Source organism: Streptomyces flaveus (assembly GCF_014647675.1).
Taxonomy (GTDB): Bacteria; Actinomycetota; Actinomycetes; order Streptomycetales; family Streptomycetaceae; genus Streptomyces; species Streptomyces flaveus.
In genome coordinates this window covers 1-55327 of record NZ_BMPQ01000009.1, presented here as the reverse complement: position 1 = coordinate 55327, position 55327 = coordinate 1, and the positions used below count along the sequence as shown (strand labels likewise).

General features: G+C 69.6%; 54 protein-coding genes and 1 pseudogene (1 of these 55 cut by a window edge). 30 read left to right on the top strand and 25 right to left on the bottom strand.

The window, feature by feature from the left end; translation table 11 throughout:
• Positions 1–442: the beginning of a bifunctional phosphatase PAP2/diacylglycerol kinase family protein gene (locus tag IEZ21_RS19795; protein WP_189323249.1), read on the bottom strand. 1049 nt of this gene lie to the left of the window's left edge; the window shows 442 of its 1491 coding nt (coding positions 1–442); the start codon lies at positions 440–442; its stop codon lies beyond the left edge, outside the window.
• Positions 443–521: 79 nt separating this feature from the next.
• On the opposite strand from IEZ21_RS19795, the gene IEZ21_RS19790 reads away from it, so the two are divergent.
• Positions 522–2141, top strand: a complete 1620-nt coding sequence (locus IEZ21_RS19790) for an ABC-F family ATP-binding cassette domain-containing protein (RefSeq protein ID WP_189323248.1) — start codon at positions 522–524, stop codon at positions 2139–2141.
• Positions 2142–2188: 47 nt separating this feature from the next.
• On the opposite strand, the gene IEZ21_RS19785 is transcribed toward IEZ21_RS19790, so the two are convergent.
• On the bottom strand, positions 2189–3328 hold the full coding sequence (locus IEZ21_RS19785; protein WP_189323247.1) for a baeRF2 domain-containing protein: 1140 nt from the start codon (positions 3326–3328) through the stop codon (positions 2189–2191).
• Positions 3329–3418: 90 nt separating this feature from the next.
• Between IEZ21_RS19785 and IEZ21_RS19780 the strand changes: the two genes are divergently transcribed.
• Entirely contained in the window at positions 3419–3658 is a 240-nt protein-coding gene (locus IEZ21_RS19780; RefSeq protein ID WP_189323246.1) for a DUF6158 family protein, read from the top strand.
• Positions 3659–3719: 61 nt separating this feature from the next.
• Here the strand turns inward: IEZ21_RS19780 and IEZ21_RS19775 are convergent, their stop codons facing one another.
• From IEZ21_RS19775 to IEZ21_RS19765, 3 genes are all read right to left on the bottom strand, one after another.
• Positions 3720–4259: a type 1 glutamine amidotransferase domain-containing protein gene (locus IEZ21_RS19775; RefSeq protein ID WP_189323245.1), complete on the bottom strand. Its 540-nt coding sequence runs from the start codon at positions 4257–4259 to the stop codon at positions 3720–3722.
• Positions 4260–4373: 114 nt separating this feature from the next.
• A complete protein-coding gene (locus tag IEZ21_RS19770) occupies positions 4374–4814 on the bottom strand; it encodes a CBS domain-containing protein (protein WP_189323244.1) in 441 nt (146 codons plus the stop codon).
• Positions 4815–4961: 147 nt separating this feature from the next.
• The gene (locus IEZ21_RS19765) at positions 4962–5360 is read right to left on the bottom strand and encodes a DUF2795 domain-containing protein (protein WP_189323243.1); all 399 of its coding nucleotides are present in this window, start codon (positions 5358–5360) and stop codon (positions 4962–4964) included.
• Positions 5361–5496: 136 nt separating this feature from the next.
• On the opposite strand from IEZ21_RS19765, the gene IEZ21_RS48450 reads away from it, so the two are divergent.
• Complete coding sequence (locus tag IEZ21_RS48450) at positions 5497–5628, top strand: hypothetical protein (RefSeq protein WP_281399454.1); 132 nt, start codon at positions 5497–5499, stop codon at positions 5626–5628.
• Between the two features lie 131 nt (positions 5629–5759).
• Here IEZ21_RS48450 and IEZ21_RS19760 read toward each other — a convergent pair whose 3' ends face one another.
• Positions 5760–7553 carry a thiamine pyrophosphate-requiring protein gene (locus tag IEZ21_RS19760; protein ID WP_189323242.1) on the bottom strand — a complete coding sequence of 598 codons (1794 nt, stop codon included), beginning with the start codon at positions 7551–7553 and terminating at the stop codon, positions 5760–5762.
• Positions 7554–7784: 231 nt separating this feature from the next.
• On the opposite strand from IEZ21_RS19760, the gene IEZ21_RS19755 reads away from it, so the two are divergent.
• The gene (locus IEZ21_RS19755; protein WP_189323241.1) at positions 7785–8579 is read left to right on the top strand and encodes an RNA polymerase sigma factor SigF; all 795 of its coding nucleotides are present in this window, start codon (positions 7785–7787) and stop codon (positions 8577–8579) included.
• Between the two features lie 139 nt (positions 8580–8718).
• Here the strand turns inward: IEZ21_RS19755 and IEZ21_RS19750 are convergent, their stop codons facing one another.
• Positions 8719–9849, bottom strand: a complete 1131-nt coding sequence (locus IEZ21_RS19750) for a GAF domain-containing protein (protein ID WP_189323240.1) — start codon at positions 9847–9849, stop codon at positions 8719–8721.
• Positions 9850–9959: 110 nt separating this feature from the next.
• Between IEZ21_RS19750 and IEZ21_RS19745 the strand changes: the two genes are divergently transcribed.
• The 4 genes from IEZ21_RS19745 (at position 9960) to IEZ21_RS19730 (ending at position 14167) form a co-directional block, all read left to right on the top strand.
• Complete coding sequence (locus tag IEZ21_RS19745) at positions 9960–10676, top strand: ANTAR domain-containing response regulator (protein ID WP_189323239.1); 717 nt, start codon at positions 9960–9962, stop codon at positions 10674–10676.
• Positions 10677–10848: 172 nt separating this feature from the next.
• Entirely contained in the window at positions 10849–11778 is a 930-nt protein-coding gene (locus tag IEZ21_RS19740) for a hypothetical protein (protein ID WP_189323238.1), read from the top strand.
• A gap of 80 nt (positions 11779–11858) precedes the next feature.
• Positions 11859–13094, top strand: coding sequence for an aminotransferase class I/II-fold pyridoxal phosphate-dependent enzyme (locus IEZ21_RS19735; protein ID WP_189323237.1), 1236 nt, complete (start codon positions 11859–11861; stop codon positions 13092–13094).
• The gene (locus IEZ21_RS19730) at positions 13091–14167 is read left to right on the top strand and encodes an MBL fold metallo-hydrolase (protein ID WP_189323236.1); all 1077 of its coding nucleotides are present in this window, start codon (positions 13091–13093) and stop codon (positions 14165–14167) included. Before IEZ21_RS19735 ends, IEZ21_RS19730 begins: the two co-directional genes overlap by 4 nt.
• Positions 14168–14278: 111 nt before the next feature.
• Here the strand turns inward: IEZ21_RS19730 and IEZ21_RS19725 are convergent, their stop codons facing one another.
• Together IEZ21_RS19725 and IEZ21_RS19720 are read right to left on the bottom strand one after the other, a co-directional pair.
• Positions 14279–14893, bottom strand: coding sequence for a DedA family protein (locus IEZ21_RS19725; protein ID WP_189323235.1), 615 nt, complete (start codon positions 14891–14893; stop codon positions 14279–14281).
• Positions 14890–15663: an MBL fold metallo-hydrolase gene (locus IEZ21_RS19720; RefSeq protein WP_189323234.1), complete on the bottom strand. Its 774-nt coding sequence runs from the start codon at positions 15661–15663 to the stop codon at positions 14890–14892. Before IEZ21_RS19720 ends, IEZ21_RS19725 begins: the two co-directional genes overlap by 4 nt.
• A gap of 84 nt (positions 15664–15747) precedes the next feature.
• Here IEZ21_RS19720 and IEZ21_RS19715 point away from each other — a divergent pair, with 84 nt between their 5' ends.
• The 4 genes from IEZ21_RS19715 to dnaK all read left to right on the top strand — a co-directional run bounded on the left by IEZ21_RS19715 (position 15748) and on the right by dnaK (position 21086).
• The gene (locus IEZ21_RS19715; protein ID WP_189323233.1) at positions 15748–16173 is read left to right on the top strand and encodes a recombinase family protein; all 426 of its coding nucleotides are present in this window, start codon (positions 15748–15750) and stop codon (positions 16171–16173) included.
• A gap of 111 nt (positions 16174–16284) precedes the next feature.
• The gene (locus IEZ21_RS19710; RefSeq protein ID WP_246567933.1) at positions 16285–18435 is read left to right on the top strand and encodes a phage holin family protein; all 2151 of its coding nucleotides are present in this window, start codon (positions 16285–16287) and stop codon (positions 18433–18435) included.
• Positions 18436–18572: 137 nt separating this feature from the next.
• Positions 18573–18998 (top strand): OsmC family protein, encoded by a 426-nt coding sequence (locus IEZ21_RS19705; protein ID WP_033320259.1) that lies wholly within the window; start codon positions 18573–18575, stop codon positions 18996–18998.
• Positions 18999–19193: 195 nt separating this feature from the next.
• A complete protein-coding gene (gene dnaK / locus IEZ21_RS19700) occupies positions 19194–21086 on the top strand; it encodes a molecular chaperone DnaK (protein WP_189323231.1) in 1893 nt (630 codons plus the stop codon).
• Between the two features lie 69 nt (positions 21087–21155).
• Here the strand turns inward: dnaK and IEZ21_RS19695 are convergent, their stop codons facing one another.
• Complete coding sequence (locus IEZ21_RS19695; protein ID WP_189323462.1) at positions 21156–21797, bottom strand: NADPH-dependent F420 reductase; 642 nt, start codon at positions 21795–21797, stop codon at positions 21156–21158.
• A 78-nt stretch (positions 21798–21875) separates the two neighbouring features.
• Here IEZ21_RS19695 and IEZ21_RS19690 point away from each other — a divergent pair, with 78 nt between their 5' ends.
• The 3 genes from IEZ21_RS19690 (at position 21876) to IEZ21_RS19680 (ending at position 24180) form a co-directional block, all read left to right on the top strand.
• Entirely contained in the window at positions 21876–22253 is a 378-nt protein-coding gene (locus IEZ21_RS19690) for a winged helix-turn-helix transcriptional regulator (protein ID WP_189323230.1), read from the top strand.
• A gap of 105 nt (positions 22254–22358) precedes the next feature.
• The gene (locus IEZ21_RS19685) at positions 22359–23849 is read left to right on the top strand and encodes an AAA family ATPase (RefSeq protein ID WP_246567931.1); all 1491 of its coding nucleotides are present in this window, start codon (positions 22359–22361) and stop codon (positions 23847–23849) included.
• A gap of 148 nt (positions 23850–23997) precedes the next feature.
• Complete coding sequence (locus tag IEZ21_RS19680; RefSeq protein ID WP_189323229.1) at positions 23998–24180, top strand: hypothetical protein; 183 nt, start codon at positions 23998–24000, stop codon at positions 24178–24180.
• Between the two features lie 61 nt (positions 24181–24241).
• On the opposite strand, the gene IEZ21_RS19675 is transcribed toward IEZ21_RS19680, so the two are convergent.
• Positions 24242–25105, bottom strand: a complete 864-nt coding sequence (locus IEZ21_RS19675; RefSeq protein ID WP_189323228.1) for a Sco1979 family transcriptional regulator — start codon at positions 25103–25105, stop codon at positions 24242–24244.
• A 250-nt stretch (positions 25106–25355) separates the two neighbouring features.
• On the opposite strand from IEZ21_RS19675, the gene IEZ21_RS49125 reads away from it, so the two are divergent.
• Positions 25356–25775 (top strand): hypothetical protein, encoded by a 420-nt coding sequence (locus IEZ21_RS49125; RefSeq protein ID WP_246567929.1) that lies wholly within the window; start codon positions 25356–25358, stop codon positions 25773–25775.
• Positions 25776–25854: 79 nt separating this feature from the next.
• On the opposite strand, the gene IEZ21_RS19665 is transcribed toward IEZ21_RS49125, so the two are convergent.
• A complete protein-coding gene (locus IEZ21_RS19665; protein ID WP_189323227.1) occupies positions 25855–26172 on the bottom strand; it encodes an ArsR/SmtB family transcription factor in 318 nt (105 codons plus the stop codon).
• 91 nt (positions 26173–26263) lie between these two features.
• On the opposite strand from IEZ21_RS19665, the gene IEZ21_RS19660 reads away from it, so the two are divergent.
• Together IEZ21_RS19660 and IEZ21_RS19655 are read left to right on the top strand one after the other, a co-directional pair.
• The gene (locus tag IEZ21_RS19660; RefSeq protein WP_189323226.1) at positions 26264–27262 is read left to right on the top strand and encodes a zinc-dependent alcohol dehydrogenase family protein; all 999 of its coding nucleotides are present in this window, start codon (positions 26264–26266) and stop codon (positions 27260–27262) included.
• Between the two features lie 43 nt (positions 27263–27305).
• Positions 27306–28784 (top strand): HEAT repeat domain-containing protein, encoded by a 1479-nt coding sequence (locus IEZ21_RS19655; protein WP_189323225.1) that lies wholly within the window; start codon positions 27306–27308, stop codon positions 28782–28784.
• A gap of 24 nt (positions 28785–28808) precedes the next feature.
• On the opposite strand, the gene IEZ21_RS19650 is transcribed toward IEZ21_RS19655, so the two are convergent.
• Entirely contained in the window at positions 28809–29654 is an 846-nt protein-coding gene (locus IEZ21_RS19650) for a helix-turn-helix domain-containing protein (RefSeq protein ID WP_189323224.1), read from the bottom strand.
• A 212-nt stretch (positions 29655–29866) separates the two neighbouring features.
• On the opposite strand from IEZ21_RS19650, the gene IEZ21_RS19645 reads away from it, so the two are divergent.
• Both IEZ21_RS19645 and IEZ21_RS19640 read left to right on the top strand, forming a co-directional pair.
• Positions 29867–30172, top strand: a complete 306-nt coding sequence (locus IEZ21_RS19645; protein WP_189323223.1) for a 4a-hydroxytetrahydrobiopterin dehydratase — start codon at positions 29867–29869, stop codon at positions 30170–30172.
• Between the two features lie 8 nt (positions 30173–30180).
• Complete coding sequence (locus tag IEZ21_RS19640) at positions 30181–30921, top strand: class I SAM-dependent methyltransferase (RefSeq protein ID WP_189323460.1); 741 nt, start codon at positions 30181–30183, stop codon at positions 30919–30921.
• On the opposite strand, the gene IEZ21_RS19635 is transcribed toward IEZ21_RS19640, so the two are convergent.
• A complete protein-coding gene (locus IEZ21_RS19635; protein ID WP_189323222.1) occupies positions 30878–31399 on the bottom strand; it encodes a hypothetical protein in 522 nt (173 codons plus the stop codon). The two genes, IEZ21_RS19640 and IEZ21_RS19635, sit on opposite strands and share 44 nt — an antisense overlap.
• Positions 31396–31875, bottom strand: a complete 480-nt coding sequence (locus tag IEZ21_RS19630) for a hypothetical protein (RefSeq protein ID WP_189323459.1) — start codon at positions 31873–31875, stop codon at positions 31396–31398. Before IEZ21_RS19630 ends, IEZ21_RS19635 begins: the two co-directional genes overlap by 4 nt.
• 74 nt (positions 31876–31949) lie before the next feature.
• On the opposite strand from IEZ21_RS19630, the gene IEZ21_RS19625 reads away from it, so the two are divergent.
• The 3 genes from IEZ21_RS19625 to IEZ21_RS19615 all read left to right on the top strand — a co-directional run bounded on the left by IEZ21_RS19625 (position 31950) and on the right by IEZ21_RS19615 (position 35628).
• The gene (locus IEZ21_RS19625; protein WP_189323221.1) at positions 31950–32894 is read left to right on the top strand and encodes a helix-turn-helix transcriptional regulator; all 945 of its coding nucleotides are present in this window, start codon (positions 31950–31952) and stop codon (positions 32892–32894) included.
• Between the two features lie 91 nt (positions 32895–32985).
• Positions 32986–34842 (top strand): rhamnogalacturonan lyase, encoded by a 1857-nt coding sequence (locus IEZ21_RS19620; RefSeq protein WP_189323220.1) that lies wholly within the window; start codon positions 32986–32988, stop codon positions 34840–34842.
• Between the two features lie 171 nt (positions 34843–35013).
• The gene (locus IEZ21_RS19615; protein ID WP_189323219.1) at positions 35014–35628 is read left to right on the top strand and encodes a dihydrofolate reductase family protein; all 615 of its coding nucleotides are present in this window, start codon (positions 35014–35016) and stop codon (positions 35626–35628) included.
• A gap of 72 nt (positions 35629–35700) precedes the next feature.
• Here IEZ21_RS19615 and IEZ21_RS19610 read toward each other — a convergent pair whose 3' ends face one another.
• Entirely contained in the window at positions 35701–38001 is a 2301-nt protein-coding gene (locus IEZ21_RS19610) for a beta propeller repeat protein (protein WP_189323458.1), read from the bottom strand.
• Positions 38002–38159: 158 nt separating this feature from the next.
• Positions 38160–41072 carry a glycoside hydrolase family 48 protein gene (locus tag IEZ21_RS19605; RefSeq protein ID WP_189323218.1) on the bottom strand — a complete coding sequence of 971 codons (2913 nt, stop codon included), beginning with the start codon at positions 41070–41072 and terminating at the stop codon, positions 38160–38162.
• 277 nt (positions 41073–41349) lie between these two features.
• On the opposite strand from IEZ21_RS19605, the gene IEZ21_RS19600 reads away from it, so the two are divergent.
• The 3 genes and pseudogenes from IEZ21_RS19600 (at position 41350) to IEZ21_RS19590 (ending at position 45784) form a co-directional block, all read left to right on the top strand.
• The gene (locus IEZ21_RS19600) at positions 41350–42813 is read left to right on the top strand and encodes a cellulase family glycosylhydrolase (RefSeq protein WP_189323217.1); all 1464 of its coding nucleotides are present in this window, start codon (positions 41350–41352) and stop codon (positions 42811–42813) included.
• Positions 42814–42826: 13 nt separating this feature from the next.
• A complete protein-coding gene (locus IEZ21_RS19595; RefSeq protein WP_189323216.1) occupies positions 42827–44533 on the top strand; it encodes a glycoside hydrolase family 6 protein in 1707 nt (568 codons plus the stop codon).
• Between the two features lie 247 nt (positions 44534–44780).
• Positions 44781–45784: pseudogene (locus IEZ21_RS19590) on the top strand (IS5 family transposase).
• 19 nt (positions 45785–45803) lie between these two features.
• On the opposite strand, the gene IEZ21_RS19585 reads toward IEZ21_RS19590, so the two are convergent.
• The 3 genes from IEZ21_RS19585 to IEZ21_RS19575 all read right to left on the bottom strand — a co-directional run bounded on the left by IEZ21_RS19585 (position 45804) and on the right by IEZ21_RS19575 (position 47805).
• Positions 45804–46589 (bottom strand): alpha/beta fold hydrolase, encoded by a 786-nt coding sequence (locus tag IEZ21_RS19585; RefSeq protein WP_189323215.1) that lies wholly within the window; start codon positions 46587–46589, stop codon positions 45804–45806.
• A 144-nt stretch (positions 46590–46733) separates the two neighbouring features.
• Positions 46734–47504, bottom strand: a complete 771-nt coding sequence (locus IEZ21_RS19580; RefSeq protein WP_189323214.1) for a transposase — start codon at positions 47502–47504, stop codon at positions 46734–46736.
• A gap of 40 nt (positions 47505–47544) precedes the next feature.
• Positions 47545–47805: a hypothetical protein gene (locus tag IEZ21_RS19575; RefSeq protein ID WP_246567927.1), complete on the bottom strand. Its 261-nt coding sequence runs from the start codon at positions 47803–47805 to the stop codon at positions 47545–47547.
• A 110-nt stretch (positions 47806–47915) separates the two neighbouring features.
• On the opposite strand from IEZ21_RS19575, the gene IEZ21_RS19570 reads away from it, so the two are divergent.
• Together IEZ21_RS19570 and IEZ21_RS19565 are read left to right on the top strand one after the other, a co-directional pair.
• Positions 47916–48530 carry a TetR/AcrR family transcriptional regulator gene (locus IEZ21_RS19570; RefSeq protein ID WP_189323212.1) on the top strand — a complete coding sequence of 205 codons (615 nt, stop codon included), beginning with the start codon at positions 47916–47918 and terminating at the stop codon, positions 48528–48530.
• Between the two features lie 479 nt (positions 48531–49009).
• Positions 49010–49873 carry a class I SAM-dependent methyltransferase gene (locus IEZ21_RS19565; RefSeq protein WP_189323211.1) on the top strand — a complete coding sequence of 288 codons (864 nt, stop codon included), beginning with the start codon at positions 49010–49012 and terminating at the stop codon, positions 49871–49873.
• A 10-nt stretch (positions 49874–49883) separates the two neighbouring features.
• On the opposite strand, the gene IEZ21_RS48445 is transcribed toward IEZ21_RS19565, so the two are convergent.
• A complete protein-coding gene (locus IEZ21_RS48445; RefSeq protein ID WP_281399453.1) occupies positions 49884–50006 on the bottom strand; it encodes a hypothetical protein in 123 nt (40 codons plus the stop codon).
• A gap of 317 nt (positions 50007–50323) precedes the next feature.
• On the opposite strand from IEZ21_RS48445, the gene IEZ21_RS19560 reads away from it, so the two are divergent.
• Complete coding sequence (locus IEZ21_RS19560) at positions 50324–51025, top strand: SDR family oxidoreductase (protein WP_189323210.1); 702 nt, start codon at positions 50324–50326, stop codon at positions 51023–51025.
• A 56-nt stretch (positions 51026–51081) separates the two neighbouring features.
• Here the strand turns inward: IEZ21_RS19560 and IEZ21_RS19555 are convergent, their stop codons facing one another.
• The 4 genes from IEZ21_RS19555 to IEZ21_RS19540 form a co-directional block, all read right to left on the bottom strand.
• Positions 51082–51771 (bottom strand): glycoside hydrolase family 75 protein, encoded by a 690-nt coding sequence (locus tag IEZ21_RS19555; RefSeq protein WP_189323209.1) that lies wholly within the window; start codon positions 51769–51771, stop codon positions 51082–51084.
• Positions 51772–51975: 204 nt separating this feature from the next.
• Positions 51976–52761, bottom strand: coding sequence for an aldo/keto reductase (locus tag IEZ21_RS19550; protein WP_189323457.1), 786 nt, complete (start codon positions 52759–52761; stop codon positions 51976–51978).
• Positions 52762–53279: 518 nt separating this feature from the next.
• Positions 53280–53663: a hypothetical protein gene (locus IEZ21_RS47680; protein WP_246567925.1), complete on the bottom strand. Its 384-nt coding sequence runs from the start codon at positions 53661–53663 to the stop codon at positions 53280–53282.
• An 84-nt stretch (positions 53664–53747) separates the two neighbouring features.
• On the bottom strand, positions 53748–54353 hold the full coding sequence (locus tag IEZ21_RS19540; RefSeq protein WP_189323208.1) for a hypothetical protein: 606 nt from the start codon (positions 54351–54353) through the stop codon (positions 53748–53750).
• A gap of 72 nt (positions 54354–54425) precedes the next feature.
• On the opposite strand from IEZ21_RS19540, the gene IEZ21_RS19535 reads away from it, so the two are divergent.
• Entirely contained in the window at positions 54426–55058 is a 633-nt protein-coding gene (locus IEZ21_RS19535) for a DUF2461 family protein (RefSeq protein ID WP_246567923.1), read from the top strand.
• The last annotated feature ends 269 nt before the right edge of the window (positions 55059–55327 follow it).

Genomic DNA, 55327 nt, shown 5'->3' with positions numbered 1-55327 from the left:
CGGCCGCACCGAGGGTCCGGGACTCCAGGGCGACGCCTGTGGCGAAGGCCGCCGCCGATGCCGAGTGCCCCGAGGGGAACGAGGTGGTGATGGGCTGCCGCTCCAGCTGACGGATCAGCGGTACCGCGTGCAGCAGCGGACGCGGCCGGCGCACCGAGCGCTTGCCGAGCGTGTTGATGGTCGCCGATGCCACGGCCAGCGAGGCGACACCCCGGGCGGCGGCACGGCGCGCCTTGGGCGAACGCGTCGCGGCCAGGGCGGCAGCCGTGGCGAACCACAGCACGCCATGGTTGGCGCTGCGGCTGAGCCTGGGCAGAACGCGGTCGGCGCCGGGCCAGTGCCGGGCCGCCACGGAGTCGAAGAGACGGCAGTCCAGGGCCAGCAGCCGGTCGCGCAGGCCGTGGCCGGGTTCCGGGACGGTGAGGTCTACATCTGCGGTCATAGGTTGCGGTTACCCCGCAGGCGCCGGACCGCGCATAACCGTTTGCCGCCCGCTCCCGCCACCCGGACAATGCCCGACTATGGGACATCTGGAAGCGGCACACCTCGAGTACTACCTGCCCGACGGGAGGGCGCTCCTCGGCGGTGTGTCCTTCCGGGTGGGCGAAGGGGCCGTGGTCGCACTGGTCGGGCCCAACGGCGCGGGGAAGACAACCCTGTTGCGGCTGATCTCGGGGGAGCTGAAGCCACACGGCGGCACCGTCACGGTCAGCGGAGGGCTCGGGGTGATGCGCCAGTTCGTGGGCTCCGTACGGGACGAGACCACCGTGCGCGAACTGCTCGTCTCCGTCGCGCCGCCCCGGATCCGCGAGGTGGCGCAGGCCGTCGACGCCGCCGAGCACGCCATCATGACCGTCGACGACGAGGCCGCCCAGCTCCAGTACGCGCAGGCGCTCGCCGACTGGGCGGAGGTCCAGGGCTACGAGGCCGAGACGCTGTGGGACATCTGCACGATGGCCGCGCTCGGCGTGCCGTACGACAAGGCGCAGTTCCGCGAGGTGCGCACGCTCTCCGGCGGTGAGCAGAAGCGGCTCGTCCTTGAGGCGCTGCTGCGTGGCGGCGACGAGGTGCTGCTGCTCGACGAGCCGGACAACTATCTCGACGTGCCCGGAAAGCGCTGGCTGGAGGAGCGGCTGAAGGAGACGCGCAAGACCGTCCTGTTCGTGTCCCACGACCGGGAACTGCTGGCCCGCGCCGCCGAGAAGATCGTGAGCGTGGAGCCGGGACCCGCGGGCGCCGACGCCTGGGTGCACGGTGGCGGTTTCGCGACGTACCACGAGGCGCGGCGTGAACGCTTCGCGCGCTTCGAGGAGTTGCGCAGGCGCTGGGACGAGAAGCACGCCCAGCTGAAGAAGTTGGTGCTGAATCTGCGTCAGGCGGCCTCGATCAGCCATGAGCTGGCCTCGCGCTATCAGGCCGCGCAGACCAGGCTGCGCAAGTTCGAGGAGGCGGGCCCGCCGCCGGAGCCGCCGCGCGAGCAGGACATCACGATGCGCCTGCACGGCGGGCGTACCGGCGTCAGGGCCATCACCTGCGAGGGGCTTGAACTCACCGGCCTGATGCAGCCCTTCGACCTGGAGGTCTTCTACGGCGAGCGGGTCGCCGTGCTCGGCTCCAACGGCTCCGGCAAGTCGCACTTCCTGCGGCTGCTCGCGGGCGGCGGGGTGGCGCACACGGGGGCGTGGAAACTCGGCGCGCGCGTCGTGCCCGGCCACTTCGCGCAGACGCACGCCCACCCCGAACTGGAAGGGCGCAAGCTGCTCGACATCCTGTGGACCGAGCACGCGCAGGACCGCGGCGCCGCGATGTCCAGGCTGCGGCGCTACGAACTGACCGCCCAGGCCGAGCAGCGCTTCGACCGGCTGTCCGGCGGTCAGCAGGCCCGCTTCCAGATCCTCCTGCTGGAGCTGGAGGGGTCCACGGCCCTGCTCCTCGACGAGCCCACCGACAACCTCGACCTGGAGTCGGCCGAGGCGCTACAGGAAGGTCTTGAGGCGTACCAGGGCACGGTCCTGGCCGTCACCCACGACCGCTGGTTCGCCCGCTCCTTCGACCGCTACCTGGTGTTCGGCAGCGACGGGAAGGTACGCGAGACGACGGAGCCGGTGTGGGACGAGCGGCGAGTGGAACGCGCCCGGTAGCCGACAGGGCCGTATCCACCGCCGTATGCACCAGGGCTACGGCCTGGTCACCTGGTCTGCGGGGGTTCGGTCCAGCGGAGCAGCGCGCCCAGGCCCCCCACCGGAGCCGTCTGCGGCCCGGCCTCGGGCACGGCGGGCGACAGCGACAGCGCCGGGGCGCCCGACGCGATGACGGACCGCAGCAGCGCGTCGTCCGCCCGTGCCGACCACGGGCGCGGCTCGCCCAGCGTCTTCGTGTCCGTACGCCGCACCGCCAGCTGGTCGGGGGCCTCGCCGACCCACACCTCACGATGCGTGTCAGGCCCCTCCGGGATGATCAGCAACTCGTCGATCCGGTGCTCCTGGGCCGCCTCGATCACCGCGGGTACGCCCTCGACGGCGCCGACGTTCCCGTCCGCGTCCGGCGCCCGGGCAGCCATGAACCGTTCCAGGTCCTCGGCCGCCCTGCGCCGCACATGCTCCGCGCGGATCCGCTCCACGTCCTCGTCGAGCAGCCTGCTGCCGGGCCCGTGCGGTGCCTCCATCGTGCGGTCCTGCAGCCGCTGCGGCAGCCGCTCGCGCACGGCCCGCCGCTCGCGGTCGTCGCCGACGAGGATCAGCAGGTCGGCGCGGGTCTCCTCCTGGCACACGGCGAGCGCGTCGGCGATCTCCGCGGCGTTGTGCTCCCAGGTGTTCTCCACCCTGAGCTGGAAGTGCCGCTCCGACCAGTCGACCGTGCTCGTACGGTGCAGGGGCCACTGCCGCCCGGTCACCGAGCCCGCCTCCCGGCTGCCCAGCGCGGAGCGCAGCTCGAAGTCGGCGCCCCGCCGGTCGACGTACGCCACCACACAGACCGGGTCCTCACCGAGCAGATCGAGCAGCGGCGCGGTGTGCGGGAGCGCCGACCAGGTGACGGACAGTCCCCCCGGCGGGGGCGCGGCCAGCGCGGGGTCGAGGACGACTTCGCCGCCGGTGGCGAACAGGGCCCGGCCATGCGGTTCCGTGGAGTGCCGCAGCTCTTCCAGCGCGGACCGCACGGCCTGGCACGTGGCCTCGTCCGCGCCCTGGTCCGCGAGCTGCCTGGATGCCGCCTGTGCCGTCAGTGACCGTTCGTGAGGGGTGCTCTCCGTGTGCTGGGAGGTGCCGAAATACACGGAGGCCCAGGGTCCCGGGTGTTCGTACAGTGGACGCAGAAAGGCGAGATCCATGGCTTCCTCCCGGATGCCGCTAGGTCGGGATATTGCTTGCCGGGCGGGTACCCGGACGCTCCGAAGGAACACGACGATCGGGGTACCGCCATGAACGGAGTCGACCCGGGGCTTCTGGACGACCAGCAGCTGATGAAAGAGCTGGAGACGATCCACCGCACACGCCACGACACGCTGCTGCACGGCTCGAACGACGCGCTGCGCGTCCACAACGAGCGGATGGCGCAGCTGGAGGGCGAGTATCTGCGCCGGAACCCGCGCCGCCCTGTGGCCCCGGGCCGGACACGGGAAGGCGCGCGGGAACGGGAACGGCGGCCGGGCGGGGCGTGAGCAGCGCCCCGCGCCTCCGGCTTCCCAGGTCAGCAGGTCAGTAGCTGAGTAAGCCGGCAACTCAGCGGCGCTTGGCGAACTCCTCCAGGAACGCCTCGCAGAACACCTTCAGATCGTCCGGCTTGCGGCTGGTGACGAGCGTCGACGGCGCGGCCTCACAGACCTGGACCTGCTCGTCGACCCAGGTGCCGCCCGCGTTGCGGATGTCCGTACGCAGACTCGGCCACGAGGTCAGGGTGCGACCGCGGACCACGTCCGCCTCGACGAGCGTCCACGGGGCATGGCAGATCGCGGCGACCGGCCGGCCCTGCTCGAAGAAGTCCCGTACGAACGACACGGCCTGCCCGTCCATGCGCAGCGCGTCCGGGTTGGCCACGCCACCCGGCAGCACCATGCCGTCGAAGGAACCCGCGGACGTCTCGGACACGACCTCCTGCACGGGGAACACATCGGCCTTGTCGAGATGGTGGAACGCCTGGATCTGACCGGGCTTCGTGGACACCAGGACGGGTTCGTCACCCGAGTCGACCACGGCCTGCCAGGGGTCGGTGAGTTCGATCTGCTCGACGCCCTCCGGCGCCATCAGAAACGCGATACGCATCAGTTCTCCACGTCCTCTCTCGACACGTCGTCTGTCGACGGTTCTCTCGACGCGTCCTTTCTCGGCGGCTCGTCCCTTCCCTTTCCGGCACGGGCCGCCGTTCCTCCCGCGCGTTCACCGGATGATGCTGCCCGGCGAGTCCTCCGGCGCGGCGCGGCTGATCTCCGCCAGAGCCGAGCCGGGGTCCTCGGAGACGGCCAGGTCGCCCAGGCTGACCATGCCGACCGTGTGGCCGTCCTCGACGACCGGCAGGCGGCGTATGGCGTGCTCGCGCATCAGCTCGACCGCGGCCGAGACCGCGTCCTCCGGGCCGACCACCACAGGGTTGGGCGTGCACACGGCATGGGCGCTCACCGTCAGCGGGTCGACGCCGTCCGCGACCGCGCGCAGCGCGATGTCACGGTCCGTCAGGACCCCGAGGACGCTGTGCTCCCCGGACACCAGGACATCGCCGATGTCATGGGCGCGCATGAGTTGCGCCGCTTCGACGAGCGAGGCGTCCGGACGGACCGTGACGACGCCTGGCGTCATGACTTCCCTCACGAACTCAGCCATGCTGTGGCCCTTTCCTGCATTCCCGGTACCGGGGTGGGGCACTGGTACGACGGCGGGACGTCGCCCGCATTACCCCTACGCGGGTGCCCCATGCCACCGCTGCTGATTCCTCGGGTTCCGCGGGTTTCTCGGGTTCCTCGGGGGAGATCACCTCTCACCCCTCTCGCCGCTCGCGGCCCGTACGACCGCTTCGGCCAGTTCCTGAGCGGTGTGGTAGACCGCCTTCCTCGGCAGCCGCTCCAGCGGTTCGACGAGCCCGTCGGGCGCGTGCCGGTCCCGCAGGAGGCGGATCAGTTCGCGCGGGCCGGCGGGGAAGGCCGTACGGCCCAGCAGCCGCGCCAGTTCGTTACGCACCGCCTCCTCGGAGCCCCGGCCGACGCCCGGCCTGACCGGTCCGCCCGCGACCCACGGGTCGTCGTCGGCGGTCGGCTCCGGGTCGTGCCACTCCTCGGTCCTGGTCGGATGGCCCGACCGGAGCAGGCCCTGCAGTTCATGCTTCATCTCGTCGTCCTTGTGGACGTTGAGCCGGTCGCTGCCTCGCTGCATGTCTCCCTCCAGACACTCCGGGATGGACCTCCGTGTACCCGCGCCCCCGACATCGACACGAAGCGTTTGCCCGCCCGTGGTCTGGAGACCCGATTTGCGCCCCCCAATCGCAAATCTCCTGGGGAAGGACAAGGCCATGGCGATATTCGCTGTGATGCTGCCGGTCCTGATGCTCGGCGTCATCCTGGCGCTCGGCCGCTACGAGGAGTGGCTCCTCCCGCCGAACCGCCACCCCGACGAGCCCGAAACGCCCGCTCTGCCCCACTGATCAGTGACCGAGTGATCAGTGACCGAGCTGAACGGCATCGGCCCTCGGCGCCGGGGGGAACGCCGAGGGCCTGCTCGTGGAGTCGTCCGTCAGGACGTCAGACGTTCAGATGTCAGGAGTGCGGCCGTCCGTCAGTGGCGGTCGCGCCCCGGCAGGAACTCCTGGACCTTGGCCTTGAACCCCTGCCGGACCATGGACGAGCGGTCGAAGTCGCCCTTCAGGATGGCGGCGGCGGTGGCCTCCATCTGCTCCCAGGTGGCGTGCGGCGGAACCGGCGGTACGGCGGGGTCCGTCAGGAACTCGATCACCGCGGGACCGTCCGCCTCCAGACCCGCACGCCAGCCCGACTCGACGTCCTCCGGCTTCTCCACGCGGATACCGGTCAGCCCGAGGGAACGGGCGAAGGCGGCGTACTGCACGTCCGGGATCTCCTGCGAGGGCAGGAACGACGGGGCGCCCTCCATCGCGCGCATCTCCCAGGTCACCTGGTTGAGGTCGTGGTTGTTCCAGACGCCCACGACGAGCCGTGGATCCTCCCAGCGGTCGCGGTACTTCGCCGCCGTGATCAGCTCCGCAAGACCGTTCATCTGCATCGCCCCGTCCCCGACGAGCGCGATCGCGGGCCGGTCCGGATGCGCGAACTTCGCCCCGATCGCGTACGGCACCCCGCAGCCCATCGTGGCGAGGGTCCCCGACAGCGAGGAGCGCATCCCGGCCCTGTGCGTCAGATGCCGCGCGTACCAGTTCGCCACCGAGCCCGAGTCGGACGTGACGATCGCGTTGCCCGGCAGCAGCGGATCCAGCGCCCGCGCCACGTACTCCGGGTTGATCGGATCCGCGGACAGCTGGGCCCGGCGCTCCATCACCTCGCGCCAGCGCGTCACGTTCGCGCACACCGTGTCGTACCACTCGCGCCCGCGGTCCGCGTCGAGCATCGGGATCAGCCGCTCCAGGGTCGCCTTGGCGTCCCCGACGAGATTCACCTCGTACGGAAAACGCATCCCGACCATGTGCGGATCGATGTCGATCTGCACGCCCCGCGCCTTGCCGAACTCCGGCATGAACTGCGTGTACGGGAAGGAGGAGCCGATCGTCAGCAGGGTGTCGCAGTCGCGCATCAGCTCGTACGAGGGTCGGGTGCCGAGGAGGCCGATCGCGCCCGTGACGTACGGGAGTTCGTCGCTCAGCGCGTCCTTGCCGAGCAGCGCCTTGGCGACGCCCGCGCCGAGCAGCTCGGCGATCCGCTCCACCTCGGGCTGTGCCCCGGCGGCGCCCTGGCCGATCAGAATGGCCACCTTGTCACCGGAGTTGAGGACTTCGGCCGCCCGCTCCAGTGACTCCTGTGACGGAATCGCGGTCCACGCGCTGCGGTCCAGGCTGGAGGGGACCATCTTGAACTCGTGGGTGGGGGCGGAGTAGTCGAGGTCCTGGACGTCTCCGGGGATGATCACGGCGGTGGGGGCGCGGCGCGCGTAGGCGGTGCGGATCGCCCGGTCCAGGACGTTCGGCAGCTGCTCGGGCACCGTCACCGTCTCGACGAAGTCGGAGGCGACGTCCTTGAACAGCGTGTGCAGGTCGACCTCCTGCTGGTACGAGCCGCCCATCGCGCTGCGGTGCGTCTGGCCGACAATCGCGAGCACCGGCACATGGTCGAGCTTGGCGTCGTACAGGCCGTTGAGCAGGTGGATCGCGCCGGGTCCCGAGGTCGCCGTGCAGACCCCGAGCCGGCCCCCGAACTTCGCGTAGCCGACCGCCTCGAACGCGGACATCTCCTCGTGCCGCGACTGGATGAACCGGGGGTGGTCCTCGGCCCGTCCCCAGGCGGCCAGGAGACCGTTGATGCCATCGCCTGGATAACCGAACACGTGTTCAACGCCCCATTCGCGCAGGCGCTGCAGGACATGGTCGGCGACCTTGGTGCTCATGCGGAACCTCCCGGGGTGACGGCTGTACCGCCCGAGTCACCCGGGCGCGTCCGGGAAAACCTTCGGGTGTTTGACGCCCGTACAGAGGGGCAGGCGAATGTCAGTGCTTCGGACAGGAGGCACGTCCGTGGGAGCGGCGAAAACCCGCCACGGGTGTGCCTGTCGGCTCTAGGCGCGCTCCCACGGTGACTGTCCTACACAAGGCATCACTCAGGGGAGTTGCGACGCACCATGCAGACTCACACGAGCGCCAAGCACCACCCGCACGACGACGCCCCCGACACCGCGGAGGCGTTCCGTACCCTCGCCAAGCTCCCTCCGGGGCAGCAGCGCGACACACTCCGTGCGGAGATCGTCGAAGCCTGGTTGCCCATGGCCGAGCGGCTGGCGGGACGGTTCCGCAGCCGTGGAGAGAGCTACGAGGACCTGCGCCAGGTCGCGGCGCTCGGCCTCGTCAAGGCCGTAGACCGGTACGACCCCGAGCGCGGCAACGCTTTCGAGAGCTACGCCGTGCCGACCGTCACCGGTGAGATCAAGCGGCACTTCCGTGACCACATGTGGACCCTGCACGTGCCCCGCCGGGTCCAGGACCTGCGCAACCGGGTCCGCTTCGCCAGTCAGGACCTGTCCCAGACGATCTCCGGCCGACAGCCCACCGTCAAGGAGATCGCCGAGCACGCGCAGATGAGCGAGGAGGACGTACGCGTCGGACTTGAGGCTCTGGAGAGTTTCACCGCCCTCTCGCTCGACGCCGAACTCCCGGGCAGCGAGGACGGATACTCCCTGAGCGACGCGCTCGGCGCCTCCGACCCGTCCCTGGACGTCGTCGTCGACCGCGAGGCGGTCAAGCCCCGGCTGCAGGCTCTGCCCGAACGTGAACGGGCCATCCTCTACATGCGGTTCTTCGGCGACATGACGCAGAGCCGGATCGCCGAACAGCTCGGCATCTCCCAGATGCACGTGTCCCGGCTGATCAGCCGCTGCTGCGACAAGCTGCGGGACCAGGTGATGCAGGACGCGGCGTAAGCGCTCCGCTGGGGGCGCGGATTGAAGCTGCGGGTTCGTTGTGGCTGGTCGCGCCCACGCGGCGGAGCCGCAAATTGACACAGCCCCGCGCCCCTTGAAGGAAGGCCTGCGGCCTCCTTCAAGGGGCGCGGGACCGCACTTAACGCCGGTCCAAGTTCTGTAGGGCCAGGGCTATGTGACGGGACATCATGTCCAGTGTCTGGGCCTCGGCCATCGAGAACGCGAGCCGGGCCCCGCAGCGGAACAACGTGAGGACGCCCTGCACGGTGCCGTCCACGGTCAGCGGGACGCACAGCAGCGAGGTGACGTTCGCGCTGATCAGGACGGGGGCGCCCGAGGCGTCCTTGCCGAAGGCGTCCGGGTCCTCCGGGCGTACCTGAAGCGCCGTGGACCCGCCGCGTGCCACCTCGACGACGAGCGGGCACGCGGCGGGATCCTGCGCCTGGAGGTCCTCTACCTGCGCGCCGGGCTGGTCCGTCGGTCCGAGGACAGCCATACGGCACAGCCGCGCGGCCCCCTCGTCTGTGACCACCCAGTCCGCGAACCGCCCGTGCAGCACTCGGGCCGCCTGCTCCAGCACGGCGGCCCTGGTCTTCGCGGGCTCGGCCAGTAACGCCGTGGCCATGGCGTCCACCAGGTCCAGCTGCGCCGCGTGCCGCGTCGTCTCGGCGAGGTCCGGCATCGGACCGGGGGAGCCCTCGGCCGACGGCACGCGCGTCCCCGCAGGCTGGAGCACCATGAGTACGGAGGTACGCGGCTCACCGCTCGTCCTGAGCGCGGTGAGCGTCGCGCGTACGGAAACGGAGGGGCGTTGCTGAAGGTGAACGGTGAGACTGCGGTCGCCCTCGCCCCGCGCCACCGCCGCGACCTGGGAACGGAACGCGGCCCGGTCCGGGTGCGCGAGGAAACCGGTCAGCGGCCGGCCCGTCGCGTAGCCCGGCCGTGCCCCGGTGAACTGGGTCGCCGCGTGGTTGAGCCTGCGGACCACCGTCTCGCGGTCCATCAGTGCGACGGGCAGGGGAAGGCGCTGGAAGATCGCCCGCAACAACTGCTGCTCCTGACGGTCGGTGGAGGATCCATTGGATGTGCCGCCCGAGGTCAGCCGCTCGTACCACGGCCACAACTGGCCGGCCACATGGTCCAGTTCGAAGAGTGCCGCGTCGAGCACTGTCTGAAGGTCACCGCTCGGTACCGACCGCGCCGCCTTCAACTCCGCGACACGGCGCACGAAATCCGCAAGCTCTTCACCGAACTCATCCGTCTGCGCCATGCACAAGAACGTAACCCGAACCACGCCGCCGCGGAGCAGCCGGAGTGGAATGCCTCATTTTCGTTTTCCCCGAGAGTGTGCGGGCAGGCGCAAAAGAAGGAGGTAAAAACATGCCGGACGCCGAGCACATCGGCCCCCTGGGCACAGAGTCCCCGGAGTCCACGCTTCCCGCCCGTCGGCTGTCAGAACTCGCCGAGCAGGCCGCGCGCTGCACCAGTGAATGCTGCGGCGCGAGCACAACGGTTTCCAACGATGGTACGGAGCAGCCGGCCGCCGTGACCCATCCCGATCTGGCGAGCCTCGTCTCGGTCCAGCTCCGCTCCGGCGAGGGGCCGATCCCCGTCGCCGTCGACGGCGGTGAAACCGTCGAGACGGGCGACCTGCTGCGAGTGGAGCGCTGGCCGCAGTACCGGGCCGTGGCACTCGACGCGGGCGTACGCTCCTGCGTCACGATGCCCTTCCGGCGCTCCGGGCTGACGGTGACCCTCAGCCTGTACAGCTTCCGCGCGGACGCCCTTGAGGACGCCTCGCACGGTCCCGCCCGGGCCCTCGGCAACCTCGCCGCGAACAGTCTCGTACGCGACCGCTCCTACCGCGCCGCGCTCACCGAACTCGACCAGTTGGGCGCCGCGTTGCGTACCCGGCCCGTGGTCGACCAGGCCTGCGGCATCGTCATGCACGTACTGGCCTGTGACGCGGACATGGCTTTCGCGGTGCTGCGCCGAATCTCGCAGGGCACCAACCGCAAACTGTCCGAGGTCGCCGCGTCCCTCGTCGAGACCCGGGGACGCGGCCTGGAAAAGGAGCTGATGTCCCTGGCGGGCTGAAGGCTCTGCGCCGTCACCCGCCCGGGCGCCCGCATGGCACGAATGGTGCCCGGCCGCGGGCGCCCCGGCGGTGACCGGGCTCTGATGGGCTACGGGGCACGAAGGCTGTGCCCCTCCTTCCGCGGCCCCGCGCCGCGGAAGGCCCCAGCCTTCGCCCGAAGGAGCCCACCCCATGCGCCGCACCGCCCGCGCCCTGTCCACCACCGCCACCGCCGTCACCACGGCCGCCGTCCTGGGCACCGCCGCGTCGGCGGCGATTCTGGTTGAGGAACGGGCCAGGGGTTCGGCCCCGGAGAGGGCCGCACTCGCGGCCGATGAGTGGGCCATGGCTCCGGCCCACGAGCGGGCCGAGGTTCCCGCCGATGAGTCGGCCACAGGCCCGGCCCGGGTTCCGGAGGAGGAGCCGGCGGATCCGCCCCCGATTCCGGACGAAGAGCCGTCCGGAAAGTTGGCGGAGAAGCCGGCCGACGAGTGGGCCGAGGAGCCGCCCGGAGGGTCGGGCGAGGAGTCGGCCGACGAGTGGGCCAAGGAGTCAGCCGGGCCGCCGGCCGAGACATCGGCCGGGGCGTCCGCAGTGGCCCCGGCCGCCGAGGTCAGCCCGCGCACCGTCGCCCCCGGCGGCACCATCACCGTCTCCGTGTCCTGTGGCCCGCTCGGCGGAACCGCGCCCAAGAGCATCGACGCCCACTCGCAGGCCTTCGAGCACGGCACCGCCAAGCTGCACCTGGTCAAGGGCAAGGGGAAGGGCAGGGACGAGGCGGCGGGACCCGCCTACCGCGGCACCGCCCAGATCGCGCCCGCCTCGCACTTCAAGGACGCCTCGCACTTCAAGGACGGCGGACCCGACAAGGCCGGCCCCACCTCCGAGTGGAGCGTCGACGGCACCTGCCCGGCGCCGCCCGGCGCCGAGGAAGCGGAGTGGAGCGCGACGTTCACGGTGTCGCGAGACGGCTCCCGCCACCCGCACGGGGTGCGCGCGGGCGAGGGCGGCGCGTTCACCGACTCCCCGGCCGCCCTCGCCGCCGGCGGCCTCCTCATCGCGGGCGCACTCGGAGCCGGCGTACACAAGCTGCTGCGCAGGGAGTCGTCGGTGAACCGCTGAGTTGATGACGCGTGACGGTGGGTACTCACAGCTCAGAGACACAGGCCCTGGAGACCACGGATCACTGCGCGGAGGCAACCATGCGGCGGACGGATCCGGAAGGCCACGGCCCCGTCCGTTACGGCCCACCGATACCCGGCCAGGGGCTGCCCGTGCCGCCGGGCCTTGCCGCTGCCGCCGCCGGTGCGCACACCGAACCCACCGGCGGCGGCCCCCGCCTCCTGGACGCGGCCTGCGCCTACTGGGCCCGACGCGGACTGCCCGCCGAGCGTCACCGCACGGTCGCGGCCCCCGGCGCTCCCGCCCTGCTCCTCGCGCTGACCGCCGCGCTCGGCGGCGACGTCCTGGTGCCGCTGCCGTGCGCCGCCTGGTGGCGGCCGACGGCCCGGCTGCTCGGCACCTCCGTGTTCCATGTGGCGACGTCCGCCGAGTGCGGTGGCGTCCCCGATCCGTACGCCCTCCTGGAGACCGTGCGCCGGGTGCGCGCCGAGGGCGGCGACCCGCGGTTGCTGGTGCTCTCCGTCGCCGACGACCCCACCGCCACAGTCGCCCCGCCCGAAGTGGTCCACGAGACCATAGAGGCCGCCGCGGGCGAGGGACTGCACCTGATCAGCGACGAGACCTGGCGCGACACCCTGCACCAGCCGCACGACACGGTCCTGCTGAGCCCCGCCGAGATGCTTCCCGACCGGGTCACGGTGATGACCGACCTGGCCGGCCCGTTCCTGCCGCCCGGCTGGCCGGCCGCCATCGCCCGTTTCCCCGACAACGACACCGGCACCCGACTGCGCGACCGTGTCCTCGACGTCCTGACCGCGCTCGGCGCCCGCCTCGCGACACCGGTCGCCGAAGCCGCCGCGTACGCGCTCGGCGAACCCGAGGAGATCAGCCTGCGGCTCACCGAGTCCGTACGACTGCACGCGCGCGTGGCCGCCGCCGCGCACCACGCCGTGGTGACGGGGGGCGCCCTCGCCCGGCCCCCGCAGACAGGGCGCCATCTGTACGCGGACCTGGGCCCGCTGCGCCCCGCGCTCACCGAGTACGGCGTGGGCGACGCACAGGAACTGGAGGACTTCCTCACCGCCCGCCTCGGCATGCCCGCCCCCGGCGGCCACCGCTTCGGCGACGACCTCGGCGCCCTGCGCGTCCGCCTGGCCACCGGCCCGCTCCTCGGAGCAACGGACCAGGAGCGTACGGCGTCTCTCACGTCACCGGAACCTCTGGAATTGCCGCATGTGGAAAGCGCGTTGACCTTGCTGGGATCGGTCTTCGACGATCTCCGCGACGACGCCCGGCGATGGGAGTCCCCTCGATGACGCAGCAGTCCGAGTCGACCTCGACCACCACCACGTCCTCGTCCTCCTCCTCGATGGATGCCGATGAGCCGGTGTCCTCCTCCGTGCCCGCGGGCGGAACGGGAACGCCGCTCGCCGCGCCCCGCCCGCTCGGCGAGCGGCGGCTCTGGCCGCGGTCCTTCGCCGACCGGCTGACCGCCCCGCTGCCCGGCCTCAGCGGCTTCGCCCGCTTCGCCCGCGAGGGCGCGCTGCGGCCGGGACCCGAAGGCCTCGCCGACATCCCCCGGCTGCCGTACGAGCCGGCCCCACTGCCGCGTGTGGACACGCAGACCGTCGCCGTCTCCTGGGCCGGGCACGCGAGCTGGGTGATCCGGATCGGCGGACTCACGGTCCTCACCGACCCGGTCTGGTCCCGCAAGATCCTCGGAACTCCCGCCCGGGTCACGCCCGTTGGCGTGCCCTGGAGCGAACTGCCGCGCATCGACGCGGTGGTCATCAGCCACAACCACTACGACCACCTGGACGCCCCGACCCTGCGCAGGCTCCCGCGCGACACCCCCGTCTTCGTCCCCGCCGCGCTCGGCGACTGGTTCCGGCGCCGCCGCTTCACCCGTGTCACCGAGCTCGACTGGTGGGAAGCGGCTGAACTGAGCGGGGTCCGCTTCGACTTCGTGCCCGCCCATCACTGGTCCAAGCGCAGCCTCCACGACACCTGCCGCACTCTGTGGGGCGGCTGGATCCTGACCGCACCCGACGGCCGACGCGTCTACTTCGCGGGCGACACGGGTTACGGCCATTGGTTCACCCGCATCGGCAACCGTTACCCCGGCATCGACCTGGCCCTCCTCCCGATCGGTGCGTACGAGCCCCGCTGGTGGCTCAGCGACGTCCACTGCAATCCGGAGGAGGCGGTCCGCGCGGCCCAGGACCTGGGCGCCCGCCGGATGGCACCGATGCACTGGGCCACGTTCGTACTGTCGGTGGAGCCGGTGCTGGAACCGCTGACGCGGGTGCGGGAGGCTTGGGAGAGGGCGGGCTTGGCGCGAGAGGATCTGTGGGACTTGCCGGTCGGGGCGTCCCAGGTGCTGGATTGACCGGGGAACTACCGCCCCCTGAAGGGGGCGCAGCCCCTTCAGGGGCGCGGGGCTGTGACATTATGCGGCTCCGCCGCGTGGGCGCGACCAGCCACAACGAACCCGCAGTCGTTACACGGCCTTACGAACCCGCCGCCAAACACCAGGAGCCGCACTGACCACCAGCGTGAGCGCAACCGCGGCCACCACACCCTCCCAGGGCTCCTTGAACAGCGAGCCCCCCAGTATCCCGATGAGCTGATACGTCACCGCCCACGCAAGGCAGGCCGGCACATCCCCCCGTACGAACTGCCGCATCGGCATCCGCGCCATCAGACACGCCAGCATCACCGGAATCCGCCCCGCCGGAACGAGCCGCGACACCACGAGCACGGTCACCCCATGCGTTTCGAGCCGCTCCTGCGCCTGCGCGAGCCGGTCCTCCGGGGCACGATCACGCAGTGCCTGCAGCCACCGCGAGCCGTTCTTCGAGCCCATCCCGCGCTTCCCGAGCCAGTACAGCGCGATGTCACCGAGGAAGGCCGCGACGGACGCCACCACGAACACCATCAGCAGCGAGAGCGGCGCCGTCTGATGAAAGGCCACCACCGCGGCCGAACTCACCAGAGCCCCCGTGGGTACCACCGGCACCAGCGCCCCGATCAGCACCAACAGGAACAACGACGGGTAGCCGACCGCCTGCTGGGTCGTCTCCGGCGGCACCGTGGCCGCCGCGGACAGGATCATCGCGCGACTTCCGGCCGTACGCTCTCGCCGTGCCCCAAAAGGTGCACGGCCACCTCGGGCGCCCTCTCGCGCGCCAGGCGCATGAACTCCGGGCCCGGCGCATGGAATTCATGGGGGCGCACGGCGTCCATGCCGATCGGCCAGTACGTGCCGTAGTGCACCGGCACCGCGCTGCCCGGCAGCAGCCGGGCCAGCGCCTCGGCGGCCCGTCCGGCGTCCAGATGCCCCTCCCCGAGATACGGTCCCCAGCCGCCGACCGGCAGCAGCGCCACGTCGACGGGCCCGACCTCCTTGGCCATCTCCTCGAACAGGCCGGTGTCCCCGGCGAAGTACGTCCGCCCCTCGCCCTCGACGACATAGCCGAGGGCGGGCGAACGATGCGGCCCGAGTGGCAGGCGCCGCCCGTCGTGCCGCGCAGGAACGGCCCGTACGACCAGGTCACCGACCCGTGTCTCGTCGCCCGGCGCGACCTCCGTGAGCCGTAGATGGCCGAGCCTGCGCAGCCCGGGCACGGCGCGCATGGTGCCCCGCGGCACCAGCACCCGGGTGCCCGCGGCGAGCCGCGCCAGCGAGGGAACGTGCAGATGATCGGCGTGCAGATGCGAGACCAGGGCCGCGTCCGCGAGTGCCGCCTCGGGTGGGGGCGTAGCCCCGCGGCGACGGCGCAGATGAGCGAGCCGACGAGCGAACAACGGGTCGGTCAGCAGGCGCACGCCCGAGTCCTCGACCGTGCAGGTCGCGTGACCCCACCAAGTGATCTCCACCGGCACCCCCTTTGCTCCCTTCGTGCGACTCCCCCAGAGCCTACGGGCAGGGGTAGGGTCAGCGGCGAAACCGGAGGTGAGGGGGACACCATGGGAGACACGCACAACGCCTCCGGCCTGCTTCGCGTCACGGCCATCGCCAGTCTGACGCCGCTGGAGGAACTGGACACGGATCCCTTCCTGGTGGACTCGCGCAGCCAGCACGCCATGTGCGCGCGCTGGGCCGCCGAGCACGGGTACGTCATCACCCGGGAACTCCTCGTACGCGGACTGCGCCCCGACCATGGCGCGCTCTGGGAGGACGTCGAGGCCGGCCGCGTCGATCTGTTCGTCGCGCCCAGCCGTCGGGTGCTGGAGCGGGCGCTCGCCTCGGTCGACGAGTTCACCGCCGAGTGCGCCCGGCGAGGCGTACGCATCGAGACGGTCGGGCACGCGGAACCGGCGTACGACGCGCAGATGAAGGCGTCGGTCCATCGCCGGCTGTCGATGCCGACGGCGGGGTACGACGGGCGCTGAATCGCGGGGGTTCACCCTCTGTCTGCTGACGTCCGTGCGCCCTCACCCGTTGTGACAATGTGGGAACGGACTTCGGCAGCGGGAGTCGGTGGGAGGCAGCGAGAGGTGGGCGTGCGCGACAGACGATGGCGGCGGCTGGGCAGTACCGTCCTGCGGAGTATCGCGGTGTGGGCGGTCTCCACTGTCACCATGCTGGTGCTCGCCGGGATCCTGCCGGACTTCCGGATCCAGTCGGCCGACGGAGAGAGCGCCACCCGTATCACCGTCGCCGCCGCGGTCGGCGCCGGAGGCTTCGGTCTGCTCTCGGCCCTGGTGTGGCCCATCCTCGTCCGGGCCTTCCTCCTGGTGCCCGCCCTCGTCCTCGGACTGCTCGTCTTCTTCCTCAACGGCTCGCTGCTCCTCGTCGTCCTGCGTTTCAATCCCTCGGGACGGGGCGAGGTCGCCCCGGAAACCGCCGTCGTGGTCGCCGCCGTGATGTCCGCGGTCGCCTCCGCCACCGGCGCGGCCCTCGCCGTCCGGGACGACGACGCGTACCGGAGGAGGCTGTACCGCCTGGCCGACCGTCGTCGCACGGAGGAGCTGGGAGAGGGCGGGCCGTCGACTCCCGGCACCGTCTTCCTCCAGCTCGACGGCGTGGGACATGACGTACTGCTGGACGCGGTCGGGCGGGGCCTGATGCCCACGGTCGCCGCCTGGCTCGGCAGAAGCGAAGGCGAGAGCAAGCAAGAGAGCAAGGGCGAGAGCAAGAGCAGACGTGACGGCGACCGCGAGGGCGAGCGTGGCGCCGGGCCCACCCACCGCCTCACCCTCTGGCGCACCGACTGGTCCAGCCAGACCGGCGCCAGCCAGCTCGGCATCCTGCACGGCTCCAACCACGACATCCCCGCCTTCCGCTGGTACGAGAAGGAGAGCCGGGAGGTGATGGTCTGCAACCGGCCCACCAGCGCCGCCGAACTCCAGCGCCGGGCCATCGAGCGCACCGGCGACGGCGGTCTGCTCACCCTGGACGGCGCCAGCCGCGGCAACCTCTTCAGCGGCGGCGCCGACCAGCTCGCCCTGGTGCTGTCCGTGGCGGCGCGGCGGGGCAAGGAGAACCGTTCGCGGGCGGGCTACTTCGCGTATTTCTCCGACCCCGCCAACGCCGTCCGTACCGCCATGTCGTTCGTCGCCGACGTCGGCCGCGAGATCGGCGAGTCCACCCGCGCCCGCCTCAGGAAGCAGCGCCCCCGCGTCAAACGCGGCGGCCTGTACCCCTTCATCCGCGCCTTCGCGACCGTCGTCGAGCGGGACGTCGTCGTCGCCGCCGTGATCGGCGACATGCTCGCCGGACGCGCCGCGGTCTACGCGGACCTGGTCGCGTACGACGAAGTGGCCCACCACTCGGGCCCGTACAGCCGCGACGCCGAGAAGGTCCTGGGCCGCCTCGACCGCTCCCTTGCCCTGATCGCGAAGGTCGCCGAGCACGCCCCGCGCGCGTACCGCATCGTCGTCCTGTCCGACCACGGCCAGAGCCCCGGCGAGACCTTCCGCGCCCGCTACGGACTCGCTCTCGGCGAACTCGTCAGGGCCGGCTGCGGACTGCCCGTGCCCCGCAAGGCGCGGCGTACGCACAGCGGTGCCGAGGCCCGGGCCACCGTACGGGCCGCGCTGCACCGGCCCGTCGAGGAGGGCGGCGAACAGCACCGCCCGTCCGGCCGCCGCTCGGAGCCCATCGTGCTGGCGTCGGGCAACCTGGGCCTGGTGTCCTTCCCGGACGTACCGCACCGGATGAGCCGCGAGGAGATCGACGAGCGCCACCCTGCCCTGCTGTCCACACTCGCCAACCACCCCGGCATCGGCTTCGTCCTGGTCAGGAGCGAGCGGCACGGCGGCCTCGTACTCGGCGCGCACGGCGTGGAGATCCCCGTGGACCAGCTGGAGGAGAACCCGGGCCCGCTCGCCGACTTCGGCCCCGCCGCAGCCGCCGCCGTACGCCGCACGCACTCCTTCCCGCACGTCGCCGACATCATGGTCAACTCCTCCTACGAGCCCCAGGACGGCGAAGTCCTCGCCTTCGAGGAGCAGATCGGCTCCCACGGCGGACTCGGCGGCGCCCAGGGTGAAGCGTTTCTGATGTCGCCCCTCGACCTGCCGCCCCCCTGCGCGGAGGGGGCGGAACTCGTCGGCGCCGAGCAGGTGCACCGTGTCCTGCGGCGCTGGCTGCGGGAGGCCGCCGGGCCGCAGATCCCGCTGCCAGCGCGTCGCGATCAGCGGGCGGCCTGACGGGAGCCCGGGCAGATCCCGCCGGGTGCTCACCTGCCGTTCAACCGCTCTTGACCGGACCCTCCGACTGCACCGGGCGCAGATGTGATCGGATGGGGCGTACGGACCGATCCAGGGACCCATCGAAAGGACACATCGTGGCAACCACGCGTACCGCACACACCGTCTGGGAGGGCGAACTGCTCAAGGGCAGCGGCACCGTCACCTTCGACTCCTCGGGCATCGGTTCGCAGCCGGTGTCGTGGCCGTCGCGAGCCGAGGCCGCGAACGGCAAGACCAGCCCGGAGGAGCTCATCGCCGCCGCCCACTCCAGCTGCTTCTCCATGGCCCTGTCGCACGGCCTGACCGGCGCCGGTACCCCGCCCACCCGCCTCGAGACGAAGGCCGACGTGACCTTCCAGCCCGGCGAGGGCATCACCGGCATCCACATCACCGTCCAGGGCGAGGTGCCGGGCCTGGACGCGGACGGCTTCGCCGCGGCGGCCGAGGACGCCAAGAAGAACTGCCCGGTGAGCCAGGCCCTCACCGGCACCACGATCACGCTGACGGCCGAGCTGGCCTGACTGCCTGCCTGACCCGTCTGCAAGCACTCCGTACGCACCTCGATGCCGCGCCTCCCGCAGGGCGCGGCATCGTCGTTTGCAGGTGCTGCTCCAGGTGCGGCGTACGCGTTTCCGGGGTACCTGGTGGGTGTTGACAAGAGCGCACTCAAGTTTTGTGCTGGAGGGCGGGAAGCGCCCGGGTGGAAGGGGACGAAGATGGCACGAGCGGTCGGGATCGATCTCGGTACCACGAACTCCGTGGTGGCCGTCCTGGAAGGCGGTGAGCCCACAGTCGTCGCCAACGCCGAGGGCGCGCGGACGACGCCGTCCGTCGTGGCCTTCGCCAAGAACGGCGAAGTCCTCGTCGGCGAGGTCGCCAAACGGCAGGCCGTGACGAACGTCGAGCGCACCGCGCGCTCCGTGAAGCGGTACATGGGCGACGCGAGCTGGCGCTTCCCGGAGAAGGGCGACATCGACGGCACCCGCTATCGGGCGCAGGAGCTGTCGGCCCGTGTGCTGCAGAAACTGAAGCGGGACGCGGAGGCGTATCTCGGCGAGGACGTCACGGACGCAGTGATCACCGTGCCCGCCTACTTCGACGACGCCCAGCGCCAGGCCACCAAGGAGGCCGGCGAGATCGCGGGCCTGAAGGTGCTGCGGATCATCAACGAGCCGACGGCCGCGGCCCTCGCGTACGGGCTCGACCGCGGCGAGGAACAGACCGTCCTCGTCTTCGACCTGGGCGGCGGCACCTTCGACGTCTCGCTCCTGGAGATCGGCGACGGCGTCATCGAGGTCAAGGCCACCAACGGCGACACCCACCTCGGCGGCGACGACTGGGACCAGCGGATCGTCGACCACCTCACCAAGCGTTTCAAGGGCTCGTACGGCATCGACCTCGGCAACGACAAGATGGCGATCCAGCGGCTGCGCGAGGGCGCCGAGAAAGCCAAGATCGAGCTGTCCTCCTCCACCGAGACGACCATCAACCTGCCCTACATCACCGCCTCCGCCGAAGGCCCGCTGCACCTCGACGAGAAGCTGACGCGCGCCCAGTTCCAGGAAATGACAAGTGACCTGCTCGACCGCTGCAAGACCCCCTTCGACCAGGCGGTCAAGGACGCGGGCATCAAGCTCTCCGCCGTCGACCACGTCATCCTCGTCGGCGGCTCCACCCGGATGCCCGCGGTGACCGAACTCGTCAAGGAACTCACCGGCAAGGACCCGCACAAGGGCGTCAACCCCGACGAGGTCGTGGCCCTCGGCGCCGCCCTCCAGGCGGGCGTCATCCGCGGCGACGTGAAGGACGTCCTGCTCCTCGACGTCACCCCGCTGTCCCTGGGCATCGAGACCAAGGGCGGCATCATGACGAAGCTCATCGAACGCAACACCACGATTCCCACCCGGCGTTCGGAGATCTTCACCACCGCCACGGACAACCAGCCCTCGGTCGGAATCCAGGTCTTCCAGGGCGAGCGCGAGATCGCCGCCTACAACAAGAAGCTCGGCGTCTTCGACCTCACAGGCCTGCCGCCCGCACCGCGTGGAGTGCCGCAGATCGAGGTCGCCTTCGACATCGACGCCAACGGAATCATGCACGTCTCCGCGAAGGACCTCGCGACGGGCCGCGAGCAGAAGATGACGGTGACCGGCGGCTCGGCCCTCCCCAAGGAGGACATCGACCGCATGATGCGCGAGGCGGAGCAGTACGCCGACGAGGACCGCCAGCGCCGCGAGGCCGCCGAGACCCGCAACCAGGCCGAGCAACTCGTCTACCAGACCGAGCGTTTCCTCCGCGACAACGAGGAACGGATCCCCGCCGACACCAAGTCGGAGGTCGAGTCCGCGATCACCGAACTCAAGACCCTGCTGGAGTCCCGCGACGACGCCGACACGGCCGCCCTCCGCGCCGGGGCGGAGAAACTGGCCTCGGTCAGCCAGAAGATGGGCCAGGCCATGTACGCCCAGACCCAGCAGACTCCTCCGGAGGACCAGCAGCCGGGCACCGAACACTCCACGACGAACACCTCGGACGAAGAAGGCGTGGTCGACGCGGAGATCGTGGACGACGAGAGGGAGGGCGGGGAGAAGAAGGGGGGTGCGGCGTAGGGCTGGGGCTGGCATCAATCGGCCCGTCCGGGGGCATGGCGACCGAAGCTGCCCCCTGGCGGCCAGACTTCAGCGGCCCTCCGCATACTCGACCGGCGGCACAATCGCCTGGGCGTCCGCTCCCTCGCCCACCCACAGGCCTATCAGGAACGCGGCGGTCGCCTCTAGCAGGGCTGCCCGCTCGAGCCCTCCACCATTGAGCGGCTCGCAGCCGAGGTCACGTACCAGGCGCTGAACGGTGTCGAGGGCCAGTGCATCGTCGCCGCAGAGCGGGACCGCCAGGGGGCGGCCGTCGAAGACGGGAGGAGTCAGCCGCCACACACTCTCGTGGCACAGGTTGAATGCCTTGACAACGTGCGTGCCCGGCGCAGCGATGGCGATGCGCTCGGCAGCCGAGGGCCCGCCCCGGGTCTCGAGGACGAAGCCAGGGGCGACAGGATTGGTGCAGTCGACCAGTGTCCGGCCCTCAAGGGCGTCAGCGAGGCCGGACACCACGCCGGCCACCGCTGCGTACGGCACCGCCAGCAGCACCGCATCCGTGCCGTGCTCGGCTGCATCCCGCAGGCTTCCCGCCCGTCCGCCGATTCTTTCGCCGAGGGCGGCCGAACGGCCCGCGTCCCGTCCGCCCACGAGCACATCATGGCCGGCCCGCGCCCACTGCCCACCCAGGGCGTCCGCCATGCTGCCGGTGCCGACAATCCCGATCCTCACCATGCCCACTTCCCTTGCGGCAGTCCTGCCATCGGATTCGGAACGACATTAGGAAGCGGTTCGGGCACCATTCGGTAAGTGACCGCTGACCAGAACTTCCTCGCCGACTGCCGCGCCCGGCTCGCGTTCGACCTGCTCGCCAACACGTGGAACGCCGTGGTGATCTGGGCGTTGCGCGAGGGGCCGGCGCGGCCTGGCCAACTGCGCGAGCGGATCGGCGGGATCAGTCCCAAGGTGCTCACCGAGACCCTGCGTCGGCTGCAGTTCAACGGCTTGGTGGAGCGCCGCGCGTACATGGGCGCTCCACCCCGCGTCGAGTACGAGCTCACCAGGTTGGGGCAGAGCCTGCTGGCGCCGATCGAGGCGTTCGGTGCCTGGGCGTTCGAACACGGTGATGAAGTAATGGCGGCCCAGGAGCGGGAGGACGCAACCAGCCATCGGTCCATGCCCTGCTGACCGCTTACGTCGGTTCGTGATGCCGCTGGCCCGTGTCCATCGACGTGTGTTCTCGTTCTTAGGGATGTACTTCTTAGAGGTACGCCACTAAAAATGAGGTGCCCTGTGGCGCGACGTTCCCACCGCTCCATCCCCAAGCCGCCCCAGATCTTCGACCGTGACTGGGAGTGGAGCGAGTTGACCGCTTTCGTCTCCGACGAGGAGCCAGGGCCACGCCTCGCGGTCGTGTCCGGGCGTCGCAGGCGGGGGAAGAGCTTCCTGCTCGAAGCCCTCACCGAAGCGACCGGCGGCTTCTACTTCGCCGCCGTCGAGGGCACGCGGGCCGAGGCACTGAGTCTGCTCGGCGAGGAGATCGCACGCTTCACCGACGCTCCCGTGCCGCTCCGCCCTCAGGACTGGACCGAAGCCCTGGAGCTCCTCTTCGACCTGGCCGCGCAGCGCCCCGTCCCGATCGTCATCGACGAGTTTCCCTATCTGGTCCGGGGCGACGCCTCCCTCCCATCCCGCCTCCAGCGGGCCATCGGTGTCCGCGCGGGCCGTCATCTGCGCCGCCACCCCCGCATCCTCCTCTGCGGCAGCGCGATGTCGTTCATGGGCGGGCTGCTGTCCGGTACGTCACCGCTGTACGGCCGCGCGGGACTCGACCTCGTCGTGCACTCCCTGGGCTACCGGGAGGCAGCCAAGTTCTGGGAAATCACCGACCCGAGGCTCGCGGTCCTCACCCACGCCGTGGTCGGCGGAACCCCGGCCTACGGACGGGAGTTCGTGGACGACGACGCGCCGACAGGACTGGATGACTTCGACGACTGGGTCTGCCGTACGGCTCTCAACCCGGCCCGTCCGCTGTACGGCGAGGCGGAGTTCCTGCTGGCCGCCGAACGCGACGTACGCGACCGGGCGCTCTACCACTCCGTTCTCGCGGCGGTCGCGGCAGGCAATCACACCAGCGGCGGCATCGCGAGCGCGGTGGGTCGCAAGGCCACCGACATCTCGCAGCCGTTGACGGTGCTCAAGCGGTGCGGACTGCTGACCGTGGAACCGGACGCCTTCCGCGGCAACCGCAGCGCGTATCGCATCGCCGAACCGCTGATCACGTTCCATCACGCGGTGGTACGCCCCAACCAGGCACGTCTGACTCGCCGAAGCAACCCGGCGGAGGCCTGGGCGCAATCCCGGGACACGTTCCTGAGCAAGGTCGTCGGCCCCCACTTCGAGCACCTGTGCCGCGACTGGGTCTCCTGGCACGCCGAACCCGACACCTTCGGCGGCCTGCCCATCGACGTCACCTCGGGAACCGTCGCCGATCCGTCCGCGCGCACCTCCCACGAGGTCGACGTCGTCGTACGCGGCGCGGTCGGCCAGGACCACGGCATCCTGCTGTCGATCGGCGAGGCGAAGTGGAACAAGGTCATGGACGTACGCCACCTCGACCGGCTCCGCCACATCCTGGGACTCCTCGCATCCCGAGGCATCGACACAAGCCACGTCCGCCCCGCCTGTTACAGCGGCATCGGCTTCACCCCAGCCCTACAGGCAGCGGCCGAACGTGGCGAAGTGCTCCTCGTGGATCTGGGGTGCCTGTACGGCGGGGCGTAGACGCTCCGTCGGGCAACGGCCTGCCCTACGCTTCGCCGAGTTGACCAGGTTTCTCGCCCCGCCCGTCGAATTCACGGCCGTTGAGTGGACCGACTTCCTGGCCGGTGCCAAGCTGGGCGAGTTCGACCTGTCGGCGTAGGGAGTCCTGATGGGGCAGTGCCCGCAGTGCGGCGGCAGCGCCGAGCCCGACCCGGAGCACTCCGGGGTGATGCGCTGCATGGCGTGCTGGGACGTCTGGGCGCTGCCGCGTGCGTCGTCCTGTCCCGGCTGCCGCCCCCGGCTGATGAGCGCACTCCGCAAGCTGGACGAGTACCGGGACCTGCGCCGCTGAGTCCGTACGGGCCTCGTCGTGTGCTGCACGGCGGGGGCCGGGAACGAGAAACCCCGGCGCCTCAGAAGTCGTCGCGCCGTCGCTCGATGAGCTCCTTCGTGCGCTGGGCCGAGGTCGCGCGGGTCGTCATGGCGTCCAGGACCTCCAGGTGTGCGGCCACCTCCCGGCGCGAGTCGAGATACAGGGCGCCGGTCAGATACTCGCTGTACACCATGTCGGGCAGCTCCGGCTCCGCGAAGCGGAACAGTGTGAAGGGCGCGCACGCCCCTGGGTGCGGGCCGTCCTTGAACTCGGCGATCTGCAGCGTGATGTGGTCGTTCTCGGCGACCACCAGAAGCCGGTCGAGCTGCTCCCGCATCACCTCACCCCGCATGCACACCGGCCGCAGCAGCACCGTCTCGTCCATGATCACCCACAGGCGGGGCGGATGCTCGCGGGTCAGCAGCTTCTGCCGCTCCAGCCGCAGCGTCACATGCCGTTCGACATCGGCCGGCCGGGTCTGCCCGACCGTGCCCGCCTCCAGGACGGCGCGCGCGTAGTCCTCGGTCTGCAGCAGCCCGGGCACGAAGTGCGGCTCGTACGACCGGATCAGCGAGGCCGCGCCCTCCAGGCTCACATGCAGGCTGAACCAGTCCGGCAGCACGTCGTGGAAACGCTGCCACCAGCCCGGCTGGTTTGCCTCCTCGGCCAGTGCGACGAACGCCGCGATCTCGTCGTCGGGCACGCCGTACGTCGACAGCAGCACCTGCGCGTACGGGATCTTCAGCGCGACCTCGGCCATCTCCATCCGCCGCACGGTCGCTGCCGTGACACGCAGAATCTGGGCCGCCTCGTCCCGCCGCAGCCCGCATTCCTCACGCAGTTCCTGAAGTCTTCTTCCCAGCACCACCTGACCCACGGTCGGCGCCGGCCGCCGTTCACTCACGCCACGCCTCCCCACGCGCCGAGCAACGCAAGAAGTCTGCCACGTCGGCGGGAAACCAACACGGGATCGGGCGCCTCTTCATTACCTCGCGCGTAATCGACCACCGCCCACGCCCCCGGCATGGTGGGTGTACCGGGTCCCGGGCCGGCGCACTCCGGTCCGGGACCTGGGTCCCACCGGTCCGCCCGGACCCTGGCCCGTCCGGACCACGACCCACCCCATCTCGACCTCGACGGAGGCTGATTCCGCCATGTCCGCAACCCAACTCGCCACCCTGGCCCGCACCCCCGAGCCGCACACCATGCTGCGCCGCTTCCTGGCCTTCGACGCGGCCGGGACCGGAGCGAACGGCATCGCCTACCTCGTAGCGTCCGGCCCCATGGGGCGGCTGCTCGGCATCGACTCCGGCCTGCTGCTCACACTCGGCGTGCTCCTCACGGCGTACGCGGCGGGCGTCGGCCTCCTGGCCACGCGCCCACAGCCCCCGGCCCTCCCGGTCCGAGCGGTGATCGAGCTCAACCTCGCCTGGACTGCCTTGAGTTTCATCGCACTCGCCGTGTGGTTGTCGCCGACGACCACGGGGGCGGTGTACATACCGGCACAGGCGCTGGTCGTGGCGGGGTTCGCGGGCTTGCAGTACGGGGCGCTGCGGGCGGCCGGAAGCAGCTGATGAGCAGAGGTCGCTGAGTAGCCGTCAGAACACCATCATCCGAGGGCACTTGATCCCGGACCGGTCGGCCGGGCCGTTGTCAGCGCCCCTTGGCCTGGGCTGTGGTGACGGCGTCGAGCAGGCCGGGGAAGGTTCTGTCCATCTCGGTGCGGCGCAGGGCGTTCATCCGCGAGGTCCCGACGTAGTACTGCCGGATGAGACCGGCCTCGCGCAGCACCTTGAAGTGGTGCGTGGCGGTGGACTTGCTGACGGAGATGTCGAAGGCGCCGCAGGCGATGTCCTCGCCGGCGGCGTCGAGCTGGGTGACGATGCTCCGGCGCACCGGGTCGACCACGGCCTCCAGCACCTGCTGGAGGCTGAACTGCGAAACCTGTGGGTGCGACGGCGTACGTTCCATATCCTCATAGTACGATGGCCATCAAAGTTTGACGTCCATCGTACTTATGTGTCACGGTGAACCGCGTTCCCAGCGAGCGAAGGACGGTGCCATGGCAAGAACCGTGCGCTTCCACGAAATCGGCGGCCCCGACGTGATGCGGCTGGAGGACCTGGAGCCAGGCGAACCGGGACCGCGCGAAGTGCGTATCCGGGTGGACGCGATCGGCATCAACAGGGCCGAGTCGCTGTTCCGCAGCGGCCAGTACATCGAGCCGGTCAAGCAATTACCCGCCAGACTCGGCAATGAAGCCGCCGGGGTGATCGAGGCGGTCGGCCCAGAGGTGACCGGTTTCCAGAAGGGGCAGGCGGTAAGCGTCGTGCCGAACTTCTCGCACAACGACTACGGCGTGTACGCCCAGCAGGCGATCGTGCCGGCCAACGCGCTCCTGCCCCGCCCCGACGCGGTGGACGCGGTCTCCGGCGCCGCGGTGTGGATGCCCTACCTGACCGCTTACGGCGCGATGGTGGAAGTGGGCGGTATGCGGGCGGGAGACGTGGCGGTGATCAACGCCGCCTCCAGCAGCGTCGGCCTGGCCGCGATGCACACCGCCAACCGCCTGGGGGCCACGCCGATCGCTGTCACCCGAACCCGCGCCAAGAGGCAGCAGCTGCTCGACGAGGGCGCGGCCGACGTCATCGTCTCCGACGAGGAGGACACGGCGAAACGCGTGCTGCAACTGACCGATGGCAAGGGTGCCGATTACATTTTCGACGCCGTGGCCGGACCGGGCGTCGTGGCGCTGGCCCGGGTCGTGGCAGCCGACGGAACACTGTTCCTGTGGGGCGCACTGAGCGGACAGCCGACGCCCTATCCGGGGTTCGACCTGGGTATGCCCGCGCTGAACATGCGCACGTACACGATGCTCGAGATCACCAAGGACCCGCAGCGGCTGCGCCGGGCCGCGGCCTTTGTCACTTCGGGACTGCGTGACAGGGTCTTCCGCCCAGTGGTGGACCGCCTGTTCCCCCTGGAGGAGATCGTGCAGGCCCATCGGCACATGGAGTCCAACAACCAATTCGGCAAAATCGTGGTCACCGTGAGTCACTGACCCGAGCGCACTCGCCGTCGGAGCAGCCGCTTAGGCTGTCCGGATGTTCTCTCGGCGTAAGGACAAGGCCCTCAGACAACAGGAGTTCACGCTCGCTCTCTCCGAGCGGCTCGGATCCCCCGATGCCGCGGTCCGCGAGAAAGCGTTCGCGGACGCGGCCCAGGCACCTGACCTGGAGTGGGCGCTGCGCGAACTGGCCCAGGCACTCGGTCACGAGCCGTCACTGGACGTCTCCGTGGAAGCGGCGGGAGCCTTCTGCGACGCCCTGTGCCGGGACGAGGCACTGCGGGAGCGTGCCGTGCAGATCTTCGCGCGAAACCTCGACGCTCCAGAGGACCTGCTGCGTGAGTGGACGGCACTGGTCGCGGAGCTGGGTGGAGCCCCTGCCCTGCAGGTGATCGACGCCGACGTACGAGACGACGCGCGCCTGCGCCTGAAGATGCTGCGCGAGCAGGGCTGGACACCCGAGGGGCTGCCGGGCATCCAGCCGGGCACGTTCGCCTTCGAGCTGAAGTTCGGCATGGCCGTCGCGGCTGTGCTCGGCGTCGTGCGCCGTGGGACACCGCTCTCCGCCGAGGACGCGCACCGCACGCGCCAGGAAGCACGCGCTGCGTTCAAGAAGGCGCTGGTCCATCCCAGGGACAGCGAGGAACGCGATCGCGAGCTCCAACCGCTGACCGAGCTCCAGGACGACGAGTCGTGGTCGGACCGCGCCCGGACGGGCCTCCGCATCGACGAGGCGCTCGCGCTCTGCGAAAGCGGCGAGGAGGACCTGGTCGCCCTGGGCGTGGAGGTGATCTCCTACCTGCTGACCTTCCATGACGGGATCCGACGGGACCTCGTACGCGACACACTGGACGGCCTCGTCTCGCAGGACCCCGAGCCACTCACACTCAGCGAGATCCTGGAGTGCTACGAACTCCTGCACGACGAGCTCCCGCTGACCGACCCACCGACAGCGCTATTCCTGGACGAGGTCCAGCATCCGACCGCTGAGGTCCGCAGATCCGCGGCCCTCGGACTTTCCCACTTCGCCCCGGGGAGCCCGGAGGAAACCTCGGCAGTGGACGTCCTCGTCCGTCTGCTGGACGAGGACGTGGACGACGAGGTGCGTCAGTGTGCCGCCGCGGCACTGCAACGGAGCGAATACAGCCAAGATGACAACGTGAAAGCCGCGTCCACCGCCCTGGCCCGCCATGCCGACTCGGCCGACCCCGTCATCCGGGCGCTGAGCCTGGCTGACCGGGTACACCACCGTGCACCGGACGCGCCGTCCCGCCTGCTGGCCGAGCTGGAACTACCGGATCCTCACTGGAAGTTCATGCCCGTGGTCGCTCTCGCCGCGCTGCAGGCCCGGACCTCTGGCCACCGCATGCCGCGTCGGATCCGTACCGGCCTGGTCAAACGCCTCGTCCACCTCCAGAAGACCCACTGGGCCGACCGGGACGTCGACCCGATCTACCCTGACGCGGAAGACCGGGCGGAGCTGTTGGCCGACGCCTTGAAGGAACTGCGCGCCTAAGGTTTGGCGGCAGCTGAGTCATCGTCAGGACATCAGCGACTGAAGGTACTTGACCGTCACCGGGTCGGCCGGGAGCAGCGTCTCGATGGCCAGCTCGGCGACGGTCACGTCCATGGGTGTGTTGAAGGTCGAGATGGACGAGATGAAGGACAGGACGCGGCCGTCGTGCTCGATCTGCATCGGCAGCGCGAAGGCAAACGGCTCCACAGTTCCCTCGCCGCGCTCCGGGGAGGCGTGTTCCTCCGGGGCGGAGTACGGATACGCCGCCACCTCCTCGTACAGCGCGCGCAGCGCATCCGAGCGGCGCAGCGCGATGTCCCGTTCCATCTGGGCCAGCAGATGGCCGCGCCACTCGCGCAGGTTGCGGATCCTGGGCGCCAGGCCCTCCGGGTGCAGCGTCAGCCGTAGCGCGTTCAGCGGAGGAGCGAGCAGGTGCTCGGGCAGGCCGTCGAACAGCATCGCGATGCCCCGGTTGGCGGCGACCACGTTGTACGTGGCGTCCACGACGAACGCCGGGTAGGGCTCGTACCCCTGGATCAGCCGCTCCAGGCCCTCCCGCAGCGCGTCCATCGCCGGGTCGTCCAGCGGAGTCTCCGGATAGTGGGGTGCGTAACCGGCCGCCAGGAGAAGGGAGTTGCGCTCCCGTACGGGCACGTCGAGATGCTCGGCGAGGCGCAGCACCATCTCCTCGCTCGGCCGGGAGCGACCCGTCTCGATGAAGCTGATGTGCCGCGCCGAGGACCCGGCCCGCAGCGCCAGCTCCAGCTGACTCACCCGGCGCTGCTCGCGCCAGCCGCGCAACAGCGGCCCGATCCCACGGTCGGCCGAGGCAGAAGCAGTGGCAGAGGAAGTGGTCGGGACAGTGGCCATACGAAGACCGTAGTCGAGGCCCGGCCCTGAGCGGCCACCGGAGTGACGCGAGAGAATAGAGAGGCCGGTAAAACAGGGCGTCGCCCGCCGCCCCTCTCGCGGCCGAACCCATCCGCCGCTCGCCGGGCACCCGCCTGACCAGGCCCGGAACCGTCCGGCTGTGGCACGCTGAGAGAACCGGACGTTACGGGACGACGGAACGGAGCACAGCCATGCCCCTCGAACCGCTCTCGCAGAAGGACATTGAGGAACGGCTCGCCGAGCTACCGGGCTGGTCGCTCGAGGGAGACCGGATCGCCCGCTCCTACCGGCTCGGCTCGCACTTCGCGGCGGCCGCGCTGGTCATGCACATCGCTCAGGTGCAGGACGAACTGGACCACCACTCCGACCTCACCCTCGGCTACCACTCCGTCTCGCTCACCGTGAACACGCACAGCGTGGGCGGCGCGGTCACCGAGAAGGACTTCGAGCTGGCGCGCCGGGTCGAGGAGCTCGCCTCCGGGCACGGTGCCAGTTGAGCAACCTGGTGTTCGACTACAACGAGGAGGCCGAGCGGTACGACGCCTCCCGTGGCGGCGAGCCCCGTGCCGCCGAGGCCGCGAGCGCCGTACTCGCACTGCTCCTCAAGAGCACACGCAGCCTTCTCGACCTCGCCTGCGGCACTGGCACGGTGACCCGGCGCCTGGCGGCGGCCGGCCTCGAGGTGACGGGAGTCGACGCCGCGAACGGAATGCTGAGCCGGGCCGCCGCACAGTTACCCGGCCGCCTCGTACGCGCCGACTGCCGCCAACTCCCTTTCCCCGACGCCTCGTTCGACGCCGCCTCGGCGATCTGGCTGCTGCATCTGCTGGACGACGCGGCCCTCGTGGTAGCCGAGGCGGCCCGTGTGCTGCGGCCGGGCGGCGTCTTCGTCACCACCGTCGACAAGGCCGCCGCCCACGACGTGCGCAGCGACATCGACGCCGTCATGGCCCCCCGCCCCCGCCGCGCCGCCCGCGACGAGGCCGCCCTGGTGTCGCGCTTCGCCACCGACAGCGGTCTGATCCCGGCGGCCCGCTCGACCTTCCGAGGCCGCGGCCAGGGCCGCACCCCGACCCAGGCCGCCGCCGACGTACGCCGCGGCTGGTACACCCTCCTCCGCCCCGGCGCCCCCCTCACCGAACAACTCGCCTCCCGCCTGGAGGAACTCCCGCACCAACATGTCCCGCGCCCCGAACCGGAGTTCAAGCTCCGCTCGTTCCGGAAGCCGGGGCCGCGCGACGCGTGAAGTCCATGACCCAGTTGGTCACCCACGTCTTCTCGCCGTCCACCGAGAACGCCTGCTCCCAGCGGGCGGTGGTGCCGGAGAGCCCCGACCACACGAACCGCACACGCACGTCCTTGCCGATGGGGGCCCCGCTCGAGCGAAGTCGAGAGTGGGGGAGCGTGTCGTCCCCGAAGAACTCGCCCCGCCCGCCGACGAAGTGACCGATCACCGGCGGAAACAGCCTGCCCGTGCGGCTGGCCGACCAGTTCAACGACCACTCTCTGGTCTCCTGGTCGAACAGCCGCAGCGTCAGCCCCTTCCAGCCCTGGCTCGGCACGTCCATCTCGTCGATGTTGGCGGCTCCGTCGAACAGGCTCCAGCAGCGGTTTGTCGCCGGAAACTCCTCCCAGTCGCTGTCCGGGTCGAGGAAGTCGGTTCGGCGGCGGTTGAGGACCTGCCACTCGCCGTGGAAGAAGTCGAAGTCGTGCGCGCTGCTCATGAGAGGTCTCCAGTCGTGCCCTCGCGCAGTGAGTCCCCGACGTATCCATCCAAGTCGGGGGTATCGGGCATGAGTACGTGGCGTACCCAGGCGTCGCGTTCGTGCAGGATCGGCGGTAGCTCCCACACACAGCCGATCCACGGCAAGTCAGGGGTGATGAAGTGCGTTGGGTCGCGGTCCGGGCAGCCGAGTACCGGCTGACCCGCCGAGGCGCCCCGAAAGTGCAGCACGTTGTCCCACACCCAGCTGTACGCGTTGAGGTACGCGCCGTCGTCGCCGCCCCGGTGCAGCACCAAGAACGTCGCGGGCGGGGTGGCGTCCGGCTCCGGGAGCAGCTTCGGCAGGATCGCGTACGCCGCCTCCTCGACGTCGGGCGCGATGCCTGCCGGGTCCGCGGTGACGTGGTAGCGCTTGATCCGCCGTCCCGCCACCTCGATGGGCGGCGGCACGGTCAGGAGCTTCTCCGCGAAGGCCACAGAAGATGTCATGGCAGGAAGCTAGACCCGCTTCACTGACACCTTCTGTCAGCGGAGTCTGAGATCGTGACCGAGTGAAATCGGCCCGGCTCGTCTCCATCCTCCTGCTCCTCCAGACGCGAGGACGGCTCACCGCCGCCCAGCTCGCCGAGGAGCTGGAGGTTTCGATGCGCACGATCTACCGGGACGCCGAGGCGCTGAGCGCCGCGGGTGTCCCGCTGTACGGCGACGCCGGCCACGCGGGCGGTTACCAACTCCTCGACGGCTACCGCACCCGTCTCACCGGACTCACCGCCGAAGAGGCCGAGGCCCTGTTCCTCGCCGGCGTCCCCGGCCCCGCCGCCGAGCTCGGGCTTGGCTCGGTCCTCGCCGCCGCCCAGCTGAAGGTCCGCGCGGCCCTCCCGCACGAACTGCGCGAGCACGCCGACCGGATCAGCAGCCGCTTCCACCTCGACGCGCCCGGCTGGTACGCGGAGGACGACGAGGCCCCGTACCTCCCCGCCGTCGCCGACGCCGTCTGGAACAGTCGCGTCCTGCACGTCCGCTACCGCCGCTGGCGCGAGCCCACCGACGTGGAGCGCCGCCTCGAACCGTACGGACTCGTCCTCAAGGCGGGCCGCTGGTACGTGATTGCCGGCCCGGGACCGCGTACGTACCGCGTCGACCAGATACTCGAACTGGCCGCATCCGGCGAGGAGTTCACCCGTCCCGAGGACTTCGACCTCGCCGCGTACTGGATCGCGTACCAAAGGGACTTCCACGACCGGCTGCACCGCGGTGAGGCGGTGGTCCGGCTGGCTCCGGGAGTGCGGCTGACCGGCGCCGCGGCCCGCGCCGTCGAGGCCACCGGCTGTACCGACGAGAACGGCTGGACCCGCGCCACCCTCCCCATCGAGTCGATCGACCGTGCCCACGACGAATTCCTGCGCCTCGGCACGCACATCGAGGTCCTCGAACCGGCCGAGCTGCGCGAACGGATCGCGCGGACGGTCACCGTACTGGCCCGCACATACACGTAGAGAGCGCTTGCCCAAAGGCGGCAACTCCCGTACCCCCGGCGGCGACTGAGGAAGTGGAACTCCTCTGCCCCCACCCAGGAGGTACGTCACCGTGCGGTACCCGCATCGCAGACGCAAGAAGCTCCGCCTGTTGCTCGCCACCGTCGTCACCGGGACCCTGGCCGCCACCGGGGTCACCGCGTTCAACGTGAGTTCGGCCGAGGCCGCGGTCGCCCGGCAGGTCGAGGGACTCGACCGGGGCGTCGTCAGCGTCCACACCGGGAGCGGCAACCTGGTCAGCTGGCGCTGGCTGGGCACCGACCCGGGCAACGTGTCGTTCAACGTCTACCGGGGCGGTACGAAGGTCAACTCGACGCCGATCACCGGCTCCACCAACTACTTCCACTCCGGCGCCCCCAACTCCGCCGACTACACGGTCCGCGCGATCGTGGACGGAGTGGAGCAGGGCGACTCCGTGCACGCCATCCAGTTCCGCAGCGGATACAAGGACGTACCGATCACGCCCCCGGCAGGCGGTGACGGCTACACCTACGAGGCCAACGACGCCTCCGTCGGCGACCTCGACGGCGACGGCGCCCTCGACTTCGTACTGAAGTGGCAGCCGACCAACGCCAAGGACAACTCGCAGTCCGGCGTCACCGGCAACACCATCGTCGACGGCATCAAGATGGACGGCACCCGCCTGTGGCGCATCGACCTGGGCCGCAACATCCGCTCGGGCGCGCACTACACGCAGTTCCAGGTGTACGACTACGACGGCGACGGCAAGGCCGAGGTCGCCATGAAGACCGCGGACGGCACACGGGACGGCACCGGCGCGGTGATCGGCAGCGCGTCCGCCGACCACCGCAACTCCGGTGGGTACGTGCTGTCCGGGCCAGAGTTCCTGACCATGTTCAACGGGCAGACCGGCAAGGCGATGCAGACGGTCGACTACGTTCCGGCGCGCGGCAACGTCGCCTCGTGGGGCGACTCGTACGGCAACCGCGTCGACCGCTTCCTCGCAGGCACGGCCTACCTGGACGGCGAGCGGCCCTCGCTGATCATGGCCCGCGGCTACTACACGCGCTCGGTGATCGCGGCCTGGGACTGGCGGAACGGCCAGTTCACGCGCCGCTGGACCTTCGACACCAACTCCTCGACCAACACCGGCAAGGGCTACGACGGGCAGGGCAACCACAGCCTGTCCATCGCGGACGTGGACGCCGACGGCAAGGACGAGATCGTGTACGGCGCGATGACCGTGGACGACAACGGGCACGGCCTGTGGACGACCAAGCTCGGCCACGGGGACGCCGGTCATGTCGGCGATCTCAACCCGTCCCGCTCGGGACTCGAGTACTTCAAGGTGTCCGAGGACAGCTCCAAGCCCGGTTCCTGGATGGCCGACGCGCGCACCGGACAGATCCTGTGGCAGACCGCCTCCGGCTCCGACAACGGCCGCGGCGTCTCCGCCGACATCCACGCGGGCTCGGCAGGCGCCGAGTCCTGGTCCGCCGCCGACACCACACTCCGCTCGGCCGGCGGAGCCTCGCTCGGCCGCGAGCCGTCCAGCATCAACTTCGTGAACTGGTGGGACGGCGACACCACCCGCGAACTCCTCGACGGCACCCGCATCGACAAGTACGGCACGAGCGGTGACACCCGTCTGCTGACCGGCGCCTCCGTCGCGTCCAACAACGGCACCAAGGCGACCCCGGCGCTCTCCGGCGACATCCTCGGCGACTGGCGCGAGGAGGTCGTCTGGCGCACCGCGGACAACACGGCCCTGAGGATCTACTCGACCCCGCACGAGACCAGCACGAAGATCACCACCCTGCTCCACGACCCGATGTACCGCGTCGCGCTGGCCTGGCAGAACACCGCCTACAACCAGCCACCGCACCCCAGCTTCCACATCGGCAGCGGTATGGCGACGGCTCCCCGCCCGACCGTCTACGCACCCTGACGGTCCGGCGCACCTGAGGTACCGGAGGGGTCCCGCGTCCGTCGCGGGGCCCCTTCCGTATTGCCGGGATTTCCACCACGTCGTACTGGCACGCTGAGCACCGATGAGTTCACCCGGCTCCCACGGTCTACAGAGACAACTTCACCAAGCAGCTCTTCGGAAGGAATCACCATGAGGAAGATCACCGCAGGCCTGTTCATCTCGCTCGACGGCGTCGTGGAGGCTCCCGACCAGTGGCACTTCCCGTACTTCGACGACGACATGGGGGCCGCCGTCGGCTCGCTGTTCGACGGGGTCGACACCATCCTGTTCGGTCGCAAGACCTACGACAGCTTCGCGGGGGCGTGGCCCGAGCGTGAGGCGGAAGGCGGGGAGGACGCCGGCTTCGCCAAGATCCTCGGCGACACACGCAAGATCGTGGCCTCGCACCAGAAGCTCGAGTTCACCTGGCGGAACTCCGAACAGCTCCAGGGCGACCTCATCGAGACCGTCACCGCGCTGAAGAACGAGCCGGGCGGGGTCATCTCCCTGAGCGGCTCGATCTCCGTCGTCCGCCAACTGCTGGCCGCCGGCCTCCTGGACGAGCTGCACCTGCTGGTCCACCCGATCGCCGTACGCCACGGAATGCGGCTCTTCGACGAGGCCGAGACCACGATCCCGCTGCGCCTGCTCTCCTCGAAGACCTTCGGGTCCGGCGTACTGCACCTCGTTTACACCCGGGCCGAGTCCACCGGCGACGCCGGATACGAGGAGGCCAAGGCTCACCTGTCCCAGCCCGGGCAGTAAGAGACCACCGGCTCACGGCCCGGCCCGCGCACACCGCGCAGGCCAGGCCGGGCCGGGTCATCTACGCGGCCACTATCCCGCCGTGTCCCCGTAAACGACCCCGCGCCCGTTCGTCGACACGTACACCCGCCCGTACACCCGCGGATCCCCGGTGATGGCCGCACCCGTCCAACCCCACTGATGCGCATCGTCGTTGATGCGCGTCCAGGTCGCACCCTGGTCCGTGGAGCGGAAGATGCCGCGTACGCCGTCGATCTTGGCGCTGGTGTAGAGCGTCTGGTACGAGGCGCCGGGCGCGGCCTTGCCGAAGCCGATCGTGTCGGCCTCCTCGACCCCCGACAGCTTGGTGAAGCTCACGCCGCCGTCCGTCGAGTGCCACAGCCCGTACGCGCCGTCGCTCGCACCGCCCGCCAGCCAGATGTCGCCCTTCGTGCCGGGCAGCGCCTTGAAGCGCACGCTGTCCCCGCTCGGCAGACCGGTCGCGGCCGACGCCGTGAAGGTGGCGCCACCGTCCGAACTGACATAGAACTTCCCGGACTTGAAGCCGTAGAAGGTCTTCGGATCGACCCGGTCGGACTCCACGATCGCGCCCGCCGGAATCCCGCTCGACGCGGACCACGACGAGCCGAACCCGGTCGCGTAGTGCACGCCCGCACCCTCCGGACTCCACACGAAACGGCTGCCGTCGGAGGCCGCGGCGACCGTGCCGCCGCCCGAGACACCCGAAGGATCCGTCCCCGCGAACCAGTTGGCGCCGTTGTCGGTGGAGAAGGCGATATGCGGACCCGCGTCGAGATTCCCGGCCCGCACCACGGTCCCGGGATTCGTCTCGGCGAAGTCGAGGCTCGTGGTCGTGGTGAAGTTCGGTGAAGTGAACATCATCGAGGGCACTTTGGTGAGGTCCGTGTGCCTGAAGCCGCCGATGTCACCGAGTGCGCTGAAGAGCTGCGCCCCGCCGGACGGGGGAGCGGCGAGGTCGTTGACGGCCGTCTCCTCCAGGCCCTGCACCATCGGCTTGATGGTGAACTGGCCGCCGCTGTCCCACTTGCCGAGGTCCTCGGTGCCGTAGATCGTGGCGCCCGTCCCGTACATCATCCGGTCCGGGTCGAACGGGTCGATCTCCAACGCCTCGGTCATCCAGCCGAGTTTGGGGCTCTGCTCGGGCTGTGAGGGGTTGGCGCCCCAGGTCAGCCAGGGCGAGGAGGAGACGTCCATGGTGTAGCGGTTCGAGCGGGTGGGATACGAGGTGTAGTCCCAGGCCTTCGTCCAGGTGCCGCCGCTGTCCGTGGAGCGGAAGATCTGGGTGTCCGGCCACCAGGAGCTGTAGGCGGTCGCCATCACCGTGCCCGGGTTCTGCCGGTCCACGGTCAGCCCGCTGAAGCCGTAGTACGTGTCGGCCTCGGCCACCGGGCTGATGTCCGTCCAGGTCCCGGACTCGGTCGCGTACCGCCACAGCTGTCCCTTGCCGCCGTCGTACGGGCCGCCCTTGTCGCTGTACGCGAGATAGAGGTGGCCGTTCTCGGCGTCAAGGACGCCCTTGTGGGCGAGGTATCCGGTGGGCTGGCCGGGCAGTCGGGACCAGGTGGCGCCCGCGTCGGTCGAGCGGTAGACCGCGTTCTCCTTGTCGGCGACGCCGACATAGATCGTCTGCGTGGCGTTCGTACCGCTGCCCGTCGACTCGTCGAAGGTGACCCAGACGATGCCCTGGTTGTCGGAGGCGTAGCCGCTGGTGTCGCTCGGATCCTGCACGTAATTACCGACGTTGGGGAAGTTCGTCACCTGCGACCAGGAGGCGCCCGAGTCCGTGGACCGCCACAGGCCCTTGCCGCTCGGGGCGCCCAGATACAGCACGCTGTTCTTGTGCGGGTCCACGGCGAGCCGCTCGCCCATGCCGCGTCCGGGCATGTTGCCGCCCAGCTTGAACGGCAGATCTGCCTTCTGCCAGCTCGCGCCCCGGTCGGCGGACCTGAGCACGGCACCGTTCTTCGGGTCCCAGCTGTTCGTGTACGTGCCGACGGCCGCGTACACCCGGTCAGGGTCGACCGAGTCCGAGGCGAGGCTGACGACGCCGGTGTGGCCCCAGTCGTCCCAGCCGACGGAGTCGAGCAGCGGGGTCCAGGTCTTCGTCGACTCCTGCCAGCGGTAGGCGCCGCCGATGTCGGTGCGGGCGTATGCGAGGTTCTGCTCACTCCGGTTGAAGACGATGCCCGGCACGAAGCCACCGCCGTCGATCCGGGCGTTCTTCCAGGTGTACGGGTCGGCGGCGACGCTCACCGGCCTCTCGACCGGCGGGGCCGCCATCGCGGACGGACTGCCCGCGAGGAGACCGGCCGCGAGCGCGAGTACGGCCGTGAGAACGCGGCCCCTTCTGATGGTTCTTCCGGTTCTTCGCACGGTGGGGGTCCTCTCCTGGAGCGGGGGAATGGGGGGAGGAGGAAGTGCGCAGTGGAGCCGGGCGGACCCCCCAGGAGGAGGGGGCCCGCCCGGCCGTGGGCCCCGTCGGTAGGGCCCTGTACACGGAGCGACGGGGGCTATTCGAGGAGCTCCGCGTACGAGCCCATGGCGAGCGCTATGTCCGCCTGGGCCCAGAACCGGTGGTACGTGAACGTGGGCGCGGCGCCGCCCGCGAGATAGCTCTCGATCTTCGACCACGCCGGGTCGTCCTGGTAGAAGGAGCGGATGGAGTCGAAGGTGGACGAGGAGTTGATCGCGTCACCGTTCGGCATCGTGCCGGTCCAGCCGCTGGGGATGTACACGGCGTCGTCGAAGCGGTTGTAGTCGGCGCGGGTCTCCGGGACAGCGATGCCCAGCGCGTCCTGGTTGTTCGTCCACATGCCGTCGAGCAGTGCCTTGGCGGTCGACGCGGCCTCGGTGTCCCCGGACTTGTCGGCGTAGTACGTCAGGGTCTTGGCGTACGCGGCGGCCACACCGACATCGTTCGTGTAGTCGGCGACGGTGACGTGAAGTCCGCTGTTGGAACCGGGACTTGACGCGTTCCAGGTGTCGGGCGCACCCGACCACTGGAGCGTGTTGGGGATGCGGAAGCTGCCGTCCGGGTTGATCGTGGTCTTGGACAGCGCCCAGTCGACCCACTTGTCGAGCACGACCTTGGCGTCCGCGTCACCCGTCTGCTGGTAGTACTCGGCGACCCGCTCCATGGACCACGCCTGGAAGCCGAACCACTGGTTGGACGGCGGGTCGTGGTACACCGGCTTCTCGTCGTAGTACATGCCGTAGAAGGTGGGCGTGCCGGCCGGCGGGGTCGCGTAGTGACCCTTCCAGCTGTTGGTGGCACCGCCCGCGATGGCGCCCTCGTTCGACTGCAGCCAGCGGTAGAACTCCAGCTGCCGGTCGAGCGACTTGGCCCAATCCGCTTGCCCTGTTGCCGACTTGGGCTTCAGATCGGCGTACGAGCTGAGCGCGTACGCGGCCAGCGGGTTCTGGTAGCCGCCGTGGGCGTGGCTGGAGCCGATGCGCCAGGACCAGCCCGCCGAGGTGTCGGTGGCGCCGCCCCAGGCGTAGTACCAGTTCAGCAGATAGTGCGAGGCGTCCTTGCCGGTGCCGGGTGCACACGTCGACGGGCCCACGCAGTTGCCGATTTTCTTGAAGTACTTGTCGTACATGGCGTAGCGCAGATAGTCGCCCATCTTCGCGGCCTTGCCGAGCGTCGCCGAGACCTCGGAGCCCTTGCCCTGCTCCTCGGCCCAGACATCGGCCCAGTACGCGGCCTGCACGGCACGCGCGTCGGCGTCCGGCGCGTTGGTGAACTTCCACTGCTTGGCATAGGAGGCGTCACCGGTGAACAGGTCCAAGTACCCGTTCTTTCCGCCGTACTTGAAGGCGTCACAGGTCGGCTGTGGCACCGTCTCCCACACCGACTCCTGCGAGCCGCGCTGGAAGGTGTTGATGTACGAAGGGCCGGTGTCGCTCGGGCCCGCCTCGCACTTGCCGGGCGAGTTGCCGTAGCCGTAGACGTTGTCGACGTCCTGCAGCCAGTGCATGCCGTAGATGTCGTCCGTGCCGTACGCGCTCTTCAGCTCCGAGGCGATCGGGTCCTGGCCGACCGAGACGCCGGAGTCGAGCTTCGCCGGGTACTCGTTCGGGGTGTCCAGCTCGGGCGCGTAGGTGGCGGGCTTGGAGGCGTTGTAGAAGGAGGTCGTCGGCTGGTCCGCCTTCGTGGGGATCATGAACTTCTCCATGGTCTCCCACGCGGCGTTGAACCTGGTCCAGTCGCCGGTGACCTTGCCGTACATGGCCTGGAGCCAGATCAGATAGCTGTACGCCTCCGACGTCGTCTCATGGCCGTGGTCAGGCGCCTCGACGATCAGCGTCTCGACCGAGTGGTACGGGATGCCCTCGGGGGAGAAGTAGCCGTTCGCCGGGTCGGTGATCTTGCCGTAGAGCTCCAGGAAGCGCTCGTCGTACGCCTTGGTCGCGGCGAGCTGGGTGGCGGTGACCGTGGCCTTGGCGTGCCCGGTGGCCGTCGACTCGAAAGTCGCCGAGCCGGTACCGGAGTCGCCGGCCGTGATGGTCACCTTCTGGGCCGTGTTCCAGTTCGACGGCGTGAAGGTGAGCGACGAGCCGCCCGTGACCGACAGGCCCGTATTGCCATCCGTACGGGCGGTGGAGACCGTGACGTTCGCGCTCGGCTGCGTCGACAGCTTCACGTCGAACGTGCCCGTCTTGCCCTGCTGGACGCCGAGTTGGGCAGGCGAGGCCACCACGGCGGGACCCGAGGCGACCGTGATGCCGACCGGGGTGGAGTCCGCCGAGGCACCCAGACTGTCGTACGCCTTCGCCACCAGCGAATGGCTGCCCACGGCCAGGCTGTTGACCGAGAGCGTGTACGGCGACGTGGTGTCCGTACCGAGCAGCTTCGTGTCGTCGTAGAACTCGACCTTGCTGATCGTCGCGTCATCGGCCGCCGCGGCGGTGGCGGCCAGCGGGACCGCGTCGCCCTGTGTGTAGACGGCGCCCGCGGCGGGGCTGGTCAGCACGGTGATCGGCGGCTGGTGTGCGCCGGCGCACGTGGTGCCGTTCACGGCGAAGTTGGTCGGTGCGGCGTTGGTCCCGCTGTACGTGAACTGCGCGCCGGTGGTGACGGCGGCTCCGGAGGCGATCTTCGCGTTGAAGGAGGCGCTCTTCACGGTGATGGTCTTGCCGGACTGCGACCAGGTGCCGCTCCACCCGTTGCCGAGCTTCTGGTTGCCGGCGTAGTCGTACGTCAGCGTCCAGTCGTCGATGGCTTCGGAGCCGCGGTTGGTGAGGGTCAGCTCCGCGGTGAAACCGGATCCCCAGTCGTTGGTCTTGTAGTCGACATTGCACTCAACTGCCGCCGCCTGTGCGGGAGTCGATCCTGTCGCCAGTGTGGTGAGGGGGAGTGCGAGGGCCGCCGTGACAGCGGTCCACAACCGCCGCGCACGGCGTCTCTTTCTGCCTGCCATGTCTCTGGTTCCTCTCCTTGCGGCTCGGAGATGGGGGGAGGAGCAACAAGCCTTGAACCAGTGGGAGCGCTCCCATCTTGGGGAGGGGGATGTCAAGGGTCAAGGTGCTTGAAGAGTCGAAAAGATTCGATAGGGACATCTGTAGGAAACATGTCAACTCCTTGGTTACTCCTCTGTTCTTTGCCATCACTTGGCGCTACCTTCGTCCGCACCAGTGGGAGCGATTCCATCAGTCGATGCGTCCGTGACGGCGTGTCAGAGCTGTGAGGAGTCGCTCATGCGACACCCCCCGCGTTTACCTCTTTTAGTGGCCGGTGCGGCACTCGCCCTTGCGGCGAGCGCCATCGCACCGGTCGGCACGGCTTCCGCAGCGGCGCCCGCGTGCACGGTGGAGTACTCCGTCACCAGCCAGTGGGACGCCGGCTTCCAGGGCGCCGTGAAAATCACCAACAACACCGCCGAGCTGAGCAGTTGGAGCCTCTCCTTCGACCTGGCCGGCGAACAGAAGGTCAGCCAGGGCTGGAACGCCAAGTGGTCCCAGTCCGGGAGGACCGTCACCGCGGCCAACGAGAACTGGAACGGAGCGCTGAGCTCGGGAGCGAGCATCAGCGCCGGGTTCCTGGCCTCGGGGTCGGGGAGCACCGCCGCGCCCCTGTCCTTCAAACTCAACGGGACCACGTGCAACGTGGACGCCGAGGTCCCGCCCGATCCGCCCGCTCCCACGGACGGCCCGCCCGTCCTGAAGGTCTCCGGCAACAAGCTCGTCGACGAGAGCGGCGCCACCCGGCGACTGCTCGGCGTCAACCGCTCCGGCGGCGAGTTCGCGTGCGTACAGGGGTACGGCATCTGGGACGGACCGGTGGACGACGCCTCGGTCAAGGCGATCGCCGACTGGAACGTCAACACGGTCCGCATTCCGCTGAACGAGGAGTGCTGGCTGGGCCTGTCCAACATCAAGCCCGAGTACGCCGACGCCAACTACATCGCCGCCGTCAAGGACCTGGTGACCAAGGTCAAGGCGCACGGCATGACGCCGATGCTCGAACTGCACTGGTCCCACGGCCAGTACACGGGCAACTCGGCGGGCTGCGCCGACGTGCACGCCAGCTGCCAGAAGCCGATGCCCAACATGCAGTACACGCCGTCCTTCTGGGCCTCGGTCGCCAGCACCTTCAAGGAAGACCCGACCGTCGTCTTCGACCTGTTCAACGAGCCCTACCCGGACCGCGCGACGTCCACCGCCGAACAGGCGTGGACCTGCTGGCGGGACGGCGGCACCTGCCCCGGCATCGGTTACGAGGTCGCCGGGATGCAGGACCTGATCGACACGATCCGCGAGACCGGCGCCACCAACGTGATCCTGGCGGGCGGGCTCGCGTACTCGAACGACCTGAGCCAGTGGCTGACGTACAAGCCGAGTGATCCGGCGGGCAATCTCGCCGCGGCCTGGCACGTCTACAACTTCAACACCTGCTCCAACGAGAGCTGCTGGGACTCCACGCTCGGCCCGGTCGCCGCCCAAGTGCCGCTCGTGGCGGGCGAGATCGGCGAGAACACCTGCGCGCACTCCTTCATCGACCGCGTCATGGCGTGGTTCGACGAGCGCGAGCAGTCGTACCTCGGCTGGACCTGGAACACCTGGAACTGCAACACCGGTCCGGCCCTGATCTCCAACTACGACGGCACACCGACGTCGTTCGGCATCGGGTTGCGCGATCGCCTGCGCTCCCTCGACGGATAGGAACCCGCACATCATGAGCCGTACCAGAACCGTACTGCTGGCAGCGTTAGCGCTGCTCGTCGGAGGAACGGGCACCGCTGTCGCGGCGATGCCCCCGGACGCCGGTCCGGCCGCCGTCCCCTGCACCGTCGACTACAAGGTGCAGAACCAGTGGGACTCCGGCTTCACCGCCGCGGTCACGGTCACCAACCACACGGCTGCCAAGTCGAGTTGGGCCGTGAAGTGGTCGTACGCCGGAAACCAGAAGATCACCAGCGGCTGGAACGCCAACCTCAGCCAGAGCGGCAACGCGGTCACCGCCGCCAACGAGAGCTACAACGGGACGCTGTCGACGGGCAGTTCGATCAGCTTCGGCTTCAACGCCTCGTACAGCGGCACCAACGCGATGCCCGCCACCTTCACGCTCGACGGCGTGACCTGCAACGTCGACGGTGGCGGCGGTCCCACCGATCCGCCCGACCCGACGGGCCCCAAGGTCGACAACCCGTACTCGGGCGCCAAGGTGTACGTGAACCCGGAGTGGTCCGCGAAGGCCGCCGCCGAAACCGGCGGCAGCCGCATCGCCAACCAGCCCACCGGTGTGTGGCTGGACCGGACCGCGGCCATCAACGGTGTGAACGGCGGCATGGGGCTGCGCGACCACCTCGACGAGGCGCTGGAACAGAAGGGCTCGGACGAACTGGTCGTCCAGCTCGTCATCTACAACCTGCCGGGGCGTGACTGCGCGGCGCTGGCGTCGAATGGCGAACTCGGTCCGACGGAGATCGACAAGTACAAGACCGAGTACATCGACCCGATCGCCGCGATCCTCGCCGATCCGAAGTACGCGGACCTGCGCATCGTCACCACGGTCGAGATCGACTCGCTGCCCAACCTCGTCACCAACACCGGCAGCCGTCCCACGGCCACGCCCGAGTGCGACGTGATGAAGGCCAACGGCAACTACGTCAAGGGCGTCGGCTACGCACTCAACAAGCTCGGCGACACGGAGAACGTCTACAACTACGTGGACGCCGGACACCACGGCTGGATCGGCTGGGACGACAACTTCGGCCCGTCGGCGGATCTGTTCAAGCAGGCGGCAACCGCCGAGGGCGCCACGGTGAACGACGTCCACGGCTTCATCACCAACACCGCCAACTACAGCGCGCTGAAGGAAGACCACTTCACGATCAACGACAACGTGGCCGGCAAGTCGGTCCGTGAGTCGAAGTGGGTCGACTGGAACCGCTACGTCGACGAGCAGTCCTTCGCCCAGGCCTTCCGCGACAAGCTGGTCTCCGTCGGCTTCAACTCGGACATCGGCATGCTGATCGACACGTCCCGCAACGGCTGGGGCGGCGCTTCCCGGCCCACCGGGCCTGGCGCGACGACCAGTGTGGACACCTACGTCGACGGCGGCCGTTACGACCGTCGCCTCAACACCGGCAACTGGTGCAACCAGTCCGGCGCCGGCCTCGGCGAGCGCCCGCAGGCCGCGCCTGCCTCCGGCATCGACGCGTACGTGTGGATGAAGCCGCCGGGTGAGTCCGACGGGGCCAGCAAGGAGATCCCGAACGACGAGGGCAAGGGCTTCGACCGGATGTGCGACCCGACGTACGAGGGCAACCCTCGTAACAACTTCAACATGTCGGGTGCGCTGCCGGACGCTCCGCTGTCGGGGCACTGGTTCTCGGCGCAGTTCCAGGAGCTGATGAAGAACGCGTACCCCGCGCTGTAGCTACCGCTGGTTGAGCAGTTTGACGCTGCGGGTGCGTTGTGGTTGCTCGCGCCGTTCCCCGCGCCCCTGGGTTCGTTGGGGTGCGGGGTCGCGGGCCGGTGCGTCAGCCCGTCGCAGGGCGGGCATACGACCCTGGCCTGGTACAAGGTCCTGGTTCTCCGAGACCGAAGCTAGGACGTGTATCGAGTCGTGATCAATCTGCGGGATTCGCCCTCGGAGCGGGGCCTGGACCGGTAGACGTTCTTGCGTGACGCGAGTGCAACTGACGGACGAGGAATGGAAGTTCATCGAGCCGTACCTGCCGATCGGCGAGTACGGCCCGTATCCCGAGCAACTGCGGCAGCAGTTCGAGGGGGTGATCTGGCGGTTCAGGACCGGCGGACAGTGGCGGGAGATGCCACAGGAGTTCGGCGCCTGGTCAACCGTCCACAACCGCTTCCGGCAGTGGCGCGACGGCGGCATCTTCGAGGCCCTGCTGGAGGGCCTGACCGCGGAAGCCGCGAAGCGGGGTGCGGTGGATCTGTCCCTGGTCAGCATCGACTCCACGACCGCGCGCGCTCACCACGACGCAGCCGGGATGCACTTGGCCCAGGACGTCCTCACCGTCCTGGAGAAGGCTGCCGCCGAGGCGGAAAAGGCCAAGTCAAAAGGGGCAGCCTCGAAGAACAAGACGGACAGGACACCGACACCGACCCTGAGCGCGAAGAGCGGCGACGCATCCGGCGCCGACGAAAACTCCGGCTGAAGGCCGCTCTGCTGGGACGTTCCAGAGGCGGGCAGACCAGCAAGGTCCACCTCGCCGCCGACCGCAAGTGCCGCCCGCTGGCGTTCGTGCTGACAGCGGGCCAGGCGGCGGTCAGCCCGCAGTTCATCCCCGTCCTCAAGAAGTTACGGGTCCGCGGCCCCGTCGGGCGCCCCCGCACCCGGCCGGACGCGGTCGCCGCCGACAAGGCTTACTCCTCCCGCGGCAACCGGACCCACCTGCGCAGACGCGGCATCAAGGCAGTGATCCCGGAGAAGAAGGACCAGGCCGTCAACCGGAGGAAGAAGGGCTCCGGGGGAGGCCGGCCCGTCAGCCACGACGCCGACCTCTACAAGGAGAGGAACACCGTCGAGCGCCTGATCAACAAGCTCAAGGCCTGGCGAGGCATCGCCACCCGATATGACAAGACCCCAGACAGCTACCTTGCCGGCCTCCACCTGCGCGCCTCGATGGTCTGGATCAAAGACCTCACCCGGACCACCCACTGATCACGACTCAATACGCGCCCTAACGGGCGAGGAATGGACCCAGTACCGCGCTGAGTTCGGCGGGCGCGTCCATTGCGATGAGGTGGGCGGCGGTGGCGAACTCGACCAGGGCGGCGTCGGGGATCTCAGTGGCGTAGCGGCGGGCGATGTCTTGGAAGTCGGTGACGTCGAGTTTGCCGACGCCCACCAGTGTGGGGACGGAGATGGCGGCGAGGTCGCCGGTCGCGGGACCTTGGGAGTGTTGGCCCACGGTGGCCTGGTTCGCCAGCGATGTCCGCAGGGGGCTGCGGAGTTGGCCGGCCAGTCCGTCGGCCACGTCATCCCAGCTGCGAGCGGGTCCGCGTAGCCACATGTCCAGGTTGATACGTACGGCGGCGTCCAGGTCGCCCGCGTCCAGAGCCGCCGTCTCGGCCTCGTCGTACGCGATCATGTCCGCGGACCAGTGGTATCGCGGCCAGGGCGCGGCGAGCATCGCCAGTGAGTGCACCCGGTCCGGGTGGGTGAGCGTGAAGTCCAGGGCCACGCGGCCACCCCAGGACGCGCCCACGAGCCGGACACGTTCGTGGCCGAGGTGGTCCAGGAGACGACGCAGGTCGTCGGTCTCGCGGAACGGGCCGGTCGGGGGTGCGGACTCGCCGAAGCCGCGCAGGTCGTACCGGATCACGGTGTGCCGTTCTGCGAGAGAGGGCACGACCGCGTCCCACATGCGGTGATCGGCAACACCGGCGTGCACGAGAACGACGGGCGAGCCGTCACCGGCTATGTCGTAGGAAAGGTGTCCGAGGTCATCGTCGAGCATGAGCATGTGCGGATGATCGCAGGACCACAGCATATGGGCCAACCAGGCGCGTATCGACTTGATCAGCCTGTGGGATCGGCCCTAAGGGACGTCCCGCAATTCATCTCGCGTTACGGTGCTTCGCTGATAGTGACCTCGTGGTTTGCCGGGTTATCCGGCAAGAGCAAGGTTGTGCAGGCGGGCGATGCCCAGCATGGTGTGGTGCGCACCGTCGCCTTTCAAGCGGCAGTCGCGGAGGATCTTCCAGGTCTTCATGCGGGCGAAGACGTGCTCGACGCGGGCGCGGACGTTCTTGTGTGAACGATTGTGCTCCTCCTTCCAAGGGGGCAGCTCTTCGTCCTTGCGCTTGCGGCGATGGGGAATGACCAACCCGGTGCCGCGGTAGCCGCCGTCGGCGATCGTGGTGGTCTTTCCGATCGCTGCTTTGGCACCGGACTCCTCCCACGCCTTGCAGTCGTTGCGGTTGCCCGCGACGGGCTGGCCGACCGCGACGACCAGACAGGTGTCCGCGTCGATGACGACTTGGTGGTTGGTGGAGTACCGGTAGTTCTTGGACTGCTCGGTGACCGTGTGGTCACGCGTGGGCACCAGGGTGCCGTCCACGATCAGCACCGTGTCCCGCCGGTCCCGGCGCCGGTGCTGCAGCGCCAGGCGCGGACCGATGTCGTCGATGATTCGATCCGCGGCGGACTTCGATACACCGAACAGCGGCGCCAGCTGCCGCAGGGTCAAGTTCGTGCGCCAGTACGCCGCTGCTAGCAGCGCCCGGTCCTCCAGCGGCAGGCTCCACGGCCGGCCCCGCCGCACAGCATCAGCGCCCTCGCGCCGCAGCGAGGTCACCAGCTTGCCGAACAGCCGCGGGCTCAGCCCGGTGAACGGGGCTATCCAAGACGGCTCCGACGCCGTGATCACACCAGCCACACCCGGAGCATCCCAGCTCGCCAGTTGGCCTGCGGACTTCTCACGGGTGGCGGTCCGCCCGCCTCCTCGCGTAGTGACGGCGCGCCGCCATTCCCAGCAGGGCCAAACCAGCGAAGCCGACCAGGAGCGTTGCCCACTCAGGCATATGGGCTGCCCGCAGGAGGCCAGCGACGCCAAAGCTTGTATCCCACCCGGCCTCCGTGATGGCGGAGCCGAAGCCCTGGATGACGAGGATGGCACCGAACAGCCACAGCAGCCCCTGACCTGAGCTGCTGTCCGTCCTCTGGAGCTGTTTCGCCATGACGAGCTTTCCCTCCCGGTGTCCGCGCATCGTTCCGATGCGATCGCATCACATCGTGCAGTGAATCCGGATACGATGCAAGTGCATCAGAACGCGGGAAGGAGCAAACCGTGCCCAGGCAGGTCGACTACGAGAACCGACGCCGACGGATCGCCGAGGCGGTCTGCACCCTGATCGCGCGCTCCGGCATGGAGGCCGTCAGCCTCCGCGACGTCGCGGCCCAGGCCAATGTGTCCATGGGCGCTGTCCAGCGGTGCTTCCGCACCAAGCAGGACATGCTGCTCTTCGCGCTGGAGCACATCTCCCGACACGTCAGCGAACGCGCCAACCAGCGCATCGCTGCCACATCCACCCCCCAGGCCGCGTCGACCCTGCTGTCCCACACCCTGGCCGAACTCGCCCTGCTGGATGAGGAATCGAGGACACAGGCTCACGTCTGGCTGGCCTTTATCACGCATGCCCCTGCCAGCGAGAAACTGGCCGCCGTCCTGCACGACACCTATGCCAAGCTCCACGGCCTCATCGCGTGGCTCATCCGCTACGGCCAGGACACCCAGGAAATCCTCCAGCGCCTTGACCCCGATCGCGAAGCACACACGCTCCTCGCCCTGGCCGACGGCCTCACGGTCCACGTCCTGGCAGGCCACCACTCCCCGGCCACGGCGCTGGCCACCCTCCAACGCCACATCGACCACCTGCTGGAAAACGCATCCGACCGCGGCTGACGCCTCCAGCCCAACACATCGGCATCGCACCAGCCCCAGGCGTGCAGCCCGCTCAGAGCAGATCAGCAGTTACGGGACATCCCTTAGTGGGAGAGGTTGATCCTCACCCGGACCACTCAATGATCACGACTCAATACGCGCCCTAAGCGACGGACATACGACGCACCGGCCCACGACCCCTCCCGCCGGAGGGAAGCTGCGGGTCGTCGGGGGCACGGGCTTGCCCGGGGCGCCGGGGTCTTCGGGGTGCGGGGAGCCGCAGGCTTTTGCTTTTAGGGGCGCGGGGAACTGCGCGACCAGCCACGACGCACCCGCAGCCGCGACACGCAGTGTCATCCACCACCCCCTGGCGAGGGTCCGGGGCGCAGCCCCGGGGCCAGTTCATGTACAAGTTCGGCTTGCTGTTTCGGCAACGCGAGTAGCCGTTTCGGGGATTCGCGGAGCACTCTGGACGCAAGCCGAATGAGAGGTCATGAACCATGGCGCATCAGCACGATCACACGCAGATCGACTTCGCCGAGTGGCTGCCCATGCTGGAGCAGGAAGCGGAGCTGTTCGCTCCGGTGTACCGGCAAGCGGCGGGGTGGTTGCGGGAGTGGAAGCCCGAGCCGGAGCTGATCGCGGACGTGGGCAGTGGGCCCGGTGTCATCTCCTGCCTCCTCGCGGACGCGTTCCCGCAGGCGCGGGTCGTCGCCGTGGACGGGTCCGCGCCCCTTCTGGAAGCCGCCCGCTCCCGCGCCGCCGAGCACGGGATCGCCGACCGGTTCAGCACTCTGGAGGCCGAACTGGCCGACGGAATCAGCAACTTGGAGTATCCCGCCGACCTCGTCTGGTCCAGCAGGACCCTGCATCACGTCGGCGACCAGCGCGCCGCCCTCACCGAATTCGCCCGCCGTCTCGCACCCGGCGGCGCCCTCGCCCTCCTCGAAGGCGGCCTTCCCTCGCGCTACCTGCCGCGCGACATCGGTATCGGCCGCCCGGGCCTGCAGTCCCGTATCGACGCGGTGCAGGAGGAGTGGTTCGCCAAGATGCGGGCCGAGTTGCCCGGTGCAGTGGAGGAGACCGAGGACTGGCCCGCCCTCCTGACCGCCGCCGGCCTGCGCCACACCGCGACCCGCACCTTCCTCCTCGACCTGCCCGCCCCCGTCTCCGACGAGGTCCGAGCCTTTGTGGCCACCACCCTCACCCACCGCCGGGAGGGCCTGGCCGACGGTCTCGACGCCGACGACCTCGCGACCCTCGACCGGCTCCTCGACCCTGACGACAAGGCGAGCGTCCACCACCGCCCGGACGTCTTCGTCCTGGCGGCCCAGACGGTGTACGTCGGGGTGAAGCCCGCGTAACCCTGCCCGGTCAGCAGGCGCCCGGCCGCGCGTACACCGTGACCCGGGCGCCCCGCACCTCGCGCGTGCGGCACTCCTCGAAGTACGCGGCCAGGACGTCCCGCTTCACCGCTTCCTGCGCGATCGCGTCCACCGGTTGTCGCCCGCGTCCGTCCCGGCGGGGGACGGGCCGGTCCTCGCGGTCGGATTCACGTTGGACAGCGGGGAATTGAGGGTCGCCACACCTCATCTGCCCATGGCGGGACTACCCGTTGGAACCGGGACGGGCCGCCGCGGCCGCGTGCGCTCGGGCGGACGGTGGCGCGACCGAGGAGGAGTGGCGTACGTATCTGCCCGGTGTGTCCTACCGGCGGACGTGCTGACGAAGGCGTCTGCCGGAATGTGTTGACATCGAGAGCACTCCAAGTGATGGACTTCGGGCCATTCGTGACACAAGGCTTGGGGGGACACATGACTGACTCACCAGTGGCGCTGATCACCGGCGGCGGCAGCGGGATCGGCGCGGCGGCGGCACGGCAGCTGCTCGACGCCGGGCACCGGGTGACGGTGACGGGGCGCGGGGCGGAGCGTTTGCGAGGGTTCGCTGACCAACTCGGCAACCCCGAGGGCTTGTTGACCATCACCGGGGACGCGGCCGACTACGACCACGTCCAGGCGGCCGTCGAGGCGACGGCGAAGGAGTTCGGACGGCTCGACACCGTTGTCGCCAACGCCGGCTTCGCCACGCACGACTCCGTCGCCGAGGGTGATCCGGCCGGATGGCGGGACATGGTGCTGACCAATGTGCTCGGCCCCGCGCTGCTCATCCGGGCGTCGATCGACCAACTGAAGGAGACACGGGGGCGGATCGTGCTCGTGGGCAGCGTCGCCGGGTTCGTCCACGGGCCCGGCAACATCTACGGGGCGACCAAGTGGGCCGTGACCGGGCTCGCCGAGAACACCCGGCGGCAGGTGACCGAGTACGGCGTGGGCGTGACGCTCATCGCGCCCGGCCGGGTGGAAACGCCGTTCTGGGACGACTACGGGAGCCTGCCGCCCGGACATCTGCTCACCTCCGACCAGATCGCGGAGTCGATCGTCTGGGCGATCCGGCAGCCGAGCGGTGTGGATGTGAACACCGTGGTCGTGCGGCCGATCGGCCAGCCGGTCTGAGCCACGGCGGCCCGGCTCGGCACCGCCGCGGTGCCGAGCCCGAGCCTGCCGCCTGCTCAGTTGTCCCGGAGGAACCGCTTCGCCAGCGACTCGCCCAGGGACACCGCCGCGCTGTGGCTCTCGATGGGGGAGACGCGGGAGTTCGTGAACAGGATGTAGGTCACGCCCGAGGCGGCGCCCCCGGTGGAGGGCTCCGGGTCGATGCCGAGGGCCTCGGCAGTGGCGTACGAGGCCTCGCCGATGATGTTCCTGGGACCGGTGTCGCCGACGACGGCGTACTGGACCTGGTCGTCGTGGATGACGGCGACCACGCTGCCGCCCTTGATGCCGGCGTCCGCGTAGTTCCAGATGTCGCTGGGGCCGGGCACGACGACGTACGGCAGTGTCTCGGAGTTCAGCGGGCTGCCGTCGGACTGGGGGAAGGCCGTGCCGGGGTGGAACCACGGGTCGGTGTCGCGGTTGCACCGGGCGGTGACCTGACCGTCGCAGGTGATGTCCATGTCGGCCTTCCAGAACACCGCGCCCTCCTTGCCGCAGACGGGGACGGAGGGCGAGGCCTCCTCGTCGGTGCGGTACAGGCCGTCCGAGATCCGTGAGCAGGACGCCACCTCGGCCAGCAGGTCGGTCGCACCGACCGTGCCCTCCCGCGCCCTGATGGGGCTGCCGGTCGCGCCGGCAGGGAGCGCCCCGGCGGCGAGCAGCGCGGCTCCGGCGGCAACGGCGAGGGTCTGCGTTCGCATACGCACTGTGGGGCCCTTCTGTCCGGGAAGTCGCTTCCGGACGACCCTGACCGACCCTGAACCACGTGGCGAGGAAGCCGCGCCCGGCCTTAGGCCGCACGGCGGAACGTTACTTGTCGAGTACGTGGCGTACGGCCCGACTCAGGCCGGAAGCCGCCGCCCAAGTGCGATGCATCGGGCGGCGGCTTCCAACGGGCCAGGGATATGCGGTCAGTTGACGGTTGCCGGGTCCAGGCCGATGCGGCGGTCCTCGTTGAGGGCGCTGATCGCGGCGATGTCCTCGGTGTCGAGGGAGAAGTCGAAGACCTCGATGTTCTCCTTGATCCGGGACGGGGTCACGGACTTGGGGATCACCACGTTGCCGAGCTGGATGTGCCAGCGCAGGACGATCTGCGCGGGCGTACGGCCGTGCTTCTGGGCGATGGCCACGATCGCCGGGACCTCCAGGAGGCCCTTGCCCTGGCCGAGCGGCGACCAGGCCTCGGTGGCGATGCCCTGCTCCGCGTGGTACTCACGCGAGGCGAGCTGCTGCAGGTGCGGGTGCAGCTCGATCTGGTTGACGGCCGGGATGACGGACGTCGCCTCGATCAGCCGGTCCAGGTGCTCCGGAAAGAAGTTGGAGACGCCGATCGACTTGACGCGGCCGTCGGCCAGCAGCTTCTCGAACGCCTTGTACGTGTCCACGTACTTGTCCTTGGCCGGCATCGGCCAGTGGATCAGATACAGATCCACGTAGTCGAGGCCGAGTTTGGCCAGGGACGTGTCGAAGGCGCGCAGCGTCGAGTCGTAACCCTGGTCGTTGTTCCAGAGCTTGGTGGTGACGAAGAGGTCCTCACGGGCGATGCCGGAGGCGCCCAGAGCCTTGCCCGTGCCCTTCTCGTTGCCGTAGACGGCGGCGGTGTCGACGCTGCGGTACCCGGCCTCCAGAGCGGTGGTGACCGCCTGCTCCGCCTCGTCGTCCGGGATCTGCCAGACACCGAAACCCAGCTGCGGCATCTCGACGCCGTTGTTCAGGATGATCGGGGGGACCTTGCTCACGAGCTCTCGATCCTTCAGTCGTCGGTTGGTATCCCATCATCAACGATCACAGGCCGTCAGTCATTCCTGTCACATCTCGTGTGACGTGAACTACGCCCTGTCTGCCTCTGATCTTGCGCGGTGCTCTGCCCTTCAGGGTGCAGGTGAAGCGCTGTGGGGTCTCAGATTCCGCTTCACGGTCTCAGAGTTGACTGCATATCAGCACCACTTGTGCAGCGACGCTGAGACTTTGCGGGGTATCGCCCGGGTTGGGGGTACGTCATGGACGATTCGGCTGTCACGGTCAGCGTCCGTCGGCGCGACGGCGCGGTGGCCGAGGACCTCTCGTGGATCACTGTGTCGGTGGGGCTTCTGGAGTCGGCTGCTCCGTGGCGGACGTTTCATTGGTACAAGGGCAGAAGCACTTTTCCGGCACGCACTGGTCGGCGACGACACAGGAACACGTGATCTACGAGTCGCGCCTGGAGTTCACGCGGCTACTGTTCGCCGACTTTGAGCCCTCGGTACACAGCATCGTGGCCCAGCCGCTCCTGCTGCCGTACACGCCGCGTCATGACGATTGCGGGAATACCGAGCGCCAGCAGCACCGGGATCGCGGCGGCGATCCCGAACCAGAGGAAGATCGCGAGATAGCCGTAGACGGCGTTGTCCACGTCCGCGTCTGCCTTCACCAGGAAGACGATGCTGGCCACGAACGCGACCACCATGAGAACCGCGACGGCGATCGCGAGCCAGAGCAGGACGCCGGCCCAACGCCGGTACCCGGCACTGACCTCCTGGAACCGTGGCGGCCCGTACCCGCCGGGCGGACCGGGCAAGGGCCCTGGCGCCGGGCGTTGGGCCGGCCACTGATCAGACATGAGGCCCAGTTCTACGGTGCGCGGCCCCAGAACACCAACTTCCGCCGCCACAGCACGCACCGCGCCGGAGCGTCGTCCCTCGGGTCACTCCTTCACCGAGTCCCACGCGCCGGCGTTGAAGCTGCGCAGGAGGGCGATCAGCGCGGCCCCGAGCCGCCAGTCCACACCGGGTGCGTGTACGTGCAGTTTGTCGCCCTTGGACCTGAACTCCAGCGGGACCTGCCCGTTCGCGCGCCACCGGATGCGCCGGGGTGCGCGTGCGATGCCGCCCTCGTTGCCAGGGACGCTGTCGAAGACGCTGATCACGAGGACCACCGTCATCAGGGGCAGCAGGAGCCACCACATCCACCACCATACGATCCTCCCCTTGAAGCCGACCGCTTCGGAGCCGCCGGGCTGGTGCACGGTCCAGCGGGTGCGCAGGCCCCTGCCGCGGAGCGCCTTCTCGCGCATGAGCGTGCCGATGACCTCGCCGTGCGCGCCGAGCACCTGGAACCTCGCGACGCCGCCGGCCGACAGGGTCACCACGGTGGCCACCCGCTCCCGGCGTTGATCGTCGGCCCACAGGGCGAAGGAACGGGCCCCGCCGCCCCGGGCCGCAAGGTACGCGGACGTGCCTCCCGGCGGCAGTTCGCGCTCCACGTACACGGCCGACGGCGCCGGCCCCGCCCCGTCGGAGAAGCTGACCATGCCCGCCACCTTCGCCTGACCCTGCCCGTCTCACTCTCCGCGCGCGGATCATCGGTGAGCTATCCTCCGCGCATGCGCGGACAGTTCACCGGCTGGCCGGAGCAGGCCATGGACGTGTTGTGGCAGCTCCAGGGCGAACCGACCCACGCGACCCGCGAGCGCTACCGCGCGGACCGCGAACGCCTGGTCCGGCAGCCGATGATCGCCCTGCTCAACGAGGTCGCGGACGCCGACCCCCGGTACGAGGACTTCTCCGTCTGGCACTACCGCACCGACTCCTGGTGGTGGCAGCACCAGGGCGCGGTGATCCGGCTCGGCCGCAAGATCGAGATCGGTCTTCGGTTCTCCCTGGACGGCCTGCGGATCCAGGGCGCCTGGTGGTACCCCGATCCCGGCCAGGTGGACACGTTCCGCAAAGCCGTGGCCTCCGAGAGGAGCGGCCGCGAACTGTCCGCCATCGTCGAGGACGTACGGAAGAAGGGCTACGACATCTCCGGGGACGTGATGAAACGCTCCCCGCGCGGCTATCCGACGGACCACTCCCGTACGAACCTGCTGCGCCACCGTTCGCTGATCGCCGCCCGTCCCCTCGGCTGCGAGGAGTGGCTGCACACCCCTGAGGCGGTCGACCGGGTCCTCTCGGCCGCCGCCGACCTGGACGCCCTGCTGATGTGGCTGGTCCGCCACGTGAAGCGCGCCGCCTGACATCACGAGGGCGCCGCGCGGCACGGGAGCAACCACACCCGTGCCGCCAGCCCCCGCGCTCAGAAAGTGATGTGCGCCGTCCATCGCCCGACAACCGTCCGGCACCTCGGCAAGGGGGACGGCACGGTCGAAGACCGGCCCCGGACTGAGGCAGCACGCCGTTTGGGCATTGCCCGCGCCCAGCTCGGGGTGTCGGGCCGGCGGTCAGCCGCGCACGTGCAGCCGGAAACCTGTGCTGCCCGCAGGCTCCAGTCCCTCCTTCAGGTGCA

Bases quoted from the DNA above. Each gene is read 5' to 3' on its own strand.
- IEZ21_RS19755 (WP_189323241.1), top strand. From the start codon at position 7,785: ATGCAGACTCACACGAGCGCCAAGCACCACCCGCACGACGACGCCCCC.
- IEZ21_RS19560 (WP_189323210.1), top strand. From the start codon at position 50,324: ATGACTGACTCACCAGTGGCGCTGATCACCGGCGGCGGCAGCGGGATC.
- IEZ21_RS19750 (WP_189323240.1), bottom strand. From the start codon at position 9,849: ATGGCGCAGACGGATGAGTTCGGTGAAGAGCTTGCGGATTTCGTGCGC.
- IEZ21_RS19595 (WP_189323216.1), top strand. From the start codon at position 42,827: ATGAGCCGTACCAGAACCGTACTGCTGGCAGCGTTAGCGCTGCTCGTC.
- IEZ21_RS19550 (WP_189323457.1), bottom strand. From the start codon at position 52,761: ATGCCGCAGCTGGGTTTCGGTGTCTGGCAGATCCCGGACGACGAGGCG.
- IEZ21_RS19730 (WP_189323236.1), top strand. From the start codon at position 13,091: ATGACGCAGCAGTCCGAGTCGACCTCGACCACCACCACGTCCTCGTCC.
- IEZ21_RS19735 (WP_189323237.1), top strand. From the start codon at position 11,859: ATGCGGCGGACGGATCCGGAAGGCCACGGCCCCGTCCGTTACGGCCCA.
- IEZ21_RS19535 (WP_246567923.1), top strand. From the start codon at position 54,426: ATGCGCGGACAGTTCACCGGCTGGCCGGAGCAGGCCATGGACGTGTTG.
- IEZ21_RS19565 (WP_189323211.1), top strand. From the start codon at position 49,010: ATGGCGCATCAGCACGATCACACGCAGATCGACTTCGCCGAGTGGCTG.
- IEZ21_RS19740 (WP_189323238.1), top strand. From the start codon at position 10,849: ATGCGCCGCACCGCCCGCGCCCTGTCCACCACCGCCACCGCCGTCACC.
- IEZ21_RS19680 (WP_189323229.1), top strand. From the start codon at position 23,998: ATGGGGCAGTGCCCGCAGTGCGGCGGCAGCGCCGAGCCCGACCCGGAG.
- IEZ21_RS19765 (WP_189323243.1), bottom strand. From the start codon at position 5,360: ATGCAGCGAGGCAGCGACCGGCTCAACGTCCACAAGGACGACGAGATG.
- IEZ21_RS19540 (WP_189323208.1), bottom strand. From the start codon at position 54,353: ATGGTCAGCTTCTCCGACGGGGCGGGGCCGGCGCCGTCGGCCGTGTAC.
- IEZ21_RS19575 (WP_246567927.1), bottom strand. From the start codon at position 47,805: ATGGCGAAACAGCTCCAGAGGACGGACAGCAGCTCAGGTCAGGGGCTG.
- IEZ21_RS19775 (WP_189323245.1), bottom strand. From the start codon at position 4,259: ATGCGTATCGCGTTTCTGATGGCGCCGGAGGGCGTCGAGCAGATCGAA.
- IEZ21_RS19760 (WP_189323242.1), bottom strand. From the start codon at position 7,553: ATGAGCACCAAGGTCGCCGACCATGTCCTGCAGCGCCTGCGCGAATGG.
- IEZ21_RS48450 (WP_281399454.1), top strand. From the start codon at position 5,497: ATGGCGATATTCGCTGTGATGCTGCCGGTCCTGATGCTCGGCGTCATC.
- IEZ21_RS19780 (WP_189323246.1), top strand. From the start codon at position 3,419: ATGAACGGAGTCGACCCGGGGCTTCTGGACGACCAGCAGCTGATGAAA.
- IEZ21_RS19745 (WP_189323239.1), top strand. From the start codon at position 9,960: ATGCCGGACGCCGAGCACATCGGCCCCCTGGGCACAGAGTCCCCGGAG.
- IEZ21_RS19725 (WP_189323235.1), bottom strand. From the start codon at position 14,893: ATGATCCTGTCCGCGGCGGCCACGGTGCCGCCGGAGACGACCCAGCAG.
- IEZ21_RS47680 (WP_246567925.1), bottom strand. From the start codon at position 53,663: ATGTCTGATCAGTGGCCGGCCCAACGCCCGGCGCCAGGGCCCTTGCCC.
- IEZ21_RS19655 (WP_189323225.1), top strand. From the start codon at position 27,306: ATGTTCTCTCGGCGTAAGGACAAGGCCCTCAGACAACAGGAGTTCACG.
- IEZ21_RS19660 (WP_189323226.1), top strand. From the start codon at position 26,264: ATGGCAAGAACCGTGCGCTTCCACGAAATCGGCGGCCCCGACGTGATG.
- IEZ21_RS19605 (WP_189323218.1), bottom strand. From the start codon at position 41,072: ATGGCAGGCAGAAAGAGACGCCGTGCGCGGCGGTTGTGGACCGCTGTC.
- IEZ21_RS19650 (WP_189323224.1), bottom strand. From the start codon at position 29,654: ATGGCCACTGTCCCGACCACTTCCTCTGCCACTGCTTCTGCCTCGGCC.
- IEZ21_RS19770 (WP_189323244.1), bottom strand. From the start codon at position 4,814: ATGGCTGAGTTCGTGAGGGAAGTCATGACGCCAGGCGTCGTCACGGTC.
- IEZ21_RS19645 (WP_189323223.1), top strand. From the start codon at position 29,867: ATGCCCCTCGAACCGCTCTCGCAGAAGGACATTGAGGAACGGCTCGCC.
- IEZ21_RS19615 (WP_189323219.1), top strand. From the start codon at position 35,014: ATGAGGAAGATCACCGCAGGCCTGTTCATCTCGCTCGACGGCGTCGTG.
- IEZ21_RS19665 (WP_189323227.1), bottom strand. From the start codon at position 26,172: ATGGAACGTACGCCGTCGCACCCACAGGTTTCGCAGTTCAGCCTCCAG.
- IEZ21_RS49125 (WP_246567929.1), top strand. From the start codon at position 25,356: ATGTCCGCAACCCAACTCGCCACCCTGGCCCGCACCCCCGAGCCGCAC.
- IEZ21_RS19600 (WP_189323217.1), top strand. From the start codon at position 41,350: ATGCGACACCCCCCGCGTTTACCTCTTTTAGTGGCCGGTGCGGCACTC.
- IEZ21_RS19585 (WP_189323215.1), bottom strand. From the start codon at position 46,589: ATGCTCATGCTCGACGATGACCTCGGACACCTTTCCTACGACATAGCC.
- IEZ21_RS19715 (WP_189323233.1), top strand. From the start codon at position 15,748: ATGGGAGACACGCACAACGCCTCCGGCCTGCTTCGCGTCACGGCCATC.
- IEZ21_RS19790 (WP_189323248.1), top strand. From the start codon at position 522: ATGGGACATCTGGAAGCGGCACACCTCGAGTACTACCTGCCCGACGGG.
- IEZ21_RS19785 (WP_189323247.1), bottom strand. From the start codon at position 3,328: ATGGATCTCGCCTTTCTGCGTCCACTGTACGAACACCCGGGACCCTGG.
- IEZ21_RS19635 (WP_189323222.1), bottom strand. From the start codon at position 31,399: ATGAGCAGCGCGCACGACTTCGACTTCTTCCACGGCGAGTGGCAGGTC.
- dnaK (WP_189323231.1), top strand. From the start codon at position 19,194: ATGGCACGAGCGGTCGGGATCGATCTCGGTACCACGAACTCCGTGGTG.